The sequence below is a fragment of the Brevibacterium sp. UCMA 11754 genome (assembly GCF_021532275.1).
In the GTDB taxonomy this organism is placed as follows: domain Bacteria; phylum Actinomycetota; class Actinomycetes; order Actinomycetales; family Brevibacteriaceae; genus Brevibacterium.
Window position 1 is genome coordinate 111701 of record NZ_JACBOT010000034.1, and the last position, 44937, is coordinate 156637.

Sequence of the window (44937 nt, forward strand, 5' to 3'; positions counted from 1 at the left end):
CAGCTGGTTGAACACAGCGTCTTTGGCTGGGTCGAGGACGCGGTATCCGACGACGCCGTGGCCACCTGGCAGACGCCCTGTGGCCAAGGAGGACAAGGAGTTCGCGGTCGTCGAGGGGAACCCTGTGGACAGGGTCCGTCGTGACGCGGACAGGGACCGGAAGAATGGAGTGTAGCCGCTGTACTGCTTGAGCTGACTCTCCCCCATACCGTCGATGAGGACGACGATCGTCGTCCTCGAGTCCCGGTCGAGGCCCAGCGACTGAGCCCGAGCGCGTGCCGAGTCATCGAAGATGTCCCCCGCGCCGAGGCTGAGGGCCGCGGCGGGAACCACGTCGGAGAGGATGGGTCCGGAGTAGTCGGGTGGCCCCGTCAGGGGTGAAGTGCTCGCATCTGCCATCAGCGGCGAGACCGCAGCCTGGCTTGGAACACCGCGGCACGCAGCTTTCCGGCGAATTCTCCGATGCGATCAACTGCCGCCTGGCCTTCGGCCTCGGCGGACACGCGCAGCATGACGTCTTCAGAGAAGATGGATCCGCCGTAGCCGTGATCGGCCGCGCAGTCCGGGTCACCACAGGTCTCCGGGAAGGCCTCGATGCGTCGGGAGGCACCCCATGACATGGTCAGAGACACCTCGACAGGCTTGTCGCCGGGAATGAATGCAGCAGGGTCGGCAAACGTCCGGCCGACCATGACGGTGCCGAGGCGCTCGAGTTCGATGTCCTCACTGCTCGTCACCGCCCGCGGTTTGGAACCAGGTGCAGCGTTCGGGTCATCGTCGACGTGCGCAAGCAGCAGTCGTGTCTCGGTGAGCACGAAGGCGGTGACGTGACGGTGGATGGATTCGATGTCGACATGCGTGTCGATGTGAACGAAATGAGCGAGCACCGGTTCGTCGAACAGAGAATCAGCCAGAATCCCCTGTGTGAGCTGTGGGTAATATCCGGCCGACTGCAGATCGTGAACGAGAACTTCGGGTAAAGCCATGACTCCCATTGTGCCGTACTCGCCCGCCTCTTCCCACTTCGCCCCATCACTTCGGCTCCCGTTCTGCGACCTTGCAGGTCATGTACGGCCTGGGTCCCTCGCCATCCGCTTATGCTGGGAGCATGGAAAACTATCCTTCCGAGTGGGAAGCCGATGTCGTCCTGCGCGATGGTGGCACCGCCCATCTGCGTCCCATCGTCCCCGGCGATGCCGATGCACTCTCGAAGATGCATGAGGCCCAGTCGCCGGAGTCCATCTACCTGCGTTTCTTCGCCCCGCTGCCCCGGTTGCCCAAGCGCGATCTGGACCGGTTCGTCACCGTTGACCATCGCGACCGGGTGGCCATGATCATGCTGGTCGGATCCGATATCATCGGCGTCGGCCGCTTCGACAAGATCTCAACCACCTCCGCCGAGGTGGCCTTCAATATCGCCGATGCCCACCAGGGACGCGGCATCGGTTCGATCCTCCTTGAACATCTCGCCGCCGCAGCCCGGGATCTGGGGATCCGCAGATTCACCGCCGAGGTGCTGCCTCAGAACCGATCGATGCTGCAGGTCTTCCAGGCCGCCGGCTACGAGGTCTCCCGCGGTTTCGACGACGGCGTCGTGGCCGTGAACTTCGACATCGACCCGACGGCACGGTCGATCGAGGTCCAGGCCTCTCGGGAGCACCGTGCCGAGGCACTGAGCGTGCGCACGGTCCTTCACCCCACCTCGGTGGTGGTCATCGGCGCCAGCCGCAAACGCAACTCCACCGGCCATCTCCTGATCCGCAACATCACCTCGGCGAAGTTCACCGGCGACCTCTGGGTCGTCCACCCGGAAGTGGACCAGATCGCCGGAGTCCAGGCGTATCCGAGCCTGGATGATCTGCCCGGCAAGGCAGACCTCGCCGTGATCGCGGTGCCTGCGGAGTCCGCCACCGAGGTGGTCCAGGAGTGCGCGGCCCACGGGGTCAAAGCGGTCCTCGTCATCTCCTCAGGATTCGCCGAGACCGGTGAGGCCGGGGCCGAGCTGCAGCGCCAGATGGTCTCCACCGCCCGCGCCTACGGGATGCGCGTGGTCGGCCCGAACTCCTTCGGCCTCGTCAATGAGTCCGAGAACATCTCGCTGAACACATCGCTGGCCCCGTTCCTGCCGGCATCGGGCACGCTCGGCCTGTTCAGCCAGTCGGGCGCGCTGGGCACCGCACTGCTGGCGGCGGCGAAGAAGCGCGGACTCGGCATCTCCACATTCGTCTCCGCAGGCAACCGCGCTGACCTCTCCGGCAACGACGTCCTCCAATACTGGGAGGAGGATCCGGCGACGAAGACCGTCGGCCTCTATCTCGAATCGATCGGCAACCCGCGCAAGTTCGCCCGGATTGCCCGCCGGGTCTCACGCGTCAAGCCGGTCATCGTCATCAAATCCGACGTCACCGGCCGCGAGCTGCCGCCCGGGCACATCGTGCGCACCTCGTCCCTGGCACCGAACACCCTCGACCAGGTGCTCGGTCAGGCCGGCGTGATCAGGGCCGATACGATCCACCAGCTCTTCGACTTAGCCCAGGTGTTCTCGACCCAGTCCCTGCCCGCGGGCAGGCGCCTGGGGGTCGTCGGCAACTCGGCGGCGATGGCCACCCTCGTCATCCAGCGGGCTCGCTCTGAGGGTCTGCACGTCGAAGCCGACCCTGTGTCTCTGCACCCGGAGGTCGAGGCAGAGACGTTCCGGGACGAACTCGAGGCGATGTATGCCCGCGATGACATCGACTCCGTGATCGTCACCTTCACCCCCTCGGCCGGAGCAGAGGAATCCGAGATCGCGGCCCACCTCGCCGAGGCGGCGGCCAGTTCGAAGAAGACGACCGTGGCCTGCTTCCTCGGCATCCAAGGTGTCCAGGACGAGCTGACCACTCACCTCAGCGACAGCGAAGGCCACCGGAAGTCGCACACCGTACCCAGCTACGTCGGCCCCGAAGACGCCGTATGGTCCCTGGCCAGAGCCACCGACTACGCCCGCTGGCGAAGCGCTGACCACGGCCGTTTCCTTGAGGTCGAAGACCTCGACGACAAGGGCGTGCGCACTATCATCGAATCCGCGCTCTCCGAGGCCCAGACGGGCCGGCCCGTTCGGCTCGAGCGGGATCAGGCGAGGGCCCTGCTGTCCTGCTACGGGATCGAGGTGCTGCCCCACATCACCGCCTCCTCGGTGGACGAAGCCCTGTCCGCTGCCGACGACATCGGCTATCCGGTCGCGCTCAAGGCCGTATCAAGCACCCTGCGCCATCGGATGGAGCTGGGCGGTGTGCGACTGAACATCGACTCACCGGAGGAGCTGCGCGAGGACTTCCAAGCAATCCAGGAGACCATCAGCTCCCTCCTCGTCGACGAGGACCCTCTGGTCGACGTTCAGGCCATGGCTCCTCCGGGAGTGCCCTGCGTCATCCGTGCCGGCGAGGACCGGCTGCTGGGGCCGCTGCTGTCGTTCTCCCTGGCCGGGGATACGACGGAGCTGCTCGGCGATGTCGAGCATCGCGTGGCCCCGTTGACGGACAAAGATGCTGAGGACATGATCCGCTCGGTCAAGTCCTCGCCCAGGCTGTTCGGCTATCGGGGTCTGCCGCCGGTGAATATCGATCCCCTCAAGGATGTGCTCGAACGCCTGTCGGTGCTCGTCGAGAGACACCCGCAGATCCTCGAACTCGAAATCCACCCCATGGTCGCCACCGTGACCGGCGGGCATCTTCTGAGTGTGAGGATTGATCTGCTCACCGATTCCACACGGATCGATTCGACGCGGAGACTGCTGAGCTGACACGCCCGGGGAATTCAGATTCGGCCCATTTAGTGAGAACCGACTGTCAGTTTGGCGAGTCTTATACCAATTTCTAGGTATTGCAGGTAGTGTCTGTATCCGTTCGGCACGAAACGTTATGAATTCGTGTTTTAGTGTGTGGCCAAACATTGGCCATAGTCTGTGGCCAGCCACTGGCCATCCACCATCCAAAAGGCACCTGTACTGCGGGTGCCTCACGAGAGTGAGGCCTGAAAGAAATGATTTCACGAAGAGACGTCGTCACCGACTCCGCGATTGCTGTAGTCGCCGAACAGGGTGTTCGTGGACTCACCCACAGGGCAGTCGATGCCCTGGCCGAGCTGCCCGTCGGCTCGACATCGAATGTCTACCGCACCCGTGATGCCCTGATCACTGGAATCATGGAGCGCATCGGAGACCTCAACTCGCAGCAGCTCGACCGTCTGCCGGACATGTTCCGGGACAGCGGAAAACCCGCGCTGGAGATCTCCGTCGATTTCTGCATGAACTGGCTGACCACGGACCGCAACCGCTTCTACACGATGATCATGCTCAGCCTCGACCCGGCGCTTCCCGACGAAGCCTTGGCCGCGAAGCAGAAGAACACCGCGAAGATCGACGAGTTCGTCATGCGACTGACCAATGTCGATGCTGAGATGGCTCGCACGATGAACAGCTCCGTGATGGGAATGATGATCACCGAACTGATCGCAGGAACCGCCGATCGCTCTCACGTCGAATCATTCATGGGGCAGTTCCTCACGTGGGTGGGCAGCAACAGGACGCAGGCCTGACCTTCCCGAACAGGCCCGAACTCTCCGAACGGGCCTGAACTCTCCGAACCTGAACTCTTCGGTGGCACAGTTATGACGCCGCTTCGGCGCACAGACGCTCGCACACTTCGACACGACACACGCGCCCTGATCATCACGCCGCGGACGCTGGCGGACAACGACACGGACGCCCCGGAAATGCGGGCTTGAGCCGTAGAACTCAAATCGAACGCTAGAATCGACGGGTGCTCTCCGTTGTCGATGCCGAACCTCGGCGTGTAAGAGGGCACCCGGAGCGGAAAATTCGTGCGTCAAAGGAGTTCCATGACCGAAGGCAGAGTCATCGATGTCGACGTCTCGTCAGAGATGGAGAGTTCGTTCCTCGAATATGCGGTCTCGGTCATCCACTCTCGCGCCCTGCCCGATGCCAGGGATGGGCTGAAGCCCGTCCAGCGTCGCATCGTCTACCAGATGGGCGACATGGGTCTGCGCCCCGAGCGTGGGCATGTGAAGTCCTCTCGCATCGTCGGCGATGTCATGGGCAAGCTCCACCCGCACGGTGACACTGCGATCTACGATGCGCTGGTGCGCCTGAGCCAAAGCTTCATCATGCGCGTACCGCTCGTCGACGGCCACGGAAACTTCGGCTCCCTCGACGACGGTCCTGCCGCCCCGCGTTACACGGAGGCCCGGCTGACCGCGGCCTCCATGCAGATGATCGCAGGCCTCGATGAGGACGTCGTCGACTTCGTCGGGAACTACGACAACACACTCACCCAGCCCGACGTTCTGCCCAGCGCGTTCCCGAATCTGCTCATCAACGGCACGTCCGGAATCGCCGTGGGCATGGCCACCAATATGGCTCCGCACAATCCGGGTGAGGTCATCGCAGCCTGCTGCCACCTGATCCGCAATCCGGAGGCTGGCCTGGCCGAGCTGATGCGCTTCATCCCCGGTCCCGATCTGCCTACCGGCGGACGGATCATCGGGCTCGATGGGGTCCGTGAGGCCTACGAGACCGGTCGCGGTACGTTCCGCACGAGAGCCACGGTCTCGATCGAGAACATCAATGCCCGCCGCAAGGGCATCGTCGTCACCGAGCTGCCCTACCTTGTGGGACCTGAGAAGGTCGTGTCCAAGGTCAAGGACGCTGTCGGGGCGAAGAAGCTGACCGGCATCGCTTCGATCGATGACTACTCGGACCGCAAGAACGGAATGCGTCTGGTCATCGGCATCAAGAACGGGTTCAATCCGGAGGCAGTCCTCGCTGAGCTCTACCGGCAGACCCCGCTCGAGGAATCGTTCAGCATGAACAACGTCTGCCTCGTCGACGGCCAGCCGCGGACATTGGGACTGCGCGAGCTGCTGACCGTCTACCTCGCCCACCGCATCGACGTCATCCGCCGCCGCACCGTGTTCCAGCTGCGCAAGGCCAAGGACCGCCTGCACCTCGTCGAGGGTCTGCTCATTGCGATCCTCGACATCGACGAGGTCATCCAACTCATCCGCTCCTCCGACGATGCGGCCACGGCGCGCACTCGCCTGATGGACGTCTTCGAGCTCTCGGAGCTCCAGGCCACCTACATCCTCGATCTGCAGCTGCGCAGGCTGACCAAGTTCTCGCGCATTGAGCTCGAAGCAGAACGTGACGAACTGCGAAAGAAGATCGACTACCTCGAGGACCTGCTTGCCGATGAGGCCAAGCTGCGTGAACTCGTCGCCACAGAGCTCGAGGCGACGGCGGAGGCGATCGGCTCGCCTCGACGCACAGTCCTCATCGAAGGATCGATGAAGGAGCTCTCAGCAAAGGGCAAGAAGGCCCAGTCTGACCTCAAGATCGCCGACGCCCCCTGCCGGGTCCTCCTCTCGACCTCCGGTCGCATCGCCCGAACAGCTGATGCCTCGGCACTGCAGAGGATCGGGAAGCGCTCGAGCCATGACGCGCTGCGATCGGAGATCGTGTCGACGACTCAGGGCAAGGTGGGTGCGGTGACCTCGACAGGTCGTCTGCATATGGTCGATGTCGTCGATCTGCCGGCTCTGCCGCCGGCCGCAACACGTCCGAACGTCGCCGGCGGCGTCAAGATCGCCGACTACGTGACGTTGGAGAAGAATGAGACGGTCCTCGGTCTCATCGACCTCGACCGTGAGTTCGTTGTCGGCACCGCAGGCGGTGTCGTCAAACGCGTGTCCGTGGCTGCCAGGCCGAACAAGAGCGAGTGGGAAGCGATCACGCTCAAGGGCAAGGACTCCGTCATCGGCGTTGCTCAACCGAAGGACATCGATGAGTCTCTGGCGGTATTCGTGACCTCGAATGCGCAGCTGCTGGCCTTCGATGCCTCCGGATTGCGGGCACAGGGCTGGAACGCCTCAGGTGTGGCCGGGATGAAGGTCGCCGCCGATGCGCGCGCGCTGTTCTTCGGCATGACTCCCAAGGAGCCCAAGACCGACGAGGACGGAGACGCCGACTCCAGCATCGGCACGTTCGCCGTGGTCACAGTCGCAAGTGGCGAGAACTTCTACGGTGCACCATCGTCATCGATCAAGGTCAGCGACTTCTCCGAATATCCGACTAAGGGCCGTGCGACCTCGGGTGTGCGTGCCCACAAGTTCCTCAAGGGAGAAACAGAGCTATCCCTGGCCTGGGTCGGCGACACCCCGCAGGCGGCTGCCCAGGCAGGAGGGGCCAGGACCCTTCCAGCCGAGATGTCCAAGCGCGATGCCACGGGCTCGCCCCTCGAGTCCAAGATCGACGTCATCGGAACGGTCCCTCGCCTCGGCGACGCCGAAGATCCCGTCGGCGGCGGCGCTGCAGGCGGCGGTTCTGCGGGTGACGCCGGTGACGCGGGCGGAAGTTCCGCTGCCGGTGCTGCGGGTGGCGAGTCCGGCGGAGGATCGACGACCCCGGCTGCGACCCGCACGCAGGGATTGGCGACGAGTTTCGACGAGCTCGATCTCGACCTTGACGACGGGCGTGATCTCGATGAGGCGAAAGAAGAGATCGCCCGTTCGAAGATCGACTCCGACGACGCCGTCATCGTCTCCCATGACGACGACGATGACGACGACACTGCGCTGTTCTGAGGAATTATCGAGGAAAAGCTGCCCTGCCGTCAGCAGTGATTGCGATTACAGACCACTTCACTAGTGGTACCCGTACTCGCATCGACAACCACTGCAGCTGTATGACTTCCAGCTGACAGTGCGAAGCGCTGCCAACGGTGCGGTGTATGCCGTGGCGTCCGGCTCAGTTTTCGTCGTCGTCGAGGTCCAGCTGCATTCGGGCAGCCGTTCCACGCTTCATCTCGCCGATGCCGGTCTCCCCCAGCCCTTGGAGCGACAGAGATTCGCGCCGCTCGAACACATAGGCATCCGAAGCAGAGAGCACCCGAGCGGTGTCCTCATCGGTGAAGATCGTGCCCGGATCGGCCACGGCGGTCAGCCGGGCAGCCAGATTGACGCTCGACCCGAAGATGTCGCCCAGGCGAGACAGGACCCTGCCCCAGACGAAGCCGACGCGGGCCTGCGGCAGATCCTCGGCCGCAGTCACACGCTCCATCAGGGTCATTGCGATCTCTGCTCCGGCCAACGGCGTCTCGGCGGCGAAGAACACCTCATCGCCGACGGTCTTGATGACTCGACCGCCGCCGGTGGCCACGATGTTGTAGGCCATACCCTGGAACTCCTGCACCAGATTCGCCAGCTGTCTGGGTTCCATCTTCTGTGAAAGACGCGTGTAGGAGACGAGGTCGATGAAGCCCACCGCACGGGCCAGCGGCATCGAGGAGTCGTACCAGCCCTGTCTGTTGTCGATGGCCAGGCCATCGGAGACGTTGACGTTGAGTCGCCCCATCACCTCGGCGAGGTTGCGTCGCCAGGAATACGTCAGCATCTTCTGCAGGGGATCGACCATGTCCTCGACGACCTGCAGCGCGTCGCGCCTGGCTTCGGGATCGGTCAGTCCCTTCTCCTCGGTGAGGAAGTCGACGAGAGTCTCCATCTGCCACACGACTAGACGGTCCGTGGTCTGGCCGATTGCGCGGGCCAGCGACAGCGCGGTGCCCTGGTCGATGAGGCCGTCGGCCACGGGCTTGGCCCACATGCGCAGCGCATGAGCGTCGCTGACGGTGTAGGCCTTCTCCGTGCCGTCCGTCTGGGACATGCCCAACGCTCGCCACATCTTGCGCGCAGAGACCGTGGAGATGCCCCCGAGTTTCGCCGCTTCGCGCCGGTCGAGCACGCGTTTGCCATCGAGCAGGATCTCTTCGAGCCGTTCGGCCGCGGTGCGGGTTTCGTAGATGGTTTCGTCTTCGTCTGCCTCGTCGAGGATCTGCAGGGCCGCAGTGCGCGGATCCTCGTGCAGTCCTCCGAAGAAATCGCCGCCCGCCTCAGCGCCGGAGGAGTCTTCGTCAGTCGCTTCCTCGTCTTCTGCCCACGGGACCGTCGACATCGCCGAGGTGGCGGGCAGGGTGGCCGGCAGGTCCTCGTCGCCGTGCTCGATCCCATGGACAGAGGGTGGTGCCGAGGCGGCTGGAGGCTCAGCGGCATTCGGCGACGAGTCGATCTGATCGTCCGTGATCACCGGAATCGAGTTGGGTTCCTGGGTCGAGTTGGGTTCCTGGGTCGAGTTGGGTTCCTGGTTGGATTCCCCAGCTTCAGACGACCTTTGAGCGTCGCTGCTGTCCTGCTGGGCGGAGTCCTGCTCCCGGGTGGAGTCCTGCTCCTCTGTCCCGTTCGAAGCGGTGTCGTGCGACGAGGTGTCGTCGGTGCCACCCGCAGCCTCGTCGGGCACGATGTTGAATTCGGCGGTGAAGTCCGAGACGCCCGTCATCTGCGGCCCCCAGCTTCTGTCCCTGTGGCTTCCGGCCCTGAGGTTTCCGGCCCGGTACTGTCACCGGCCGGTCGCAGGTGGTGGACATCGCCTGCGCTGACGCAGATGTCATCGTCGATGATGAGGTCGCCACCGGCGTCGAGCCCTGTGGCACGGCCATAGAGGTTGCTTCCGTCGGGGCGTTCGACCCTGACCTGTGTCCCGAGCGTCACCATATTCGCACGCACCTCTTCGCCGACCGTGCTCCGGCTGAAATCGTCATCGTCATACTCGACAAGCTCCCTGTAGGCAGGAATCAGTGTGCTCAGAATCGAGATTAACAAGTCTTCATGAGCAACTTCTGAGCCGTCCGTGTCCTTTTCGATCGCAAGGGAGCTGGCGCTCTCACGAGGCAGATCAGCACGCTGCAGGCGGGTATTGATCCCCATGCCCAGAACGATTCGCGGCCCTGTCGGCAGCGGTTCGACCCGAGCGAGGATCCCGCACAGCTTCTTCCCGTCCTGCGTCAGCACATCATTGGGCCACTTGAGTACGGCAGGCACACCCACCTCGGCGATGGCGGCTCGCACGGCCTCACCGGCGATCAGAGGAATCCACCCCCACGAGTCGAAGACGGAACCCGGTGCCAGCAGAATCGAAAACGTCAGGGACCGTCGCGGGGGCACTGTCCAGGCCCGACCCAACCGACCGTGGCCGGCGTTCTGATGATCGGTGCCGTAGACGGAGAACTCGGCGGGCACCTCGGCGAGGTCGCTGCTCTCGGAGCTCGCGATCCGGCGCATCCGATCGGCGGGGTCGTCGGTGAGAGCGGATTGTCCGCGCACCAGTGCAGCCAGCTCGTCGTTCGTCGAAGAACACACGTCGTCCCAGATGACAGTGGGTAGATCGAATCCACAGTCCGCGGCCTTGCGGCGCAGTGATTCGACATCGATGAGGAAGGAATTGTGTTGGCTGTTCACCAGTCCACTTTAGATTCTTTTGGCGAGAGTGCACAATGATCCCACCGTGCGTCGTTATTGTGGAGGCATGACGGATACCCCACGTACAACAGTTGAGCGCATCGACGCTTTCGTCCAGCGCCGGGACGCGGCCCACACCGGCAATGTGAAGTCGGTGGCCAACCAGCACAAACGCGGCAAGCAGACCGCTCGCGAACGCATCGAGGCGCTCCTCGACGAGGATTCGTTTCAGGAGATCGACGAATTCGCGCGCCACCACAACCACCAGTTCGGGATGGAGAACAACCGTCCCGATGGTGACGGTGTCGTGTGCGGTCTGGGCACGATCGAGGGCAAGACCGTGGCCGTGTTCGCTCACGACTTCACCGTCCTCGGCGGCTCCCTCGCCGAGGCGAATGGTCGGAAGATCGTCAAGGTCCAGAAGCTTGCCATCAAGCTGGGCTGCCCCATCATCGGCATCAACGACTCCGGCGGCGCCAGAATCCAGGAGGGTGTAGGCTCGATCGCCCTGTTCGCAGAGATCTTCCGCCTCAATGTGGCCTCCTCCGGCGTGATCCCGCAGATCTCGCTCATCATGGGCCCCTCGGCCGGCGGCGCCGTGTACTCCCCCGCGCTGACCGACGTCACAATCATGGTCGATCAGACCAGTCACATGTACATCACCGGCCCCGACGTCATCAAGACCGTCACCGGCGAAGAGGTCGGCCATGAGGAGCTCGGCGGCGGCCGCACGAACAACACCGTGTCCGGCAATGCCCACTACCTGGCCAGCGACGAGGACGATGCACTGAACTATGTGCGCGACCTGCTCTCATTCCTGCCGCAGAACAACCTCGACCCCGCCGATGCCGACGAATTCGAATCGGACCTGAGCGTCGCAGCTGAGGACGAGGCCCTGGATACGCTCATGCCGGATTCGCCTTCACAGCCCTATGACATCCTCGATGTCGTCACCGCCGTCCTCGATGATGCAGAATTCCTGCAGGTCTCCGAACTCTTCGCCCCGAACGTCGTCACCGGATTCGGACGCGTCGAGGGAGTCAGCGTCGGAGTCATCGCGAACCAGCCGATGCAGCTGGCGGGAACTTTGGACATCGATGCTTCGGAGAAGGCCGCCCGTTTCGTGCGCCTCTGCGATGCCTTCAACATTCCGATCCTCACCTTCGTCGACGTGCCCGGATTCCTGCCCGGCACCGATCAGGAGTTCAGCGGCATCATCCGCCGCGGGGCCAAGCTCATTTACGCCTACGGCGAGGCGACGGTTCCCCTGATCACTCTCATCACCCGCAAAGCCTACGGCGGAGCGTACTGCGTCATGGGTTCGAAGCAGCTTGGTGCAGACCTCAACCTCGCCTGGCCCAGCGCGCAGATCGCGGTCATGGGCGCTCAGGGCGCGGCGAACATCGTCTACCGGCGCAAGCTCAAGGCTGCCGGTGAAGCGGGCGAAGACGTCGATGCGCTGCGTGACGAGCTGATCCAAGACTACGAGGATGCACTGCTCAACCCGTATCTGGCGGCTGAGGAAGGCTATATCGACGCGGTCATCAAGCCGAGCGAGACCCGGAACCGGATCGTTCGTGGGCTGCGGGCGCTGAAGAACAAGCATGTTGACGCTCCAGCGCGCAAGCACGGTAACATCCCACTATGAGCCAGGATGCACAAGAGGCCACAGCCACCTCGGCCGTCGAGGATCGGACGCAGGTGCGAGCCCACGACGGCGAGCCCGTCAGCGACGACATGGCCAATGCCGCAGCGGTGGCGGCCGTCGTTGCGATCCGTCAGGTGGCCCGTGCCTACGCTGCCAAGCAGGCGGCGGCATTGGCCCAGATGGAGACGGCGAAGCACGATCGCGCAGGGTTCAATGCCCCACGCCGCAACGTGCGCCGACGTCTCCCCCAAGCCTGGACGCAGACGCTGGGACGCTGACGGTGTGGCGCTGACAGTAGGTCGCTGACGGTGTGGCGCTGACAGCCAGCACTGAACACTCGGACGACACACTTCGGGCGCCGACAGTTGAACTGTCGGCGCCCGAAGCATGTCACCCTGTGCCCGTTCGCCAAGGGGACCACTTACCGTCGAGCGGGCAGATTACAGCTGGCTCCCTCGACGGTAAGCAGTCCCCTCGATGCCACCGGCGGGTCGGTGACACCGGGCGTCAGCTCATCTCAGCCGGTATTGGTCCTTCGCCGGGTCGGCTCCGGGCTCCACCTGGTGATTGGTACCCACCTCATGGTTGGCTCCCACCTGGTGGATGGTTCCTGTATCGACTCCAGGATGAGGTGCGTATCCGTCCTCGACGGTGACCGTGCTCAGACGCTGAGGACTGCGCCCGTCGGCCGTCGACGAACCGGCCGACGAGTCACCCGAACCGGTTGCCGAGTCACCCGACACGCTCGTCACGCCTCGTGTCGGACCGCCCATATCGTCACCGTAGACAGCTTCACCGCGGGCCACCATTCCGGCGACGTCGGAGAGCTTGAGCTGCGGCAGGAACCAGGCGAGGACGAAGGCGACGAGGAACACCGGCACCATGTACCAGAACGAGGGTGCCAATGCATCCGCGTAGGCGTTGACGACGAGGTCGTGGATGGGTCCGGGCAGCGAGGCCACAGACTCCGGTGTCAGCGAGTCGGTGGTCGGAGCGCCAGCCCCGGCACCACCCGTCCCTGCACCACCGCCGGGTGCCTGCGACATCGCTTCGCCGACCTTGTCTGCCAGCCGGGAGGTGAATATCGACCCGAACAGTGCCGTGCCCACCGAGGCACCGATCTCGCGGAAGTAGTTGTTCGTCGAGGTCGCGGTGCCCACCAGCTCCGGGGCCACGGAGTTCTGAATGACGAGGACGATGATCTGCATGACCAGGCCCAGGCCGAAGCCCATGGTGAAGATCATGCATCCGATGAGCACCATCGAGGTATCGGCCGTCAACGTGGTCATCCAGGCCAAAGCAAGGCCGGCGATGAGGGTGCCGAAGAGCGGGTAGATCTTGTACTTGCCGGTCTTCGACACGATGAAGCCGGAGACGATGGAGGTCAGCATGACGCCGGCCATCATCGGCAGCATGAGCAGGCCGGATCCTGTCACGTCTGTCCCGGATGCCATCTGCATGAAGGTGGGCAGGAACGCCATTGCGGAGAACATGCCCAGGCCCAGCAGCAGGCCGATGACTGTCGAGAGGACGAAGGTCTTGTTCTTGAACAGGAAGATCGGGATGATCGGGTTGCTGACCTTGGACTCGACGTAGACGAAGATGGCAGCGGACACCACGGTGCCGATGATCAGGGAGATGATGGTCGGCGAGTTCCAGTCATAGTCGTGACCGCCCCAGCTGGTGACGAGGATCAGCTGCGAGGTCGCTGCCACCATGAAGATGATGCCCAGGACGTCGACCTTCTTGTCCGACTTGTGACTCGGCAGCTTGAGGGCGAAGAGCGCGATGAAGAATGCGATGATGCCGATCGGGACGTTGATCCAGAAGCACCAGCGCCAGTCCATGTGCTGGGTGAAGAATCCGCCCAGGACCGGACCGAGCACGCTCGAGATCGCAAACAGGCCGCCGAGGGGGCCCATGTACTTGCCACGTTCGCTGGCGGGAATGATGTCGGCGATGATGGCCTGCGACAGGATCATCAGACCGCCGCCGCCCAGTCCCTGGAAGCCGCGCCAGGCGATGAGCTCCCAGAAGTTCTGGGCCATACCGGACCCGAATGAGCCGACGACGAAGATCGCGATCGCGACGAGGAAGATGATCTTCCTGCCCCACATGTCGCCGAATTTTCCATACAGCGGCATAACGATGGTCATCGCCAGCAGGTAGATGGTCACCAGCCAGGCCTGATGCTCGACACCGTCGAGTTCACCCACGATCGTCGGCATTGCCGTCGACACGATCGTCTGGTCCAGGGTCGCCAGGAACATGGCGGCCATGAGCGCGGAGAAGATCAGGACGATCGTCTTCTTGGTCAAGACGATCGGAGCCTTCTCCGCAGTTTCGGTTGCTGAACTCATGCCGATTCCTCCTCAAAGATGTCTCGTAGTTCGTCAAACAGTTCTTCGATGACCGGGGCCGGGTCGCCCTCGACCTTCCGCAGACGCATGAACGTCGCTTTGATCGACATCATCGCCAAAGCAGCGAGGGCCTCGGCGCGGATGGAAACCGAGCCCCCGTCGTCGTCATGACAGTGACCTGAGCCGGAATCATCGGAAGAGGCCTTCGTCGCCGAGATGTCCACCGAGTTCTCGTCGGTCGCAGGGGCTCCCGAGGTCGTCGTCCCACCATCGAGGCGACGTTGGATCATCTCGCGAAACAGGCGCTCGTTGTTGCCCATGCGAGACATCTGAACCTGCATGAGCGAGGGGTCCTGCTTCAGCAGCTGGTGGTATTGGTGCATCTCTTCGCGCCTATTCAGACGTGTCCGCACGACCGAGGCCAGCAGGTGCTGGAGGTCGGCCAGGAGTCGCCCGCTCGGGCCGCCGGCTTCGAAGGCCTCGATGTCGGGCTGGTCCTCATCGTCGAAGACGGTGTCGGCACGGCCCAGCAGAGCTTCTTCTTTGCTTGAGAAGTAGTTGAAGAAGGTGCGCCGGGAGACCCCGCAGCGTTCGCAGATGTCTTCGATGGTGACGTTGGCATACCCGTTCTCGAGTGCCAGTTCGAGGGCTGCCTGACGCAGAGCCTGACCACGCTCGCGCTTCTTCCGCTCGCGCAGTCCCTCGGGCTGGTCGACATGGCCGGTGGTGTCGGCAGGCTCGCCAGATGGTGTGGAATGCATAACCACATTATTGCACCCAGTGTATTTTTGCCTCAAGTGCAACTATTGTGTTTTAAGGCACAGTCCCAGCCGACTCCCGGTCTTCAATCGGTTCGTCAGCGCCCCGAGCCCACCGCAGGAACTCAGTACCCGAGCTTGGCGTTCGTCAGCACCGGAATCGCTTCGGCGGCCTTGTCGGCTACGGCGAGGTCCACTTCGACGACGTCCAGGGCCTCTTCACCCTCGAGTGAGGAGATGACGTGGCCGAAGGGATCGGAGACGAGGCTGTGGCCGACGCCGGTCGGTCCCTTCTTCGGCACCTCCACACCGCTGACTTCGGGGTCGGCTTGGCCGATGGCGGCAACGAACATATTGGAGTCCAGTGACCGGGCACGAGCCAGAGTCTCCCATTGTTCGACCTTGCCCTTCCCCGCGCCCCAGGATGCGGAGACGATGGCCAGTTTGGCACCACGACGGCTGATCTCTGCGTACAGCTTCGGGAAGCGGATGTCGTAGCACAGGGTCAGTCCGACGCTCTCACCAGCGAGGTCGATGACGACCGGGTCCTCACCGGGGACGACTGTGTCGGATTCCTTGAAGCCGAAGGCATCGTAGAGGTGGATCTTCGCATAGTCCCGGCGCTCACCCCGCGGCGGGTAGACGGCAAGCAGGTTGATCACCTTTTCGCCTGAGGTCGCGAACTCTCCGACGATCACGGTGATTCCGGCCTCTGTCGCCAGCTCAGCCATCGCCGTCCGCCAGGACTCGGTGTTCGCATCGGCAACATCGCGAAGGCCTGGGCCGAAGGCGGACATCGTGGCCTCGGGGAAGACGACGAACTCGGCTCCCGCCTCGGCGGCCCTGTTCGTGTAGTCCCGGACCTTGTCGAGGTTGTCCGCAACTGTGGTGGTGGAGTTGATCTGCGCGAGTGCGAATTTCATGGCCAGTCCTTGCGATCCGGGAGTGTCAACGGTGCATTCAGACTATCGCGACCGCACGCGCGGAGAAACCAGTGACCTCCGTCCGGCCAACGGAGTCCTCCATCGCCAACGGTTCCCTCCATCCAGCCGGCAGGGTCCTCAGTGCAGGTATTCGCGACCGGGACGGCCACCTCGGCGACGGCCGTGGACGAAGTAGTACACGATCATCCCGAGAGCCACGAATCCCGCACACAGCATGAACATGCCGTTGCCGCCGGTGAGCGGCATGATGGCACCGAGGATGATCGGCCCGATACCCGATCCGGCGTCGAGGAGGAGGAAGAACGAGGCCGTGGCCACCGGCACCCTCGACATCGGTACGGATTTCACTGTGATCGCCTGCATGCACGGCATGAGCGAGCCGAAACCCAGGCCGACGAAGACGCCGGCGAGGATGATCCCGGTCATGGTCGGCCACATCGCCAGCAGAACGTTGCCCACGAGGTTGAAGACGAAGACGGGATAGATGACGAAGTTGTCGCCGATGGTGTCCTGCAGGCGACCGACGAACAGTCGTGCGATCAGTGACGCCACGGCGAAGGCGACGAAGAACAGAGAAGCCGCGCTCGCGACTCCGTTGTCCTCCGCGTACCCGGCGAGGAACACCAGAGCCGCGGCGTAGGCTGTGCCGGCGATGAGCATGATCGAACCGATGCGCAGACCATCGCGGTCAACGAGCGTACTGACCTTCAGATGCCACTTGGATCGACGCTGCTCCTCGCTGAGCTCCTGCTGGGGCAGCTTGATGACGACGCAGAGGATGAAGGCGACGAGCGACATGAATGCCGAGGCAGCGAAGAGCATCGGGAAGTCGTAGGCGCGCGGGAGGATGACTCCCAGATAGGGTCCCAGAGCCGTCGACAGCGTAGTGGCGGTGCCGAAGTAGCCGGTGCCCTCACCTCGGCGAGAGGCAGGGATCACGCTTTGGATCGCGGTCATGATGGCGGTGTTGCCGGCTCCGAAGGCGATGCCGTGGATGATGCGGATAGCGAGGAGCCAGACCAAGGTGTCGGCGAAGATATAGGCCACGGAGGCGAGGATCGAGATCGCCATCGTGATGATGAGCAGTTTCCGTCGACCGATGAAGTCGAGGTACTTTCCGGTCAGCACACGCGCGACGACGGCACCCACGACGAAGGAGGAGGACGCGAAGCCGGCGGCTGCCTCACCTGCGGAAAATCTGGCGACGGCGTAGCCTGCCATGGACGTCATGAGGAGGTAGAACACCATCGACATCGCCAGGTTCAGACCGATGCCGACGACGAAGTCCTTGGTCCATAGCTGTGCCCGTGCCACTGAAGATCAGTCTCTCTTCCTGTCGAATGATGCGCTCAGTCCCCAGGCTGCCCGTTGAGATCGGCGCTCTGCGGTCAGTGCTGATCGGCTGTGATCGGCTGATCGCTGAAATCGGTAAATCTCTGAGATCGGTCAATCTCTGAGATCGGGCTGGGAACCAATCCATGCTATCCGGTGGCTCCCGTTGCCGGCGGCCCATCCCAGGGTGATCTTGCTCTAGTCGTCTGATTGCTGTGTTCTCAGTCATATAGGGTGAGAATCATGACACAGAAGAGAACCCCTTCGGCCGTTGACGCCGTTGCTGAAGAATTTGTCGACAGATCACTTGCGCTCTCCCCTTCTCTCGCCCTCTACCTCGGCATCGAGGGCGCTCAGGGCTTCGATGACTTCTCCCCCGCCGGTCTGGCTGCCGCCAACGATCTCACCGTCGAGACACTGGCCAAGCTCGCCGAGGTTGAGAAAACGGCCGAACTCGACGACGTCGACCTCGTGACCATCGATGCGATGCGTGACCGTCTGAGTATTGATCGCGACTATTTCGAGGCCGGGCTCAAGCATTCGAGCCTCAACGTCATCGAGTCTCCCCTGCAGTCCATCCGCGATGCCTTCGACCTCATGCCCACCGACACCACAGAGGGCTGGGAGACCATCGCCACAACGATGGAAGCCGTCCCGACCTCCGTGGCCGGCTATCAGGAGTCCTTGGCTCTGGCCAAGAGCCGCGGTCAGGTCGCGGCCCGGATCCAGATCGAGAAGGTCATCGAACAGGCCCGCACTCTGGCCGAACCGGGCAGCAACTTCGACCAGCTCATCGCCGGCGCCACCGACGTCCCGTCGTCGCTGCGCGAACAGCTGAGCACCCACGCCGAGGCTGCCCGTAATTCCTTTTCCCACCTCGCCGATTTCCTGGCTGCCGAACTCCTCCCGGCGGCCCCGGAGAAGGAGGCCTGCGGTCGCGAGGCCTACGCCCTGCACTCCCGTGACTTCCTCGGTGCCGAAGTCGACTTCGATGAGACCTATGCGTGGGGTCTTGAGGAATTGGCCCGCATCGATGCCGAGCAGCGCGAGGTCGCGGCGAGAATCCAGCCCGGTGCCGACCTGTTCGAGGTCATGGAGACGCTGAACAAAGACCCCGAGCAGACCCTGGACGGAGCCGAGGGGCTGCGTGAGTGGATGCAGAAGGTCGCCGACGAGGCGATCGCGGAACTCGGGAAGTCCCACTTCGACATTCCCGACCCCGTGCGCACGATCGAATGCATGATCGCGCCCTCGGCCACCGGCGGCATCTACTACACCGGACCCACCGACGACTTCTCCCGCCCGGGCCGCATGTGGTGGTCGGTGCCCGAAGGCGTCACCGAGTTCGCCACCTGGCAGGAGAAGACCACCGTCTATCACGAGGGTGTGCCCGGCCATCACCTGCAGGTCGGCCAGGCCACCTATGTCTCTGACACCCTCAACCGCTGGCGCCGACTCATGTGCTGGGTCTCCGGGCACGGTGAGGGTTGGGCCCTCTACGCGGAGAAGCTCATGGCCGACCTCGGCTTCCTCGACGACCCGGCAGACTACCTGGGCATGCTCGACTCTCAGCGTCTGCGCGCGGCCCGCGTGGTCCTCGACATCGGCTTCCACCTGGGACTCGACGCGCCCGAGAGCCTCGGCGGAGGGACCTGGGACCGGGAGAAGGCCTGGCAGTTCCTCACCGACAACGTCGCGATGGACCGCTCTTTCCTCGCCTTCGAACTCGACCGCTACCTCGGCTGGCCGGGACAGGCACCGAGCTACAAGATCGGGCAGCGACTGTGGGAGCAGTTCCGCGACGAGGCCAAGGCCGAAGCCGGAGCCGACTTCGACCTCAAGGCCTTCCACACCAAGGCGCTGAACCTGGGATCGGTCGGCCTCGATGCCCTCGGACGAGCCATGAAGCGCTGACGCTGCGCAGAACACTGGTGGGAGAATGACCTGGTGAAGAACAATGACAGTCCGCGCAGCGATGGCCCTCGCTCTGAGACCGTGCGGGTCACCGAAGTGCTGCGCAACGAGATCATCGACGGCGTCAGGCTGCCCGGCAGCAGACTGGTCGAGCGGAACCTGGCCACAGAGCTCGGGGTCAGTCGTGTGCCGATCCGCGAAGCTCTCAAACAGCTCGCCGCCGAGGGATTGGTGGCGAATCGGCCCAACACCTGGTCGACGGTGCGCGAGTTCTCCCCCAGTGACATCGCCGACCTCAACGAAGTGCGGACCGTCTTCGACATCCTGTCCTTCGAGCTCGCCGCGCAGCGACACAATCGTGAGGGCCTGGCCAAGCTCGAGGACACCATGGCCAAGGGCAAGGAACTGTCGAAGGCCGGTGACGTCGTCGGCGCCCACCGCTCGGCGGCGGACTTCCATGCCATCGTCACCGAACTCTCCGGCAACCGGCTGCTGGCCGAGATCGGTGAGCTCCTCGACTCGCGTATGCGCTGGCAGCTGAGTCAGCACGACGACCTCGATTTCGTCGCCACGGAGCACGCTCAGCTCTACGACGCGATCGCCCATCGCGATCAGGCGAAGGTCAGAGATCTGGCCGCCCGGCACCTCGGAACGAGCCAGGACCAGCATGACAAGCACAAGGAACGCCTCGCCCGGGCCGTCGACGAGGGAGCAGAGTCAGACGGGGAAGCGAAGTCACACGAAGGCACAGTCTCAGACGAGGAGTGACCTCACGCGGCGCTGAAGGGCCACCCGCTCAGCTGCTTAGGACGGGCCGGCGCGTAGGTACGGACCTTCGAGGTCTTCAGTCCCAGGCCCACCAGTGATTCGGCCAGTTTCACTGCGGCGGTGACTCCGTCGACGACGGGGACATCGCAGCGTTCGACGATGACTCGCTTGAGGTCTGCCATTCCCCCGCACCCGAGGACGATGGCCTCTGCACGATCGCGTTCAACCGCCTCGGCGGCTTGATCAGCGATCGCCTCCACGGCACGCTCGGACTGATTCTCCAGCTCCAGCACAGCCATCCCGGAGGCCCTCACCGAAGTGCAGTGCGTGTTGAGTCCCGCCAAAAGGAGCCGGTCCTCGATGAGGGGAACCGTGCGATCAAGCGTCGTGACGACCGCATACCTGTGGCCGAGGAACATCGCCAGGGCCGCCCCTGCCTCCGTGATGTCGATGACGGGAACGTCGATGAGCTCCTGGAGTCCTTCGCGCCCATGCTCGCCGTAGCCCGCCTGGATGACGGCGTCGAAGTCCCCCTCATATTTCATCACCGCATCCATGACCCCCAACGCTGCAAGATAGCTCTCGACATTGCCTTCGCAGGACTCGGCTCCGAAGCTGGGGGTCAGCGCAATGATCTCGGTGTCCGCCGAAGCGACCTCCTGTGCCGCACGGGCGATGGACTCGGTCATCGACTCGGTTGTATTCACGTTGACGACGAGGATTTTCACGATGAGCTCTCAATCAGTGTGTGGTGGGGACGGCGATCTCTTCGCCGTCGACCTCGCGGAAGGTGAAGTTCCGGCGGGCAATGATGAAGTAGATGATGGCCGCGATGCCTGCCCCGCTGAACCAAGAGAACTCGGAGAGCCCTGCGAACGCGGGAACCAGGGCGAAGACGAGGGAGATGAGGGAAGCCGGGATGAATGCGCCGATGGCGCGCCAGTTGACTCCGCGGTGATAGAAGTACTCGCCGTCGCCGGCCTCGGTGTAGAGCTGGGGAACGTTGACCTTCGTCTTCCGGATCACCCAGTAGTCGACCATGATGACGCCGAACAGGGGCCCCAGCAGCGCGCCGAGCCCGCCCAGGAAGTACACGATGACGACGGGTGAGTCGTAGAGGTTCCACGGCAGGATGACGAAGCCGATGACCGCGCTGATGATTGCCGCACTGCGGAAGTTGAGCTGACGCGGGAACATATTCGTCAGCGCGTAGGTCGGGGCGACGAAGTTCGCCATGAGGTTGACCGCGACCGTGAGGATCAGCAGCGCCAGGGAGGCCAGCGCCAACAGGAGCGGATTGCCGATGGTCTGCACGATGTCGGCCGGTGAGGTGATGACCGTGCCGTCGATCTTGTACTGAGCTCCGGCCAGGGAGATCACAACGAGGCCGAAGACGAGCATGTTGATCGGGATGCCCCAGAAGTTGCCGACGACGATCGAACCCTTCTTCTTCGCGGCGCGGGTGAAGTCGGAGAAGTTGAGGACGAAGGTGCCGTAGATCGCGACCCACAGGGACCCGCCGCCGAGGATGTGCATCCACATCGGCCAACCGGACAGGGCGTCCTCTCTGGCCCAGGAGATGGAGAAGTCGACGCGGGAGAGCATCCAGATGGCCAGTGAGACGAAGGTGACGAGAATGATCGGTCCGGCGATCGCCTCGTATTTTCGGATCATCTCCATGCCGTAGCTGACGATTACGACCTGGACGATCCAGAGCAGGGTGAACGAGAACCAGCCCAGCCCGGAGAGCCCGAGGAACTCGGTGTCGGCCCACGACTGGAGGCCTGGCATGAGGGTGATCAGCAGGACGTTGAGGACGCTCGAGGCCAGATAGGTCTGGATGCCGAACCAGGCGATGGCGACGATGCCACGGACTGAGGCCGCCAGCTGCGCACCGTGGATGCCGAAGGCGATGCGACTCATCACCGGGTAGGGCACTCCTGTCTTGTGGCCCATGAAGCCTGAGAGTGTGAGCAGGAAGAAGAGCAGAGCGGCGCCGACGAGCAGCGCGACGAGGATCTGCCAGGCTCCAAGGCCGAGGGCGAAGAGTCCGAGTGCGAACCCGTAGTTGCCCAGTGAGTGAACGTCATTGGCCCAGAGGGTGAAGACACTGTAGGCGGTCCAACTGCGCCCTTCTTTGCGACTGGGCGCCAGATCCGAGTTGTAGAACCGCGGGCTGATGCGATGGGCCGCCAACTGCTCGGGGCTCGGCCCCATCCACTTCGGTGCGGAGTCCTGCGTGGCCTCGGTCTTTGACATGGGTGTCACTCAAATCTGAAGGGCACAGAGCTGGGATACCAAATGGGAGACCACAACGCTGTGACGGCGAGTTCTGTCGAACTCAGCGTAACCCCAGTCACAGACTGTGCGCAACGACACAATGGGAATCGGACCGCCCGCACGCACAACTACAGCGATCGTGCGGGCGGCTCAACGGCTGGTCACAAGCTCAATCGCAACAATCCAGCCGTCACATATTTGGCATACCATTTTCTTCTTCCACGTCCTTGGCCGTCGGGTCCCATTTGACGATGCCGACGGCGATGGCGCCGGCCAGCGGTGCGCAGGCGACGATCCAAAAGACCCCGGTCCCCATGGAACCGGCCAGGATCGGGAACATGATGAGGGAGACGATCGAGAACGCACGCAGCACGGACTGGTTGAAGCCGATGCCGATTCCGCGCAGCCTCGTCGGATACGACAGGGTGGCGTAGTTCATCAGGTTGGCCCCTGGTCCGCCTGCCTGCGCAAAGACGAAGGCCGCGAGCATGGCCACGGAGACGAGGACGAGGGCACCGGTCGGGATGCCGACGATGGCCAGCAGGGCCAGTGCCGCCGCCTGGATCACGAAGCCGACGAGGGTGATTCGGCGGGTGCCGAACCGGTTGACGATGCTCATACCCAACAGCCCGCCGATGGCACCGAAGCCGAGGTTGATGACGAGTGATGCGAGGATGGTGACCAGCGGCGTCTGGTGGAACAGCGTCGTGATGATCAGCGGGGTGCCGTAGGCGACGGCGTTGTAGCCGAAGGTGGAGAACACGGACACGCAGAGGGCGACGATCGTGCGTACGCGGTACTGCGGAGCGAAGAGTTCTGCGAACCCGCTCCACTTGCCGCCGCGCTTGGGGGTCTGGAGGGACTGAGCGCTTGGCCCGGCGGCTTCCGAACCTCCGGTCTGCCCGGCAAGGTTCGTCGTCTCCTGCCCGGCAAGGTTCGTCGTCTCCTGCTTGGCGCGACTGGCGTCATATTCCGCGGTCGCCCGCGTGCCGCCCGCATCGACTGCGAGCCTGACATCGAGGTTGTGGTGTGAGCGCATGACGTCGACGGCCGCGCGCAGATCGCCCTGGTTGGCCAGCCATTCAGGCGATTCCGCAAGGTAGCGACGACGGACGAGGAGGACGACGAGCGCGGGAACGGCGCCGAAGCCGACGACGAGGCGCCACAGGATGGCGTGTTGGTCATAGGGCAGGCTGACGAAGATGATGAGGACGACGAGGTAGCCGATCCCTGTTGCGATGTACCAGGCAGGTGACCACGCGTTGACGCGTTGGGAACGGTTGCCCTTGCCCTTGAGCTTGGAGAACTCGGCGAGGAAGGCCATTGCCACAGGCAGGTCGAGGCCGACGCCGATGCCCATGATGAAGCGGAAGAAGATGAGAACCCATTCGTTGGGAGCCACGGCACAGCCGATGGCGGCGACGACGAAGAAGACCATATCGGCCATGAACAGTTTGTAGCGCCCAAAGCGGTCGACGAGGTATCCGCCGAAGAGCGCCCCGATGACCGCGCCGACCATGATCGAGGCGTTGACAAGCCCGGTCATGAAGCCGGAAAGACCGAACTGCTCCTTGATCGCGGTGATGCCGAAGGCCAGAGACGAGAAGTCGTAGGCGTCCATGAAGATCCCGCCGAGGGCGAGGATGATGACCGCCTTGGTCTTCGTGCCCTGGGATCCGAATTCGGCGAGGACCGAGTGGATGTCGGAGGCGCAGCGGATGATCCGCGGAGACTTCGTCCCGCTGGCTGTGCCCTCCGCCGCCGAGGTGGGGCCTGGGTCGGTCTTGTCTGGTGCGTGCGCCGAAGTGCCGGCCGGTTCTGGACTATTCACAATCGCTCAGTATGGTCTGGGCACGCCGCGCCCGCTCCCCCGGCCGTCACAATATGTCACGGACGCCGACTGCACCCCGCCGGCCGGGCCGCAGCTGACGTGTTGGCAATCTCCGTCATAGTGGAGTCGCGTGCGAAAACTGGGGATATTTCGAACGCCAGCCCACACTGAAGAGCATGCCTCCCGAGAAGCGGGCAGCTTCCGATGGGCTCAGTCCGAGGTGACGGGGCCGAAGACACCCTCGACTCGTGTGCACAGACCTTCGGCGAGAACCAGCACTCATGTGCGAATGGCTTGTGGACGGCGCGAGGCCATCCACAGGCCTTTTCGTCTCTGTTTCGTCGTCGGCCGAAGAGCGCCACTGTAGTTGATCATGAAGACCAAACATGTTCCAGGAAAGCAGTCGAGCACTGCGAGCTGGGAGCAGCTCCGCTTGGCGGGGAACCGTCCGGTACAGTTCCTGACTGCACCCGTGCCGTTCACCCGCCACCAGGCTCCAGACCTCGGAATCAGCCTCTATCGGTTAAGAACCGATTCCCGGTACGTCCAGCTCTATCGCGGCGTGTGGATCGACACTCGCCCCGAAACCTCTGTCCTCGCCCCGCTGTGGGCCGATCACGAGTGGCTGCTGAGACAGACGCATCTGCAGGCCCTGCTCCAGCTCGACGCCGAAATCGCCGCAAGCAATGTCACCGCCGCTCGCCTCTACGGACTTCCACTTCCGTCCCGCATCGACGAACACAGTCTGCATGTGGTCACATCGCCTAATACAGCGAAGGCTCGACAAGGCGTCGTGTCCCATCGCTACCAAGAGCTGAAAACCTCGAATTTCTTCGAACTGCCACTCATCTCCGTGCCGCAGCTGTTCCTCGAACTCGCCCCGCTCCTGACGATCGAGGAACTCACCACGCTCGGAGACGCAGCCATCGGTCGGTGGCATGCAGGCCCCCTCACCTCGATCTCCGCGCTGAGACGAGAGGTCGCTGCCCGCGATCGCATTTATGGCAGACACACCGCAGAGAAGGCTCTCGAGCTGATGCGCGGAAACGTCGACTCCCCACGTGAGACTTGGCTGAGGCTTTGGCTGATCAGTCATGGCTTCCCCGAGCCCGCTGTCCATCCTGCCATCGCCTGCCCACTCGTGAATTCTGTTCTCCACCCGGACCTCGGTTATCCGAACAAGAAGGTGGCGATTGAGTATGAAGGCGATCATCACCGAAGCTCCGACGAACAGTTCGCCACAGACAACAGTCGGCTCGCGGCAATGGCGGCCGAAGGCTGGACGGTTCTGAGAGTGTCCAGGAGGACCAACATGGAGCAATTCGCCAGGCTGCTCGAACACCACCTCGCATAACCAGCTCTCCAGTGAGCGTCGTTGTGGACTGGCGTGCGATATGCAGCGAAATGTCGAACGCGCGGCCACAATGACGCGGGGTTGGGAGCCCGGCACCGACTGCACCTTGTCGGACAGGATCCCCACTGATTCGGTTCGACGCTGTCCATCTACTCCAGTTCGATGCCGCGCTTCTCCGGCAGCAGGAACATGGCGAGGAACTGAATGATGTAGATGGTCGGCAGCAGCGCAAGTGCGAACGCGAATCCGAAGGTGTCGGCAAGCAGGGCGATGACCACGGGGGCGAGTCCGCCCAGGGCACGGCCGATGTTGAAGATGACGTTCTGTGCGGTGGCCCGAACCTGCGTCGGGTACATCTCTGCCAGCAGGGCACCATGACCACCGAGCATGCCGTTGGCGAAGGCTCCCATGAAGAAGCCGCCGATGAGCAGTGCGGTCGGGTCGGTCATCTGGCTGTAGACGAGGATCGAGACGATCGCGCCGGCCTGGAAGATCCAGAACGCCGGACGCCTGCCCAGCCGGTCGGCGACCTGACCGAAGATGAGGATGCCCGCGAGCATTCCGATCACTGTCACCGCCGTCCACAGCGATCCCTTCGTCACGCCGAGGTCCATCTTCTCGGACAGATAGTTGGGCAGCCAGGCGATGATGCCGAAGTATCCGAAGTTCTGCACCGTCGAGAGGACGATCAAGGCGAAGGAGATCTTCACGGTCCCCTTGTCCTTGACCAGCGCACGGATCTTTGCACCGAAGGTCGGAAGGTCCGGTGCGCCTGCCGACTCGCTTGAGTCCTCCGACTCGCTTGGGCCACCCGACTCCCCCGCTGCACGGCCTCGCTGGGACTGCACGAACTTGTCGGGCTCCTCGACACCTCGGCGAATGACGAAGGCGAAGATGGCGGGGAAGAGACCGATGACGAACAGCGCCCGCCAACCCCACAGGGCGATGACCGGAGCGGAGACGATCGCGGCGGCGAAGACGCCGATCTGGAATCCCACTCCCACCCAAGAGGTGGCTCGGGCACGCTGGTTGGCCGGCACCGCCTCGGCGGCCAATGCCATGCCGATGCCGAACTCGCCGCCGATGCCGATGCCGGCGATGAACCGGTAGGCGGCCATGTCCCAATATCCCTGAGCAATTGAGCTCAGCCCGGTGAACACGGCAAAGATGAGAACGGTCCAGGTCAGAACCCGGACACGGCCGCAGCGGTCGGCCAGTGATCCGAAGATGATGCCGCCGAGGACCGCACCGAAGAGGGTGATCGTCGACAGCGATCCTGCCTCGACGTCGCTGAGTCCGAAGGTTGCGATGATGCCGCCGAGGGCAAAGCTGAGGATGAGCAGGTCGAAGCCGTCGAGCCCGTATCCGACAGCTGCGGCGAAGAGCGCCTTGCGTTTGTAGACGGGTGCCGAGGTGGACTCGGCAGAAGTCTGTGGCGTCGCTGCGCTCATGCGGGATCCTCAGGTGATCGGCGGATCGGAAAATGGCCGCAGACTATTATCCACAAAAAGTGGCCGGCAGATGAACTCGCAGGTCAATCACGAGAAGTTCATCCACCGGCCACGAGGGCGAGCTCCCGCACAGGCGAGCCCCCATACAGGGCGAACTCCTGCAGAGGCGAGCCCCACCCACAGGCGGGCTCACAAGATCACATGTACCGAGTCATACGAGCGCGTCGGCTCCCAACCGGAACCCTACACCTTTGTGGTCATCGGCCAGGCGGGGGCCCTGTCCGGTGAGCTGTTCGCGGACCGTGGCACCTTCGATCGGTTCCGGCAGGAGACCACGGCGGCGCAGTTCGGGCGAAACGTACTTGGTGAATCGCTCGGCGTCGGCGGGGCGGACGGCAGCGGCGATGTTGAATCCGTCGATGTCGGCCTCGGACATCCAACGTTCGAACTCGTCTGCGATCGTCGCGGGCGAGCCGGTGATGACGGGTCCGCGTCCGCCGATGGCGACGAACTCCGCCAGATCGCGGATGGTCCAGGTCTTGTCGCCGGCCATGGTGGTGAAGGAGGCGAGCGCGGACTGGTTCGCGTCCGTGGCGACGTATTCCAGCGGGTCGTCCGGCTTGGCGCCCGAGAGGTCGACGCCGGTCCAGCCGCCGAAGAGTGAGAGCGCGGAATCGGTGTCGACGTAGCGTGTGTAGTCGGCGAGCCTGGCTTCGGCTGCTTCGTCGGTGTCGTCGACGATGACGGTGGCGAGCGCGAAGATCTTCACGCTGTCGCGGGCGCGTCCACGTTCTTCGAGTCCGTCGCGAACCTTGTCGACCCAGGTGCGCAGGATCTGGGGTGTGGGTCCGGAGAAGAAGATCGCCTCGGCGTGGTCGAGGGCGAACTCCTGCCCGCGCTTGGAGGCACCAGCCTGGAACAGCAGCGGTGTTCCCTGTGGCCCGGGCACGGCGAGCGCCTGCCCGGGCACGGTGAAGAACTTGCCCTCGTGGTTGATGTCGTGGACCTGTTCGGGGTCGACGAACACGTTGGCCTCGGCGTCGGCGCGCAGTGCTTCGGGGGTGATCGAGCCTTCGAAGAGCTTGTACATGACGTCCATGTACTCATCTGCCCGGTCGTAGCGCTCGTCGTGTGGGATCTGCCCTTCGAGTCCTAGGTTGCGTGCCGCTGAGTCGACGTAGCTGGTGACGATGTTCCAGGCCACGCGCCCGTTGGTGAAGTGATCAAGGGTCGTCAGGGTCCGGGCCAGCAGGTAAGGCTGTTCGTAGGTCACCGAGGCGGTGACGCCGAATCCCAGCGTCTTCGTCGCTGCGGCCATAGCGGGAACTGCAACGAGTGGGTCCAGGAGGGGGAACTGGACTCCCCCGCGGTTCGTCACGTCGGCATTGCCTCCGTAGACGTCATAGACGCCGAGGATGTCGGCGAGGAACAGGGAGGAGAATCCTCCTTCTTCGAGGGTCTTAGCCAGATCCGTCCAGAAGGACAGCTGAGTGAATTCGTCGACCCTGGAGTCAGGGTGGCGCCACAGTCCGGGTGACTGGTGGACCGGGGTCATCATGTCGAATGCGTTGAGAATAATGGGTTTCGTCATCGTGTGTCTCTTTCCTTGTCGGTGTCGAGCGGCAGATGTCAGGTCGCAGATGTCAGGTAACGGACCTCAGTGTCAGGTCATGGATCTCAGTCGTGGGCAGGGCTGCTGGTCGCCAGCTCGCGGGCAGGGTCCTTCGCCGCCAGTGCCGCGATGAGCGAGAGCAGGCACAGCAGTGTGAGGTAGCCGCAGATCAGCCAGGGCGAGTGGCCGCCGACGACGTAGAGCAGCGCCGCGACCATCGGCATGATGCCACCGCCGATGACAGTGCCCAGCTGGTAGCCCATGTTCACCCCTGAATAGCGGATCTCGATGGGGAACTGCTCGGCGAACCAGGCTGCCTGGGGACCGTAGATGGCGTCGTGGGCGAGGTTCATGCCGAGGATCACCACGATGGGTAGGAAGGTCAGTGGGCCGGCGTCGAGGAAGGCGAAGAAGATCCACCCGAATACGCCCACCCCGATGATGCCGCCGATGGTCACGCGTCTGCGACCGACCTTGTCAGAGACCCACCCCCACAGAGGCCCGGTGAACAGACCGATGGCCGAGGCGATCATGACGGCAGTGACGCCGGCGGTCGAGTCGTTGCGGTTCTCGGCCAGGTAGCTGAGCATGTAGACGGTGATGAGGTAGAAGACGCTGTTCTGCGCCAGGCGGAGTCCGATTGTCACCAGGAGGACGCGCGGATGCTTGGTCAGCACGTCGCGCAGTGGCGCCTTGGCGACATTGCCCGAGGCCTTGAGTTCTTGGAATTCCGGTGCATCGGAGACGCCGAGGCGGATCCACAGTCCCAGTGCCACGAGCAGTGCCGAGGCGAGGAAGGGGATGCGCCATCCGAAGGCTTCGAACTGTTCGGGTGTGAGCAGGTTCTGCACGGCGAAGAAGGCGCTGGTGGCCAGCAGCATGCCAGCGGCAGATCCGATCTGTGTGAAAGAGCCGAACAGTCCGCGCTTGCGGGGTGGGGCGTGTTCGACCGAGAGCAGTGCGGACCCGCCCCATTCGGCACCGGCTGACAGTCCCTGCACGATCCGGAGGACGACAAGTGCGGCCGCGGCCCACCAGCCGATGGAGTCGAAGTTCGGCACCAGGCCGATGAGGGTCGAGGCGATGCCCATGGACAGCAGGGAGACGACAAGGAGCGCCTTGCGTCCGACGCGGTCACCGAGGTGCCCGGCGATGATTCCGCCCAGTGGTCGGGCGAAGAATCCGACCGCGAGGCTGGCGAACGCGGCCAGGCTGCTGCCGAGCTCGCTGCCACTGGGGAAGAACTGGACGTCGAAGATCAGTGCCGCCGCTGTGCCGTAGAGGTAGAAGTCGTACCACTCGATGGTGGTGCCGGCGAAGGCTGAGGCGAGGACTCTCTTCTTCCCGTCCAAGAGCCGCCGAGGTGGGGCCTGGGGGATCGTCTCCGCTAAGGAGGACTGTGCCATGGGATTCTCCCTCATCTATGTGGTCAGGCTGCCTTTTCAGAGCCAGAGTTTCGTTGAGCAATCTAGGGACCTTGTGGCGGTTCATGTCGCCGCCACGTCACTGTTGGACTTTGATCGTCATATGGGGACACACGAAGACTCACCGATGTCACATCGGGATGCACTTGGTGGCAATATCTGTGATGATCATTTGAGGTCAGTGAGGCATTGTTGAGCGGAACATCTCAGCATCCTCACCCCCTCAACAACTACATTCCACCGGAGGCAAGTTCATGACGACGAGCGCACGAGCCGCAGCCGTGTCACCGGATGCTCTGCGCGAGACCTTTTCGCACTTCCCACAGGGTGTTGCGCTCATCGGCGCGGAGGTGGACGGGACTCCTCTCGGACTCGTCGCCTCGACTGTCACAGCAGGAGTCTCGCTCGACCCTCCCCTGATCAGCGTCGCAGTCCAGACCAGCTCGAGTACGTGGCCCCTCCTGCGGAGTGCACCCGCATTGGGAGTCTCCCTCCTCGGCACCCATCAATCACTCCTGGCCAGGCAGCTGGCTTCGACGGACCGTGCTTCGCGCTTCGCTGGGATCGACCCCGAGGTCACGGCTGATGGCGCCCTGACTATCCCGGGCAGCCCTGCCTACTTGTGGACGCGCATCTACAACGAGGTCGAGGCAGGAGATCACACCGTCGCGCTGCTCGAAATCCTCGACACCAGCAGCCGTGCCGATTCCGGTGCTGAGCCTGAAACCGAAGCACTTGTCTTCCACCGCAGCGAATTCAAGGGCATGAGAGTCTCATAGACTGCGGTGGCTTCCGACCTTGAGGGTTGTCATTGTGGCTCGAGAGCCCGAGCAGGATTGGTGACCATCATTCTTTCGATCAGGTCGTCCGAGATGTCGGCTGCACGCATCCGCGGAACGAAATCTCTGAGTATGTGACCGTAGCCGACGCCCCCGTTGACAGTAAGCATCCCCCTCAGGCAGACGTCATGGGACAGCAGCACATGATCCCCGAATCCAAATTCGACCAAGTTCTTGATATACCGGATGCGCTTCTCTTGGTCGTAGTCGGAGGTGTATATGCCGAGCATGTCGAATTGAACATATGCACCGCGCCGCGCCAGAGCGAGATGGTACTCCGTATCCGGCACCGAGTCGGAGTGCCCAACGATCACACGCCTGAGATCGACGCCTTCTTCCACGAGGATGTCAAGCTGCGGCATCCCGACCGGCCAACGCCCCGAATGAGTCGTGAGCGCTGCACCTGTGCGCAATTGAGCTCGACCAGCGGCGCGCAGAGACCTTTCTTCCCGCGCGCTGACAAACCACTTGTCGCTGCCGACCTCTCCGATAACACCCGCCCGTATGCCTGTTCCGTCGACACCGACGTCGAGGTCGTTGACGATCCGTTCGCTCAGTCCTTCGACGGTCGTCGTATCCACATCCTCGTTCGGAAGATACGGATCCCTGTAGTAACCGCATCCCATGACAACATTGAGGCCCGTGCGTCGCGATGCATCGAGCAGCGCAAGCGGGTTGCGATCCAGGCCGCTGCTTGTCACATCGACTATCGAACGCCCGCCCAGATCACTGTATAGACGCAACTCATGCTCCACCAGGTCTGGGTCGTTGAGCAGACCGTCACCTCGATACTCACGCATGAGATTGATGAAAAGGTGCTCATGCGGAAGCGTGACGCCGAGATCCGCAGCTTCTATAGGGCCCGTGACGGTTTGGATCATCAAACTTTCCAATCAAAGAGGTTGCCACCACTCTACGCACTCTTGACTCCCACTAGAACAACTGTTCGAATATACATATGAGGTGGAATCAGCAGAGCACTCTTGGACCAGTCGTCGGCGCAGAGGCAAGCCCTAAGATGAGCTCCCCGACGGGCACACCGGGTACAGGCATCGACGCGTCTCCTGCCGAGCTTTTCGGCCTCAAGGGTCTGGTCCGCAGTGTTCGAACACCTGAGTTCGCCGGCGTGACCTTCCATGAAGTGTTGGCGAAGTCGGCCCTGAATAAGGTGCCCGCGGCCAGCTCGATGCCATTCACCTGGACGATCAATCCCTACCGCGGCTGCTCTCATGCCTGCGTCTACTGCTTTGCCCGCAGCACCCACCGATATCTCGATCTTGATTCCGGTGAGGATTTCGACCGGCAGGTCATCGTCAAGGTCAATACCCCCGAAGTGCTGACCGCCGAGGTGGCCAAACCGAAGTGGTCACGTGAGCTGGTGGCCCTGGGCACGAACACGGACCCCTACCAACGCGCCGAGGGCCGCTACTCACTCATGCCGGGCATCATCACCGCCCTGGCCGAGCATGGGACTCCGATGTCGGTGCTGACCAAGGGCACCCTGCTGCGCCGCGATCTGCCGCTGCTCGCCCGTGCCAAAGAGGACGTCGACGTGGAGATCAGCATGTCGATCGCTGTATACGATGACGCCCTCCAGCAGACGATCGAGCCAGGCACACCGACGACCACAGCGCGCCTGGCCACAGTCATGGCGGCCGCGAACCTCGGATTCAAGGTCACGGTCTTCCTCATGCCCGTGATGCCGAAGCTCACCGACTCGATGGAACATCTTGATACCGCACTCCGCGCAATCAAAGAGGCGGGCGCGAGCAGGGTGGTCTACGGTGCTCTGCATCTTCGGCCGGGTGCCCGCGAATGGTTCTTCACCTGGCTGGAATGCGAACATCCGGAACTGCTCCCCCGCTACCGTCGCATGTACGCGAAGTCCTCGTACGCGTCGAAGGAATACCGGGCGTGGCTGAGTCGACGCGTCAATCCACTCATCGACAAGTACGACCTGCGCGGGACCGCCGATGACGACTACCCGAAGACCAAGCGCGGAGACCTCACCCGAGCCGCTGCCAAGTCTTCGGCCACTGCTCAAGCCGCCAGCCTCACTCCCCCGCCACAGGAAGCCCTGTTCTGATCCACTCGCACCTTTCGTTGAGGGGAATAACCCGCCCCGAGCCCAGGTTTGACCTGTCATGAAGATAGAAATCTGGTCGGACATCGCCTGCCGCTGGTGCTACATCGGAAAACGTCGCTTCGAGACCGCCTTGGACGGCTTCGCGCACAAAGATGACGTCGAGGTCGAATGGCGCAGCTACCAGCTCGACCCGAGTCTGCCCGACCACTACGCGGGAACAGAGACCGAGTACCTCAGCCAGGCCAAGGGCATGCCTGCCGATCAGGTCCGGCAGATGTTCGATCACGTCACCGCGCAGGCCACTGGGGAGGGGCTGAACTACGATTTCGATTCCATCGTCGTGGCCAACAGCTTTACCGCTCACCGCTTCCTCCACCTGGCCAAGTCCCACGGGGTCATGAACCAGGCCAAAGAAGCCCTATTGTCCGGTCATTTCGAGAAGGGCCGCAATATCGGTGACGTCAATTATCTCGCCGAGGTGGCCCACACCGTTGGCATCGACGCCGAAGAAACCCGCCGAGTCCTCTCCACCGACGAGCACACCGCCGAGGTGAAGTCCGACATCGCCGAGGCTCAGACATTGGGTGCAAACGGAGTCCCGTTCTTCGTCATCGACCGCAAGTACGGAATATCCGGTGCTCAACCACCCGAGACCTTCACACAGGCGCTCGAGACAGCGTGGGGCGAGAGCCAGAAGCTCACGGTACTCGCCGGCGGAGACGAAGCCTTTCGTGAAGGCGCGGCGTGCGGCCCCGAAGGCTGCAGCTGATTCGACAGGCTGCGACTGGTTCAGTCCCGCAGAGACACCCGTCAGAGAAACGGCATCGACGGATAGCGGATCGCACCGTCCGGTGATGTCACAGGGCCTGCGAGCATGCCTGCGGCGGCATCGATGAGGAACCGCCCCACCTGCTCCCAGTCGCCTTTGTGGGTCCCCTCATTCATCTTCACCTCCTGGTCCGAACACGCACTGGTGACCATATGAGCCAGCAGATAGGCCCGGCCACGCAGGACCCCTTCGGGAATGCCTTCCATTTCGCCGTGATTGAATCTCAACCCCTCAGGCAGGGAGGACTCAGCCATCACGGACTTCATGATCTCGACAGCCGAGGGCACGATCCCCACCTGCGCGAGAAACTGTGCGCGCCAGCTGGGCCGCGGCAGATCGGCTAAAACGTCGAACAGCGGGCCCATTCTGCTGCGGACGAAATCATGAATGCTCGGGGTCTCACCCAGACTTGCGAGGTAAGCGTCCCTGCGGAGGGACATCTCGGCGACATGACGCTCCACGAGTGCACGCAGCAGACCGTCTCGACCCCCGAAGTGGTATGCGATCGCGGAATGATTCGCCGCCCCTGCATAGTCGACGATGCGGCGGTTCGACACAGCATCGATGCCGTGGATGGCGAAGAGCTCCTCGGCGGAGTTGAGCAGCACCACACGCGCTCTGTCACTCTGGCTTCCCATAGCCCCCATTCTTCCATTCTCAAGCCGCTCAAGATGCGGACTCCCTGCCGCGATATCAACGACCTGACCACCTCGGCGAGCATCCCCGCCACCTTGGCAAACCCATGTCGATTTCACAATTATAAGTCACGTGTCTTAAAGTGGTCGAGTTCAAGGTGGTCAACAGTGATCACTCGACTTCCGATCCATCAGGAGGACGACAGTGGGCACACCACCACCGCCGCTCACCCGCCGCGAGGCCCGTGGGCATGACTCACACGACAACAGTCAAGACCACGACTATGACCAGGACCTGGCTCCGGAGTCGACGGGCGAGCAGCACACCACCGAGGCAGAGGCTGCAGCCGCGAAGCGGGCCAAGGCAGAACTGATCGGCCGGACGGCAGCGATCTTCATCATGCCGCTCATCATGGTGGGCATGATGATCACGGGATACCTCGGCACCATGCACTCTCCCTCAGCCAATGACATGCCCGTCGTCGTGGCCGGTTCTGACTCGAAGGCCGCGGTCATGAAGTTTGCGCTCGACGGTTCCGAACCGGATGCCCTCGACGTCGACACCGTCGATGACGCTCACACCGCACGTGAGATGGTCTACGATCGCGAAGCCTCGGCGGCGGTCGTCATCAAGGGCGACAAAGCCACGCTCTACACCGCGGGTGGCGCAGGAATCCAACAGCAGACGACGGTCACCGGCCTCGTCATGCCCGCTCTGCAGGAGGAGGGACTCGACGTCGACACCGAGGACATTGCATCGCTGCCGGACGACGATCCTTCCGGACTCGGAGCGATGTTCCTCATGACAGCCATCGTCATGGCCGGATACCTGCCCTTCAGCGTGCTGCGCTCGAACTCCCCCGAACTGCTGAAGTTCAAACGCATCGTCCCCATCCTCGGAGCCTGGGCCGCGGTGATCGCCGGGCTGGTCTGGACGGTCGCCTGCCCGATCCTCGACATCGTCGATGTCAAGGACACGGTCGCCGTTCTCGGCGTCGCCTGGCTGGGTGTGTTCGCGATCTCCTGCGTGCAGCTGTTCATCACCCGAATTGTCGGTGCTTTGGGAGTGATCGTCGGCATCTTCTTCCTCATGGTCCTCGGCATGCCGTCGTCGAACCTGTCGTACCCCGTGTACACGATGCCGGCCTTCTACCGCTTCACGCACGAAATTCTGCCGATGCCCGCGATCGGTGAAGCGCTGCGCTCCGTGCTGTATTTCGATGGCGCGGGCGTCACCGAGCACCTCCTCGTGCTGGCCATCGGCGCCGTCGTCGGTCTGCTGCTGACGAAGGCCTACGACTTCATCTCCCACCGGCGCAATCCCGATCCGAAACCACTCGACGTCAACATCCCGTCGCTGCACGGCGGCCGGCGCCCGGATTCGAAGGTGTGGCGCTACATCTCACTCATCGTCTTCCCCTTGGCGATGGTCACGATGATGCTCACCTTCATGCTCGGTGCGATGGGCTCCCCCACGCCCAAGGACATGCCCGTGACCGTGGTCGGCTCCTCGACCGAGCAGGCGAAGGACACGATCGCCGACCTCGAGAAGTCAATGGGCAAGGACATGTTCGACTTCACGGCCACGACGGACAAAGAAGAGGCACGTGCCCAGGTCGAGGATCGGGACGAGGTCGCAGCACTCGTGCTGCCGACTCAGAAGAGTGCCGAGTTCGGTCTCATTGCGAACGAAGCCGGGAACAACAGTGCCTACCAGGTCGTCAACCGGATCTTCGATCAGGTCGCCTCCCAGCAGGACATGGAGCTCAACGTCGACAACGTCAATGCGCTGCCGGACCGGGACAAGAACGGCGTAGTCGTCATGTACGTGGCCATGGGCTGGGTCCTCGCCGGATTCATGGTGGTCATCGTCGGTGCGAACGCCAACCCGTGGAGCCGTCCGCTGAAGCGGATGATCCCCCTGACCGCTGTGTACGCACCGTTCATGTCACTGGTCGTCACCCTCATCGCCGGCCCGATCACCGGAGCCGTCGACGGTCATTTCGCTCAGCTGTGGGGAGCCGGAATCATCGCGATCTTCTGCATCGCCATGTTCGCCATGGTTTTCGAGAGACTCATCGGCATGCTCGCGATCATTCCTGTCATCGGCACTCTGATGTTCGCCGGGATGCCGGCCTCGAACGGGGCGATCTCCGAGTACATGATCCCGTCGTTCTTCACCACGCTGCACGACTTCCTGCCGATGGCGGCAGCGGTGGAGACCATCCGTTCGATCATCTACTTCGACAGTGATGTCGTCACCGAGCATATGCAGGTCCTCGGGCTCTGGGGCCTCGTGTCCCTGGCACTGGTGTTCCTCATCGACAGCATCAAACCACCGCGGACAGAACATGACTTCGGCAATCTCCACCTTGAGCAGGAGAGGGAGCGGAACAAGCAGGCCCGTAAGCAGGCGAAGGCCCTCGAAGGCTCAAACTCCACTGCGACCGTGCGCTCGACGATCGTCGACGACGACCGGTTCGAGTCTGCGAACCATGCAGAGTCGACGGACCAGAGTGCCTACACGGCCGCGCCCACTGCAGGCGACGGGCTGAAGCATCGATCCGCCGAGGTGGGGGTTGAGTCTCCCTATGATGGCAGTCGATACCCCACGGATCCCGAATCCGTGGATCAGCAGGAGCGGATCCCCTCCACCGTGTGATCAGCTGGCCGCATCTGATGCGGCTGCCTGAAGTCAGGCCCTTACTGCGAGGAGTGCACCTGCCGGTCAGATGAGTCTCTGATGTGACGTGATCTTCAGCGTGGAAAGCTTTGGGTCTACAGTCAGATAACTATGGGTTCACATATCGATTTCTTCGGTCCGACTGGCCTCATCGAGGCCGAGCTGCTCCTGGCCAGCTTCGTCCTGTGCTCGCTGATCGGCTTCGAACGGCAGTTCCGGCAGAAGAGCGCAGGCTATCGCACGCACGTTCTTGTGGGTATCGGCACATGTGCATTCACATTGGTCTCCGCCTACGGGTTCGCCGGTGTGCTCGGGGACGACGCTCGTCTGGATCCGTCGCGGATCGCCGCACAGATCGTCTCGGGTGTGGGCTTCCTGGGCGCGGGCGTGATCTTCAAGGGCCGAAACATGGTGCGTGGCCTCACGACTGCCGCCACCGTGTGGGTGACGGCGGCCGTGGGCATGGCCTGCGGAGCAGGGATGCTGTCACTGGCCATCATGCTCACAGCACTGCACCTTCTCACGCTGTTCGTCGTCGCGCCCCTCATCCGTCGGATCCCCGACAGCGACCACCGAAAACTGCTGCGCATCGCGTATGAGGACGGCTCGGGAATCCTCCGTGACATACTCGCCGTGGCAGGCGACATGGGTTACTCGAACACCATCCTCGATTCCAAACGCTTCGAGACCGAGAACGGCGTGCGGATGGTCCAGATCGACGTGAAGTTCGAGGGGAGACCGCCCCTGCACATGCTCATCCCTGCACTGTTGGATCTCTCCGGCGTGAACAAGGTGAGCATGCGCGAGGACCAGGTCCACTCGGTCGACGACGACGGTGACTCCGTGTGACTCACCGCTCTCCCCGCACCACACATGCCTTTCAGTCTCGTAGCGTGCGCTTCCATGCCAGGGTGGCGAGGGCTGCGGCCTGATCCGGCAGATGGGCGTCATCGAAGAGCACCTGTGGCGAATGGTTCCAAGCTGCAGTCTCCAGGTCGATATCCTGCGGAGACACGAGGAAGAACAGAAACGCGCCCGGAACTTCGTTGAGCACGTAGGAGAAGTCCTCGGACCCCATGAGCGGAGTCGGCGCCTCGACGTACCGGTCCTCGCCGAAAGCCTCGGTGATCGTGTCTGCGACGAACGCGGCCTCGCCGTCATCGTTGACCGTGACGGGGTACTGTTCGGTCCACACCACCTCGGCGGTGCACCCGTGCGCGGCAGCGATCGACTCGGCCAGACGTGGGGCCACCTCGGCGAACTTCTTCGTCGAAGCTGCTGACAGCGTCCGCACGGAAGCGCCGATCTTCGCCGAGGGTGGGATGACGTTGACGGCCTCGCCGGCCTGCAGCTGCGTGACTTCGGCGACAACCGGATCGAAGACGCTGAACGTGCTGGTGACCATCGAGTAGAGCGCCTGGCCGAATTCGAGAGTGGGCCGGACGGGATCGATGCTGGCATGCGGCTGTGAGCTGTGGCCGCCGCGTCCGTGGAAGGTGACGTGGAGGGTGTTCGCTCCGGCCATCAGGGTGCCGGGTCTCGTGGTGAAGATTCCGTGTGCTCCAGGAGCGACATGGATGGCGTACGCCGCATCGGGGACTGCACCGATGGTGTCGAACATGCCCTCATCTATCATGTCTTTGGCACCGCCAGGGCCCTCTTCACCGGGTTGGAACATGAAAGCCACGGTGCCGGCGAGTTCCTCCTGGTGTGCGCTGAGCAGCTTCGCGGCCCCGACCAGACCTGTCACGTGCAGATCGTGGCCGCAGGCGTGCATATTGCCGTTGGTCGAGGCGAAGTCCAGATCGTTCTCCTCCGCAACGGGCAGAGCATCCATGTCTCCGCGCAGGAGTACTGTCGGCCCGGGTCTGCCGCCTCGGAGCACAGCAACGATGGAGCTCAGCCCCTTGCCGGTTGTGATCTCCAAAGGCAGTCCCTCGAGGGCGTCGAGAATCATGCGCTGAGTCACCGGGAGCTCGAGACCCAGCTCGGGGTTGCGGTGCAGGTCGCGGCGAAGGTCAATGAGTTCGGTCGCCAGAGACTGTGCCTCGGCAGCGAAATCGTGGGTCATAGTAGTTCCTCTCTGATCGTGGATGAAGCGGTGGGTGGATTAAGCGGTGGGTGGAGTTCGGACTGTTTCGGCGGTCGACGCAATTTCACCCGAGCAGCGAACGGACGGGCGCGCTTGGGAACCAACTCGCGGAGTCCTTCATCAGTGCCCCGCCCTGCATGACGACTTTGACTTTCGCCGGGTCGGCCAACTGGGTGATATCGGCCAACGGGTCGAAGTCGACGATGACGAGGTCGGCCAGTTTGCCTTCCTCGAGTGTGCCCACGTCAGCAGACAGGCGCAGCAGTTCCGCCGCGTTCTTCGTCCCCGCCACAATCGCCTGCATCGGTGTCAGGCCGAGCTCGACGGCATGCATCTCCTCGCGCAGATTGAGTCCGTGTGGGCACACACCGGCGTCGGTTCCCAGCGCAACCTTCACGCCGGCGGCCATCGCCACGGCCACGCGTTCGCGCGCGATCGCGGACCATCTGACCTTCTTCTCGTAAAGGTAGTCGGGCACGTTCTTCGGGTCCGGGATCCGCAGTGCACTGCTGAGCGTCGGGACTAGGAACGTTCCGTGTTCGAGCATGAGTTCAATGCCCTCGTCGTCGATTCCGTATCCGTGTTCGACGGAGCGGACGCCCCCGCGGATGGCCGCCTTGATGCCTTCGGCTCCCTGGGCGTGGGCCGCGACGGGCTGGCCTGCTCGTTTGGCTGTCTCTTCGACAATGAGTCGCACATGCTCTTCGGGAACGCCGATGTCATCGGGAGTGTCCGATGGGCTCGAGACGCCGCCGGTGGTGCAGACCTTGATCGCGTCCGCACCCGAGCGCACGAGGGTGCGAATGGTCCGGCGGACGTCGTCATCGGTGTCGATGATCGGGTCGACGGGCATGGCAGGCATGGTGGACAAGCCGTTGGGCATCGTGAAGTCGGTGTGCCCGCCGGTCGGTGACAGCGGTGTGATGGCCAGGTGCATCCGGGGCCCAAGGATCAGCCCCTGCTGGATGCTGTCGCGCACGCCGCGGTCGGTTCCGCCGAGGTCACGAGCAGTGGTGACTCCGGCCATGAGGGTGGCCCGGGCGTTGACAGCGCTGCGCACGATTCTCTCCGAGGCGAAGCGGGCGAGGTTCGCCGCCTGGTTCTCGATCGAGAGTCCGAAGTGCACGTGGGAGTCGATGAAGCCGGGCATGATCGTCTTGCCATGCAGGTCGATGACACGAGGGGCTTTGCCACCAGTGTCGTTGCGCTCCCACGCCGAGGTGGCGCCTTCGGTGCGCTCGGGCCCTGCGTAGACGATGCGTCCGTCCTTGATCTCGATCTCAGCACTGGAGATGGGGTCACCGCCGTTGCCATCGATGAGGGTAGCTCCGCGAAGAACAGTGTGCTCGGAATCATTGATCGTGGTGGGCAGGTAGGCGGTCGACATCAGTGGTGGTGATCCTTTCATCGGGAGATCGTGCGCTGCAGATGCCATTGTCGATCATTCCTCACACAGCGGTGCACAGTGATCGCATCATGACCAGGAAGAGCGTGCAGGCTCCGGTGGCGATCGGCAGATCGGCCCAGTCCCGACAGAACCTCGGTCCACGCGCCCTACCGGCGCAACCTCAGTCCACGAGCTGAGCAAACATCGCTTCGACGGCATCCGTGATCCGCGCATGCGAAGCGTCACCGAAGATCGCGGTCTGAACGATGGCACCCTGCATGACAGCGAGGACGGCCGGCGCGATCTGATGCGCCCTGGCCTGTGCGACGCCTTCGGCAAGCCCCGCACTCCGACGGAAGTACACATTCAGATAGGCCTCGAATCGTCTGATGAGTTCGTGGTAGATCTCAGCGGCGATTGCGGCGAAATCGGGAGAATGCGACGCCTCTCCCCAGACCTGCAGCAGCAGCGGAGCGAAAGGGGTGTCATGGAGGATCGTATCCAGAAGCTTCGGGAAGACCTCGTGTGGAGGTGGAACCTCGTCTGCTGTTCCGAAGTCCTGCAGTTCAGCCGCGCGCTGTTCCATGATTCGCCTAGCGGCGTCGAGCGTGAGCTCCGCCTTGGACGAGTAGTAGACATAGACGGCTCCGGCGGACAGGTCCGCCTCCTTGATGATGTCGGCCATCGAAGCGCCGGCGAAGCCCTTGCGAAAGAAGCACGCAAGCGCGGCATCCTGAATCCGCGTGCGCATGGCTTCCCTGTGCTCATCCGTGACCTTCGGCACCAAACCTCCAAAAAAGAATGATCATTCTTGATATATCGTACTCGAAAGAGTAAAAAGAACGAGTATTCGTTTTCAAGGATAGGACTGGCATGGCGACGAGAATCCTCAGCAGCTCGGACGGCACCGACGATGGTCACGGCAGAACGAGCACGACCGACACGAGTGCGCGCAAGCCCAGCCTCAAACAGGCACTGCTCGCCGCAATCTTCGCCGCGGCCATCGTCACAGTCATCCTGCTCGCATTCAGCTGGCCGACTGTCACGTCTGAGCCCAAAGATCTTCCGATTGCGGCCGTAGGCGATCAGGAACAGATCGATCAGATCGCGGCCGATGCCCCCGATGGGATGCTCGATCTGAGGAAGGTCGACTCCCGAGCCGAGGCGCAGCAGCTCATCCGTGAACGTGAGGTCTACGGAGCACTCCTGCTTGGCGACGACCCTGAGATCCTCACCTCGACTGCCGCTTCCCCTCCTGTTGCCCAGCAGCTGGGTGGGATCGCCGCTCAGATGCAGCAGAAGATCGACAAGCAGGCGATCTCGGGCATGCAGGACGGAATGAAGGAGATGCAGGACGCACTCGCAACGGCCTCTCAGCCAGCCGGGTCTCAGCCCGATCCTGGTGCCCCACAGCAAAACCCAGGCAACCAGACACAGGCCCCAGACGCCTCGGCGATGGAGGTCCCTGAGGTCACGGTCACGGATGCCGTGCCGCTCAACGACGACGATTCCACCGGTGCCGGCCTTGCGATCGCCGGTCTGCCCCTGACCATCGGCGGCATCATCGGCGGCGTGCTCACCAGCATGCTCGTCCACTCTCGCCGCATGCGCGCGGTTGCGGTCGTGGCCTACGGTGCGATCGGCGGACTCGCCCTCACCCTCGTCCTGCAGACGTGGTTCGGCATCCTGCAGGGCAACTTCGGGCTCAACGTTCTGGCTGCAGGCCTTGCTGTAGCAGCGACTGCGGCACTCATCAATGGCTTCGTCTCACTGATAGGACCGGGTGGCATAGCGATCGGCGCGGTGCTCACGATGTTCATCGGCAACCCGATCGCCTCACTCCAGGCACCGAAGGAGTTCCTCGCAGGGGCCTGGGGAGACATCGGCCAGTTCCTCGTTCCCGGCGCCTCGGGAACCCTGCTGCGCAACCTGTCCTACTTCCCGGATGCACCCATGGCGATGCAATGGTGGGCGCTCATCGGCTGGTTCGCCTTGGGCATCGCCCTCATCCTCGTCGGCCACCTCAAGGCTCATTCGAAGTAGAGGGTTGCCGTGAGCTGACTTGTTCCTTCGCCCCACGGCAGTGGAACAGATGACGATATGGCACGCCACACCTGCCACCGGTTACCTGGCCCCACCTGCACTCGGCGACTATCCTCGGGTGCAGGGGGTACACACCGATGACAGCACTGACGAACGTGACGATCTGCCGCACGTGCGGTGTCGAGACGAGCACGCCTCCACCGGATGTGTGTCCGATCTGTTCGGATGAGCGCCAGTGGCTGCCGGAGTCGGGCCAGGACTGGACGACCCGTGAACAACTCGAGTTCGAACACCACAGCGTCTCCATCGTCGAACGCGAACCAGGTCTCTACGCGCTGCGTGTGGAGCCGAAGTTGGGCATCGGACAGACGTGCTATCTGGCGCAGACCGAGCATGGCAACCTGCTCTTCGAGGTCCCGCCCTACATCGACGAGGACGTCATCGCCGCAGTCTCGAACCTCGGCGGGGTTCAGGCCATCGCTGCCAGTCATCCTCACATGTTCGGCCTGCAGCTCGAGTGGAGCGCGGCCTTCGACGATGCACCGATCTTCGTCTGCCGTGCAGATGCCGGCTGGGTCCAGCGCGAGGGATTGAACATCTGGCGCTACTATCAGTTTGCTGAACCAGTTCCCGGGGTCCGCTTGATGCGCACAGGCGGTCATTTCCCCGGCAGCGCGGTGGCCATGTGGACCGGCCAGGACGGCCGAGGCGTGATGCTCAGTGGAGACACGATCGCACCGGTCGCTCGCTCAGGGTGGGTGACGTTCATGCGCAGCTTCCCCAACTATCTGCCGCTGTCGGCAGGTGTTGTCAGACGCATCGCAGCCTCGGTGGCTGACCTCGACTTCGATCGGATGTACGGCAACTTCGGGCAGACGATCTCCACCGGGGCCAAGGAAGCGGTGGCAACCTCGGCCGAACGCTACGCCGAATGGGTCTCAGGTGCCCACGACGAGCTCACCTGAGAAGACGGCTCGAGTTCCTGTCCAGAAAGCCCCTGCCCGGAATGCACCTGTCAAGGCACGAACCAAAACCGGCCAGGTCCGCGTTGACGGACCTGGCCGGTGAATCCAGCGATGCTGTGAAGATCAGCGTGAGCGGAACTGCGCGGTGACTGGGCAGTCGAAGGGATCGGCCTGGCCCAGTCCGGCCCGGTTGAGGTACCGGACGATGATGCCGAATGATTCGAAGAGTGTCGTCTCCGTGTATTTGATGTCCTTCTGAGCACAGTACTCGCGGACCATCGGCTGAACCTTGTGCAGGTTGACGCTGGGCATGCTGGGGAACAAGTGGTGTTCGATCTGGTAGTTCAGTCCACCCATGAGGAAGCCCATCGGACGACCGCCCGAGATGTTGCGTGACATCAATGTCTGGCGGCGCAGGAAGTCGATCTTCACATCCTTGGGAACGATCGGCTGTCCCTTGTGGTTAGGGGCGAACGAACCGCCCATGTGCAGGCCGAAGACCATGACCTGGACGATGGTGAACACGATGCCGATGAGAGGTCCGGCGGCCCAGATCGCCAGGAGGGGGAAGCCGATGATTCTGATTCCGATGAAGATGCCTTCGATCCAGCGGCGCTTGATCGAGGATTGTCCCACGAGGATCGCCTTGACCGAGTTCACGTGCAGCTGCAGGCCCGCCAGGGTCAGCAGTGGGAAGAAGAACCAGCCTTGGTGTGAGGCGAACCACTTCCGCACTCCGGTGAGTCCTTTAGCATCTTCGGGGTCGAAGATCAGGGCGCCCGGGGCGATGTCGCCGTCGACGCCTGCCTTGTTCGGGTTGGCGTGGTGGAGAGCGTTGTGCTTCTTCAGCCACCAGCCGTAGCTGAGACCGATGAACAGGTTGCCGATGATGGTGGAGACCCACTCGCCGACCTTGCCGTTGGTGAAGATCTGACGGTGAGCTGCGTCGTGGGCGACATATGCCGTCTGGGTGAAGAGGATTCCGAAGACGACTGCTGTGGCCATCTGCCACCAGCTCTCGCCGATGAGGAAGAGCATCGCGAAGGCGACGACGTAGGAGAGTCCGATGAGGACGAAGCGCAGCGTGTTCCAGCCGGGGCGTCGTGCCAGCAGACCGGCCTCTTTGACCTGAGCCATCAGCGCGCTGAAGTCGCTGGTGAATTCCTGCTTATCGGTACCGCGATTGGCTCGCCTCCGCTCGAGCACCTCAGCCCTTGTCTCTTTTCCAAGAGTGGGCGTCGACAGCGACCTATTCACGACATCTACTGGTTCCATATTACTTACCGTACGAGGTGGATCATCGACTTGGCATCACCCCAGAGCACCGTATTTCACCCCCTACCCAGGTAGGGGGTTGT

Annotated in this window: 35 protein-coding genes (1 of these 35 running past the window's edge); 15 read left to right on the forward strand and 20 right to left on the reverse strand. The window is 63.0% G+C overall.

All coding sequences use genetic code 11. From position 1 onward, the window contains the following. Together HX613_RS19875 and HX613_RS19880 are read right to left on the reverse strand one after the other, a co-directional pair. Positions 1–399 carry the 5' end (the start) of an alkaline phosphatase family protein gene (locus HX613_RS19875; protein WP_235346911.1) on the reverse strand. The gene continues 765 nt to the left of window position 1, outside the view, so the window shows 399 of its 1164 coding nt (coding positions 1–399); the start codon lies at positions 397–399; its stop codon lies beyond the left edge, outside the window. After that, positions 399–986 carry a DUF5998 family protein gene (locus HX613_RS19880; RefSeq protein ID WP_143921215.1) on the reverse strand — a complete coding sequence of 196 codons (588 nt, stop codon included), beginning with the start codon at positions 984–986 and terminating at the stop codon, positions 399–401. The genes HX613_RS19875 and HX613_RS19880 overlap by 1 nt, the downstream gene beginning before the upstream one ends. Before the next feature lie 122 nt (positions 987–1108). Between HX613_RS19880 and HX613_RS19885 the strand changes: the two genes are divergently transcribed. From HX613_RS19885 to HX613_RS19895, 3 genes are all read left to right on the forward strand, one after another. After that, positions 1109–3781: a bifunctional acetate--CoA ligase family protein/GNAT family N-acetyltransferase gene (locus tag HX613_RS19885; protein WP_235346912.1), complete on the forward strand. Its 2673-nt coding sequence runs from the start codon at positions 1109–1111 to the stop codon at positions 3779–3781. Positions 3782–4020: 239 nt separating this feature from the next. Next, positions 4021–4575, forward strand: coding sequence for a TetR/AcrR family transcriptional regulator (locus tag HX613_RS19890; protein WP_235346913.1), 555 nt, complete (start codon positions 4021–4023; stop codon positions 4573–4575). A 303-nt stretch (positions 4576–4878) separates the two neighbouring features. Next, entirely contained in the window at positions 4879–7638 is a 2760-nt protein-coding gene (locus HX613_RS19895) for a DNA gyrase/topoisomerase IV subunit A (RefSeq protein WP_235346914.1), read from the forward strand. A gap of 163 nt (positions 7639–7801) precedes the next feature. On the opposite strand, the gene HX613_RS19900 is transcribed toward HX613_RS19895, so the two are convergent. After that, a complete protein-coding gene (locus HX613_RS19900) occupies positions 7802–9385 on the reverse strand; it encodes an adenylate/guanylate cyclase domain-containing protein (protein ID WP_235346915.1) in 1584 nt (527 codons plus the stop codon). Next, positions 9382–10344 (reverse strand): biotin--[acetyl-CoA-carboxylase] ligase, encoded by a 963-nt coding sequence (locus tag HX613_RS19905; RefSeq protein ID WP_235346916.1) that lies wholly within the window; start codon positions 10342–10344, stop codon positions 9382–9384. The genes HX613_RS19900 and HX613_RS19905 overlap by 4 nt, the downstream gene beginning before the upstream one ends. 67 nt (positions 10345–10411) lie before the next feature. Here HX613_RS19905 and HX613_RS19910 point away from each other — a divergent pair, with 67 nt between their 5' ends. Further along, complete coding sequence (locus tag HX613_RS19910) at positions 10412–11992, forward strand: acyl-CoA carboxylase subunit beta (protein ID WP_235346917.1); 1581 nt, start codon at positions 10412–10414, stop codon at positions 11990–11992. Beyond that, positions 11989–12270, forward strand: coding sequence for a hypothetical protein (locus tag HX613_RS19915; RefSeq protein ID WP_235346918.1), 282 nt, complete (start codon positions 11989–11991; stop codon positions 12268–12270). Before HX613_RS19910 ends, HX613_RS19915 begins: the two co-directional genes overlap by 4 nt. 234 nt (positions 12271–12504) lie before the next feature. Here the strand turns inward: HX613_RS19915 and HX613_RS19920 are convergent, their stop codons facing one another. The 4 genes from HX613_RS19920 to HX613_RS19935 all read right to left on the reverse strand — a co-directional run bounded on the left by HX613_RS19920 (position 12505) and on the right by HX613_RS19935 (position 17368). After that, positions 12505–14352: an MDR family MFS transporter gene (locus HX613_RS19920; RefSeq protein WP_235346919.1), complete on the reverse strand. Its 1848-nt coding sequence runs from the start codon at positions 14350–14352 to the stop codon at positions 12505–12507. After that, a complete protein-coding gene (locus HX613_RS19925) occupies positions 14349–15113 on the reverse strand; it encodes a TetR/AcrR family transcriptional regulator (RefSeq protein WP_235346920.1) in 765 nt (254 codons plus the stop codon). Before HX613_RS19925 ends, HX613_RS19920 begins: the two co-directional genes overlap by 4 nt. A gap of 122 nt (positions 15114–15235) precedes the next feature. Then, positions 15236–16033: a carbon-nitrogen hydrolase family protein gene (locus tag HX613_RS19930; protein ID WP_235346921.1), complete on the reverse strand. Its 798-nt coding sequence runs from the start codon at positions 16031–16033 to the stop codon at positions 15236–15238. 138 nt (positions 16034–16171) lie between these two features. Further along, a complete protein-coding gene (locus HX613_RS19935) occupies positions 16172–17368 on the reverse strand; it encodes an MFS transporter (protein WP_235346922.1) in 1197 nt (398 codons plus the stop codon). A gap of 261 nt (positions 17369–17629) precedes the next feature. Here HX613_RS19935 and HX613_RS19940 point away from each other — a divergent pair, with 261 nt between their 5' ends. Next, positions 17630–19300: a DUF885 domain-containing protein gene (locus HX613_RS19940; protein ID WP_235346923.1), complete on the forward strand. Its 1671-nt coding sequence runs from the start codon at positions 17630–17632 to the stop codon at positions 19298–19300. A 33-nt stretch (positions 19301–19333) separates the two neighbouring features. Next, the gene (locus tag HX613_RS19945) at positions 19334–20068 is read left to right on the forward strand and encodes a GntR family transcriptional regulator (protein ID WP_235346924.1); all 735 of its coding nucleotides are present in this window, start codon (positions 19334–19336) and stop codon (positions 20066–20068) included. A gap of 2 nt (positions 20069–20070) precedes the next feature. Here HX613_RS19945 and HX613_RS19950 read toward each other — a convergent pair whose 3' ends face one another. The 3 genes from HX613_RS19950 to HX613_RS19960 all read right to left on the reverse strand — a co-directional run bounded on the left by HX613_RS19950 (position 20071) and on the right by HX613_RS19960 (position 24179). Further along, entirely contained in the window at positions 20071–20796 is a 726-nt protein-coding gene (locus tag HX613_RS19950) for an aspartate/glutamate racemase family protein (RefSeq protein ID WP_235346925.1), read from the reverse strand. Between the two features lie 13 nt (positions 20797–20809). Continuing rightward, positions 20810–22327 carry an NCS1 family nucleobase:cation symporter-1 gene (locus HX613_RS19955; protein ID WP_442862622.1) on the reverse strand — a complete coding sequence of 506 codons (1518 nt, stop codon included), beginning with the start codon at positions 22325–22327 and terminating at the stop codon, positions 20810–20812. A 211-nt stretch (positions 22328–22538) separates the two neighbouring features. After that, positions 22539–24179: an MFS transporter gene (locus tag HX613_RS19960; protein ID WP_235346926.1), complete on the reverse strand. Its 1641-nt coding sequence runs from the start codon at positions 24177–24179 to the stop codon at positions 22539–22541. 373 nt (positions 24180–24552) lie between these two features. On the opposite strand from HX613_RS19960, the gene HX613_RS19965 reads away from it, so the two are divergent. Then, positions 24553–25533: a hypothetical protein gene (locus HX613_RS19965; RefSeq protein ID WP_235346927.1), complete on the forward strand. Its 981-nt coding sequence runs from the start codon at positions 24553–24555 to the stop codon at positions 25531–25533. Positions 25534–25682: 149 nt separating this feature from the next. Here the strand turns inward: HX613_RS19965 and HX613_RS19970 are convergent, their stop codons facing one another. From HX613_RS19970 to HX613_RS19980, 3 genes are all read right to left on the reverse strand, one after another. Further along, entirely contained in the window at positions 25683–26984 is a 1302-nt protein-coding gene (locus tag HX613_RS19970) for an MFS transporter (RefSeq protein WP_235346928.1), read from the reverse strand. Between the two features lie 211 nt (positions 26985–27195). Next, positions 27196–28575, reverse strand: a complete 1380-nt coding sequence (locus HX613_RS19975) for an LLM class flavin-dependent oxidoreductase (RefSeq protein WP_235346929.1) — start codon at positions 28573–28575, stop codon at positions 27196–27198. A gap of 86 nt (positions 28576–28661) precedes the next feature. Beyond that, positions 28662–30002 (reverse strand): MFS transporter, encoded by a 1341-nt coding sequence (locus HX613_RS19980; RefSeq protein WP_235346930.1) that lies wholly within the window; start codon positions 30000–30002, stop codon positions 28662–28664. 272 nt (positions 30003–30274) lie between these two features. On the opposite strand from HX613_RS19980, the gene HX613_RS19985 reads away from it, so the two are divergent. After that, positions 30275–30799, forward strand: coding sequence for a flavin reductase family protein (locus tag HX613_RS19985; RefSeq protein ID WP_235346931.1), 525 nt, complete (start codon positions 30275–30277; stop codon positions 30797–30799). Between the two features lie 29 nt (positions 30800–30828). Here HX613_RS19985 and HX613_RS19990 read toward each other — a convergent pair whose 3' ends face one another. Beyond that, a complete protein-coding gene (locus tag HX613_RS19990) occupies positions 30829–31740 on the reverse strand; it encodes a phosphotriesterase family protein (protein WP_235346932.1) in 912 nt (303 codons plus the stop codon). 137 nt (positions 31741–31877) lie between these two features. Here HX613_RS19990 and HX613_RS19995 point away from each other — a divergent pair, with 137 nt between their 5' ends. Further along, positions 31878–32945, forward strand: coding sequence for an Rv2578c family radical SAM protein (locus HX613_RS19995; protein ID WP_235346933.1), 1068 nt, complete (start codon positions 31878–31880; stop codon positions 32943–32945). A gap of 58 nt (positions 32946–33003) precedes the next feature. Continuing rightward, positions 33004–33714 (forward strand): DsbA family oxidoreductase, encoded by a 711-nt coding sequence (locus HX613_RS20000; protein ID WP_235346934.1) that lies wholly within the window; start codon positions 33004–33006, stop codon positions 33712–33714. Positions 33715–33755: 41 nt separating this feature from the next. On the opposite strand, the gene HX613_RS20005 is transcribed toward HX613_RS20000, so the two are convergent. Continuing rightward, on the reverse strand, positions 33756–34412 hold the full coding sequence (locus HX613_RS20005) for a TetR/AcrR family transcriptional regulator (protein ID WP_235346935.1): 657 nt from the start codon (positions 34410–34412) through the stop codon (positions 33756–33758). A 202-nt stretch (positions 34413–34614) separates the two neighbouring features. Here HX613_RS20005 and HX613_RS20010 point away from each other — a divergent pair, with 202 nt between their 5' ends. Together HX613_RS20010 and HX613_RS20015 are read left to right on the forward strand one after the other, a co-directional pair. Then, positions 34615–37071 carry an ABC transporter permease gene (locus HX613_RS20010; RefSeq protein WP_235346936.1) on the forward strand — a complete coding sequence of 819 codons (2457 nt, stop codon included), beginning with the start codon at positions 34615–34617 and terminating at the stop codon, positions 37069–37071. A 132-nt stretch (positions 37072–37203) separates the two neighbouring features. Then, on the forward strand, positions 37204–37941 hold the full coding sequence (locus HX613_RS20015; protein WP_204233981.1) for an MgtC/SapB family protein: 738 nt from the start codon (positions 37204–37206) through the stop codon (positions 37939–37941). Positions 37942–37972: 31 nt separating this feature from the next. Here HX613_RS20015 and HX613_RS20020 read toward each other — a convergent pair whose 3' ends face one another. The 3 genes from HX613_RS20020 to HX613_RS20030 form a co-directional block, all read right to left on the reverse strand. Beyond that, positions 37973–39163 (reverse strand): M20 metallopeptidase family protein, encoded by a 1191-nt coding sequence (locus tag HX613_RS20020; RefSeq protein WP_235346937.1) that lies wholly within the window; start codon positions 39161–39163, stop codon positions 37973–37975. Between the two features lie 85 nt (positions 39164–39248). Next, a complete protein-coding gene (locus HX613_RS20025; protein ID WP_235346938.1) occupies positions 39249–40619 on the reverse strand; it encodes a metal-dependent hydrolase family protein in 1371 nt (456 codons plus the stop codon). Positions 40620–40752: 133 nt separating this feature from the next. Continuing rightward, a complete protein-coding gene (locus HX613_RS20030) occupies positions 40753–41355 on the reverse strand; it encodes a TetR/AcrR family transcriptional regulator (RefSeq protein ID WP_235346939.1) in 603 nt (200 codons plus the stop codon). Positions 41356–41444: 89 nt separating this feature from the next. Between HX613_RS20030 and HX613_RS20035 the strand changes: the two genes are divergently transcribed. Further along, positions 41445–42614 (forward strand): ABC transporter permease, encoded by a 1170-nt coding sequence (locus HX613_RS20035; protein WP_235346940.1) that lies wholly within the window; start codon positions 41445–41447, stop codon positions 42612–42614. Between the two features lie 137 nt (positions 42615–42751). Then, a complete protein-coding gene (locus HX613_RS20040) occupies positions 42752–43579 on the forward strand; it encodes a hydrolase (protein ID WP_235344168.1) in 828 nt (275 codons plus the stop codon). A gap of 123 nt (positions 43580–43702) precedes the next feature. Here the strand turns inward: HX613_RS20040 and HX613_RS20045 are convergent, their stop codons facing one another. Next, positions 43703–44854: a fatty acid desaturase family protein gene (locus HX613_RS20045; RefSeq protein WP_235344167.1), complete on the reverse strand. Its 1152-nt coding sequence runs from the start codon at positions 44852–44854 to the stop codon at positions 43703–43705. Positions 44855–44937: the final 83 nt, after the last annotated feature.

Bases quoted from the DNA above. Each gene is read 5' to 3' on its own strand.
- HX613_RS19925 (WP_235346920.1), bottom strand. From the start codon at position 15,113: ATGCATTCCACACCATCTGGCGAGCCTGCCGACACCACCGGCCATGTC.
- HX613_RS19910 (WP_235346917.1), top strand. From the start codon at position 10,412: ATGACGGATACCCCACGTACAACAGTTGAGCGCATCGACGCTTTCGTC.
- HX613_RS20005 (WP_235346935.1), bottom strand. From the start codon at position 34,412: ATGGGAAGCCAGAGTGACAGAGCGCGTGTGGTGCTGCTCAACTCCGCC.
- HX613_RS19980 (WP_235346930.1), bottom strand. From the start codon at position 30,002: ATGGCACAGTCCTCCTTAGCGGAGACGATCCCCCAGGCCCCACCTCGG.
- HX613_RS19915 (WP_235346918.1), top strand. From the start codon at position 11,989: ATGAGCCAGGATGCACAAGAGGCCACAGCCACCTCGGCCGTCGAGGAT.
- HX613_RS20025 (WP_235346938.1), bottom strand. From the start codon at position 40,619: ATGGCATCTGCAGCGCACGATCTCCCGATGAAAGGATCACCACCACTG.
- HX613_RS19895 (WP_235346914.1), top strand. From the start codon at position 4,879: ATGACCGAAGGCAGAGTCATCGATGTCGACGTCTCGTCAGAGATGGAG.
- HX613_RS19885 (WP_235346912.1), top strand. From the start codon at position 1,109: ATGGAAAACTATCCTTCCGAGTGGGAAGCCGATGTCGTCCTGCGCGAT.
- HX613_RS19955 (WP_442862622.1), bottom strand. From the start codon at position 22,327: ATGTCAAAGACCGAGGCCACGCAGGACTCCGCACCGAAGTGGATGGGG.
- HX613_RS19890 (WP_235346913.1), top strand. From the start codon at position 4,021: ATGATTTCACGAAGAGACGTCGTCACCGACTCCGCGATTGCTGTAGTC.
- HX613_RS20000 (WP_235346934.1), top strand. From the start codon at position 33,004: ATGAAGATAGAAATCTGGTCGGACATCGCCTGCCGCTGGTGCTACATC.
- HX613_RS19970 (WP_235346928.1), bottom strand. From the start codon at position 26,984: ATGAGCGCAGCGACGCCACAGACTTCTGCCGAGTCCACCTCGGCACCC.
- HX613_RS20040 (WP_235344168.1), top strand. From the start codon at position 42,752: ATGACAGCACTGACGAACGTGACGATCTGCCGCACGTGCGGTGTCGAG.
- HX613_RS19985 (WP_235346931.1), top strand. From the start codon at position 30,275: ATGACGACGAGCGCACGAGCCGCAGCCGTGTCACCGGATGCTCTGCGC.
- HX613_RS19920 (WP_235346919.1), bottom strand. From the start codon at position 14,352: ATGAGTTCAGCAACCGAAACTGCGGAGAAGGCTCCGATCGTCTTGACC.
- HX613_RS19995 (WP_235346933.1), top strand. From the start codon at position 31,878: ATGAGCTCCCCGACGGGCACACCGGGTACAGGCATCGACGCGTCTCCT.
- HX613_RS19940 (WP_235346923.1), top strand. From the start codon at position 17,630: ATGACACAGAAGAGAACCCCTTCGGCCGTTGACGCCGTTGCTGAAGAA.
- HX613_RS20020 (WP_235346937.1), bottom strand. From the start codon at position 39,163: ATGACCCACGATTTCGCTGCCGAGGCACAGTCTCTGGCGACCGAACTC.
- HX613_RS19965 (WP_235346927.1), top strand. From the start codon at position 24,553: ATGAAGACCAAACATGTTCCAGGAAAGCAGTCGAGCACTGCGAGCTGG.
- HX613_RS19880 (WP_143921215.1), bottom strand. From the start codon at position 986: ATGGCTTTACCCGAAGTTCTCGTTCACGATCTGCAGTCGGCCGGATAT.
- HX613_RS19930 (WP_235346921.1), bottom strand. From the start codon at position 16,033: ATGAAATTCGCACTCGCGCAGATCAACTCCACCACCACAGTTGCGGAC.
- HX613_RS20045 (WP_235344167.1), bottom strand. From the start codon at position 44,854: ATGGAACCAGTAGATGTCGTGAATAGGTCGCTGTCGACGCCCACTCTT.
- HX613_RS19900 (WP_235346915.1), bottom strand. From the start codon at position 9,385: ATGACGGGCGTCTCGGACTTCACCGCCGAATTCAACATCGTGCCCGAC.
- HX613_RS19990 (WP_235346932.1), bottom strand. From the start codon at position 31,740: ATGATCCAAACCGTCACGGGCCCTATAGAAGCTGCGGATCTCGGCGTC.
- HX613_RS19975 (WP_235346929.1), bottom strand. From the start codon at position 28,575: ATGACGAAACCCATTATTCTCAACGCATTCGACATGATGACCCCGGTC.
- HX613_RS20035 (WP_235346940.1), top strand. From the start codon at position 41,445: ATGGCGACGAGAATCCTCAGCAGCTCGGACGGCACCGACGATGGTCAC.
- HX613_RS20015 (WP_204233981.1), top strand. From the start codon at position 37,204: ATGGGTTCACATATCGATTTCTTCGGTCCGACTGGCCTCATCGAGGCC.